Raw genomic sequence first — 52,088 nt, 5'->3', positions numbered from 1 at the left:
CAGACGCACCAGCGGGGGGCGGGCGAGGTCGAATCGGGCGACGCGGTCGTCGTCGAGGAGGCGCTCGAGTTCCTCTCCGGCCGCCGACCCGTACCCGGTCAGATCCACCTCACGCCACGGCACGTCCACGGTGTCGACAACCAACTGCGCCGGGATACCGTGGTCGTCGAACTCGAATGCGGCACGCAGATTGGCGTGGTGTGCGAGAACGCCGGCGGCGGCACGGCGCAACCGCGCGGAGTCGACCGCGCCCTCGAGGTCGATGCGCAGTTGCGCGGTGTAGATGTCCAGCGAATCGGCGGCCAGCGTCGAGTGGAACAGCAGCCCGGACTGCAACGGGGACAGCGACCAGATCTCCCGCAGCCCCGGATGCGAGTGTTCCCAACGCTCGATCCGACTCTGGCTCACCGTGACCAGCTGGCAGTCGGATGGTGTCAGACCACCCGCGACGGGCTGAACAGTGTGAGCGGCAAGACCGTCGAGGGCGCTTCGCCACAGATCCGCGAGGGTTGCGACGTCGGACTCGCGGATCACCCCGGTCGGATACGCGAACGATGCCGTCAACCGGGGTCCCTCGGGGCTGTCGACTACCATCGCGTTGATGTCGATCACCGCGGCCACGGCCATGCCGGATCCGCTCGCTGTATTCAGGTCGGGCGCATCGGGGTCGGGCATCCAGCCGAGATCCTGCAGGTCGCCGAGGTGTTGCACGCCCATGCGGCCCAGGTAGTTGAAACTGATCTGCGGCTCCGGAAGACCCCCGAGAATCGGCCTCGCGCTCTCGTCGAGATGCCGGAGCAATCCGAATCCGACGCCACGGGCAGGCACCGCGACGAGTTGTTCCTTGACGGTTTTGATCACGACACCGGCAGCGTGTCCACCCTCGAAGGCCCCGCCGAGATCGACGGCCGGCAGATCGAGCCGGACAGGGAAGGCGCTGGTGAACCAACCGACGGTACGTGCAAGATCCGCGCCGGCCACGGCCTCCTCCTCGCGCCCGTGGCCTTCCAACGTCAGCAGCACCGAACGTTCGTCGATCCCGTGCGAGTGTCGCCACTGCACAACCGCCAACGCCAGCGCCGACAGGAGTCCGTCGTTGACGCCGCAGCCGAACACATCAGGAAGTCGGGCGAGCACCGCATCGGTCACTGCAGAACTCACGTCGATGTGCACCCGCTCGGTAGTGCGCATCGTGTCGATCGTGGGCACGATCGGACGTGTGCCGATCTGTGGGTCGGGGCCGCTGAGAACCTCTCGCCAATAGGGCAATTCGGCTCTGTGCGCTCCTCGATCTGCCGCGTCCTGCAGCCCATTCGCCCAGCGGCGGAACGATGTGCCCACCGGGGCCGGCGTCGGCGTCTGCCCCGCGCCCAGCTGCAGCCACGCCGTGGCGAGGTCCGGCAACAGCACGCGCCACGACACACCGTCCACCACCAGGTGGTGCGCGAGAACCAGCAGTCGACTTGGTGCACCCGCACATTCGGAGACACACCACACCAGCTGAAGCATGATCCCGTGTTCCGGGTCCAGGCGAGCCGCCGCCGCCGCACACTCGGCGCTCACCACGTCGGTGAACGCACGGCTGCCGGGTGCCGCCGCCGTGACGATCCTCGAGATCCGATCGCCGGCCGGCACACTACCGACGGCCGTCGTTTCGAACGTCCAGGCACCGTCCCCGTCGGGGAAGAACTTCGAACGCAGAGCATCGTGGTGATCGAGCACCGCCGCGAGCGTCGCGCTCAACCGATCAGGATCGACATCCGAGGGCAAGGTCAGCAGCAGCGCCTGGAAGAAGTCGTCGAAGGGGCCCCGCTCGAGCATCGAGCACATGATCGGGGTCGGCGGGGCACGCCCGACGCCGCCGCCCTCGAACTCCTCGAGGGCGACCGCCGATTCTGCCTCCACCGGGACCGCCACTGCGGCGATTCCGGCGATCGTCTTGTGCTCGAACACGGTCCGCGCACTGAAGCTGAGACCGAACTCCCTGGCTCGGGCGGCGATCTGCATCGCGACGATGCTGTCGCCGCCGAGCGCGAAGAGACTGTCGTCCACACTCACCCGGTCGAGGCCGAGCGCCTCGGCGACGAGACGCGAGAGCTGCTCCTCCGCCGGTGTCGACGCGGCGCGGAACTCGTGTTCAGCTGATCCGAAGTGTGGTTGAGGCAGTGCACTGCGGTCGAGTTTGCCGGCCGCCGTCACCGGCACGTGTTCGAGCCGCATCACCGCCGACGGGATCATGTGGGACGGCACGATTTCGGCGACGCCCTCGACAATCGCGACCGGATCGAATTCACGACCGGTGTCGAGGCGCACGTACGAGACCAGCGCCGTCGTGCCGCCCGCCGTCCGATGAACCACCGTCGCCGCGAAGTTGACGCCGTCCTGGGCGAGCAGTGCCGAGTCGATCTCGCCGAGTTCGATGCGGAAGCCACGAATCTTGACCTGGGTGTCGGACCGGCCGACGAATTCGAGCGTGTAGTGCTTCGCCTCGGCTCCCTGCGATGGCCGCACCCAGCGCACCTCGTCACCGGTTCGGTAGAGGCGAGACCCCGGCTCACCGAAGGGGTTGGCCACGAATCGGTTCGCCGTCAGCCCGTGCCGGTGGTGATAGCCGCGTGCGACTCCGGGGCCGGCGAGGTAGAGCTCACCCACCACCCCGACGGGCACGGCACGGAGCTTGCGGTCGAGCACCACGAGGCTCGCCCCCTGGATCGGCCGGCCGATGGAAATCGGTGCGCCCGGGGTCAGCGGCTCACCCGCGGTGATGATGATGGTCGTCTCGGTCGGCCCGTAACTGTTGGTGAAGCGGCACACCTGGCCGAACCGCTCCACGAGGTCGGGGGTGCATACGTCCCCGCCGACCACCACCGCCTCGAGATGTTCGAGCCCACGCGGATCGACTGTGTTCATCACCGTGGGAGCTGTGACGATGTGGGTCACGTGCTGTTCGCTCAGCAGGTCGACGAGGTCGCTTCCACCGTGCACCTCGGGCGGGGCGACGACCATCATGGCACCGGCGCTGAAGGCCTGGATCATCTCGAATACCGAGGCATCGAAGCTGGCCGACGAGAACCGTAGCATCCGCGATTCGTCGTGAATGCCGAGTTCCGGGCGGGCGCCGGCTGCGAAGTTCGACAGGCCGCTGTGGGTGACGACGACCCCTTTCGGAAGCCCGGTCGATCCCGATGTGTAGATCATGTACGCGGGGTGGTGGACCGACAGCGGGGCGCGGCGATCCACGTCGCCGATCGCCGTGTCCCGCTCGCGGTCACAGCGGGCGCGCACCTCGTCGTCGTCGAGGACGAGCCAGTGAATGCCGTCGGGCAGTGTTGCACGCAGTTCGTGAAGCGTGAGCCCCACCTGTGCCCCCGAATCGGACAGCATGTGCGCGACTCGCTCGGGTGGGAGCTTCGGATCGACGGGCACGAAGGCGGCCCCGGTCTTGGCGACCGCCCAGAACGCGACGAGTGATTCCGCCGACCGGGGAAGACTCAGCACGACGAAGGTTTCCGGCCCGGCCCCCGATTCGATCAGAAGTCGCGCCAGTTGATTGGATCGCTGGTCGAGCTCGTGGTAGGTGACCTTCCGTCCCGACGCCCGAATAGCGACTGCGTCCGGTGAGGCGGCAACGCCGGCGGCCAGCAAGTCGGGGAGGAGCCGCTCCGGCTCTGCCCGCGGACCGCGACATGGCACGAGATCCGCGCGTTCGTCGGCGTGCAGCACGGCGAGAGCAGCGATGCGGTCGGTGGCAGCTGACGCGGCGAAGGCGGCAAAGAATTCGAGGAACCGGGCATGGTGACCGCGCAGGTCCTGTTCGGTGTACAGATTCGGGTTGGCCTCGAAGTCGACCTGCGCCACGTCGCCTGCGACACCGGGATAGATGTTCACTGCGAGGTCCTCCACCGGACCGGTGGTCAGCACGTGGAGCCGGCCGATCGACGGACCGAGCCGAATCTCGTCGTGGAACATCATGATGTTGATCGACGGCCCGAAAAAGCCGCGACGACCACCCAGAACGCCCGCATCACGTCGTATGTCCTCGTGCCGGTACCTCTGGTGACGCAGCGCTCCGGTCAGCGCCAGTTGCGTGCATCTCATCAAGTCGACGGACGTCGTTTCGTCTCCGACCGAGAGTCGGATCGGAAGGACGTTGGAGATCATGCCGCCCGAGCGGCGCAACCGGGCGGTGGTGCGTGCCGAGACCGGCAAGCTCAGCACCACGTCGTCCTGGCCGGTCAGGCGGGACAGGAATGCTGCGACGGCGGCCACGGCGGCTGTCGCGAACGTCGCCCCGGGTTCCCGGTCGGTCAGACCCTGCAGTGCGGCTGTCGTAGCGGCGGACAGCGGTGCGCTGCTCACCAGCGACGGCGCGCCGATCTCGGCCGCTCGCCCTGCGAGGCTGATCGTCTGGGGAAGATTGCTGCTGCGCTCGGCCCAGTACTTGCGGTCCGTCTCGAACCGGCTCGAGGTGCGGTAGCGCGCCTCTTCTTCGACGACCTCCCGCAATCCACTCGCGGTGAACTCGGCCGGCGGGCGACCCTCGACCGCCGCGGTGTACAGCTCCGCGGCGCGGGACATGAACGTCATGGCACCGAAGCCGTCGAGGGCGATGTGGTGAATTCGCGAGTACCAGAAGTAGCAGTCGTCGGCGACGCGCAACATTGCCGAGCGGATCAGCCGATCGTGGAGGAGATCGATCGGATTGCTGTATTCGGCGCGCATCCACGCGTGGGCCGCGGCCCGCGGATCAGGATCGGAACGGAAGTCGAGATGCGTCATCTCGAAGCCGAGCGACTCGTCGACCGTCTGGAGCGGCTCACCGTCCCACTCGACGATTCGGAGCAGTCCGGTACCGAGTTCCCGGAGGGCGGCGGGTCCGATACGTGCGAGCAGGCCGATGTCGAGATCAGCGATACCGACCTCGACGTACTGAGCGATGACGATCGGAACGTCGCCCAGCAGGTGCTGGGCGAACCACATTCCACGTTGAGCGGCGGAGAGTGGGAACAGCTCGGACGGGGGCACGACATTCGTTATCACGGTGTCCGAAAGGACCGGATTCGTATCGAGATCGTCCAGCGATGACACCCTCGGCCCTCGGCAATCCATATATCGACACTGAAGCGCGCGAAGGGAGCACCCATTTCACTCAGCTGCGGCTATCGACTCCTCTCTTCGACGCTACCCGCGGCCCAGCCGCCCACGCGATAGCTAGCTCCGTTCATACCGCGCGGTCTCTATCTCGGCGATCAGCGAAGAGCACAACAAGTGGTTTGTTTTGTGCATCACAACCTTCGGATTCCGAGTGGACGGTCAGCCGTTGGCCGGCCGCCAGAGTTCGAGTCGCGGAATGTCCGGTGGCTCGAAACCCAGTACCTGGCCGTAGAAGGACAGTTCGGCGTTACGCGAGCTGATGAGAGTGGCCAGCTTCCGGAATCCGTGCGACTCCCCCTCGTACTCGAGGTAGGCGTGCGGGATGCCCTTCTCCACGAGCGCATCCCGGAACCGTTCCGCCTGCGACGGCGGCACGATCGGATCGTCGAGACCCTGCAGGAGCAGAACCGGGCAGTTCAGTCCGCCAACGTTGTTCAGCGGTGCACGTTCGGCGTAGAGGTCGGCCGCCTCGGGTAGCGGGCCGATCAGGCCGTCGATGTACCGGGACTCGAAGTCGTGTGTCTCCTTCACGAACCCGTCGAGTTCGGCCACCCCGAAGTAGGACGCACCGCACGCGAACACGTCCGACGTGGTCAGCGCCGCGAGCACGGTCCACCCGCCGGCGGATCCGCCCTCGATCGCCAGCCGGCCGGGGTCCGCCATGCCTGCGTCGGCGAGGCCGGTCACCGCCGTCACCACGTCCTCGACGTCGACGACCCCCCACTGTCCCCGCAACCGGTTGCGGTACTCGCGACCGTATCCCGTGGAACCGCCGTAGTTCACGTCGACGACGCCGATGCCGCGGCTGGTGAAGAACGCGAACACGGGATTCAGCGAAGGCGCGACCCGCGATGTGGGTCCGCCGTGCACGAACGCCACATACGGCGGCAATTCCCCGTCCCCGCCCCGGTACCGCGGGTGACGCGGCGGGTAGGCGATCACGTGGACTTCGCGTTCGGCGCCCTGGAACGTCAACTGCCGGGCCTCGGGGAGATATGCCGCCTCGGGAAGTTCGGTGACGGACAGCCGGACCGTGCGGAGTGCGCCGGTGTCGAGGTCGAGTTCGCGCAGGCCCGACGGGGTCTGGGCGCCGCCGGTGAGCAGCAGGATCCGGCTGCCGTTGCGGTCACCGAGGCCGACGCTGGTGAGCCCGTCCAGGGGGATGTCCACGAGCGAACCGGTCGCGGGATCGAGGACGGCGAGGGTGTCGGTTCCGAACGTCCTCACGGTCAGGAGCGTGCCGTCGTCGCGGCGGGTGTGCCAGCGGCCGCCGAGCATCCACAGCGCGCCGCCGAAGTCGGCGTCCATCGGGCACAACGCGACCGGGTCGGGATCGTCGATGCCGACGCGGTAGAGATTCCACCAGCCGCTGCGGTCGCTGATCGTGTACAGCTCGGTGGGACCGACCCATTCCGGTTGCAGCACCGATTCCTCGGGGCCGCCGAGAAGTGTCCGCACCTTCCCTGTCACGCGGCCGCCCTCGACCGCCACGACCCTGAGCTCGGTGCCGTCCCACGGCATCTGGGGGTGGTCCCATGCGATCCAGGCGAGGTGCCTGCGATCCGGGGACAGCCGCGGATTGGCCAGGAAGTCGGAGCCGGCGACGACGGACCGCACTCGATGCGGATCGTTCGCCGCCGACCCGTCCAGCGGAATCACGCAGATGTCGCGGGAGACGCCGCCGTCCGTGTCGTGCGTCTCGCGCACGGCCCACACCTCGCCGTCGATCACCGACAGGTCGCCGTACCGCAGCGAGCAGGGTTGCGGCGGTTCCGGTGTCAGCGGCACCGGCGTCCCGCCTTCCAGCAGGTACAGGCGCTGATCGCTGAACTCGGAGAACACCAGGCGGCCGGCGTCGGTGACGGTCCAGGCGCCGCCGCCGTACTCGTGAACCCTGGTGCGGGCGTTCCACGGCGCGGGCAGGACATCTTCCGGTTCGTCGTCCAGACCGAGGCGCCGCACCGCGACCCGCCCACCTTCGCTGGGTCGCAGTTCCGACCACCACACGTCGTCGCCCACGTACCGGCCGCCCTCAACGGGGTGGCCGCTGGAGGCGAGATCCGCCGCCGCGATCGGGGAGGGCCAGGAACCGTAAGGCGCAGAGGTCATCCGCCGAGGATATTCCGCCGTCCGCTACTCCGCAGGCAGCCACGCGCCGTGAAGGCCCGCCGGAACCCGGATCGGCAGCCGCACCTTCCCGATCGGCCCCGACCCGGGGTCGTCGGCGGGCAGCACGAAGAACCAGGACGACATGTCGCCCCGGTCGGTGCCGATCATTCCCCAGTACTCGTGCTCGGCGCCGGGCATGAAGATCGGCTCACCCACCGAGACGCTCCCCGGATCCCAGTGCGACTCGGTGCCGCGGGCCGTGTCGAAGAACCACAGTGAATCCTGCCGGCCCTGGCTGCGGTCGAGTTTGCCGACGGTCGCAACCGCCCGGTGCCCGCGGGTCAGCTCACGGTCGTCGACCCGCGGGAACTCGACGTCGCGGTCGCACACCACTTCTCGCGTCACCCGTCCGCTGCCGGGGTCGACGACGGCGCGAACCAACGAGCCGAGCGACGGCTCCGCGGCCTTCGCGAACCCGCCGGGATACGTCCACTCCACGTAGTCGACGCTCACCCTCCCGTCGGGCAGATCGAAGGCGTTCGCGAAGTGCCACACCCAGTAGGCGTCGTGTGTCGTCCACCGGACCGGACCGCCGTCGCGGGGCACCAGCGCGATCCTCGTGCCGTCCTCGGGCCGCCAGTCGAGCACGGACCCGCCGGTCAGGACGGCGGCGATGTCGAAGACCAGCGGGCACAGCATCAGGACGATGTAGCGCTCGGTGAGTGCCATGTCGTGGATCATCAGCGGGGTGTCCGCACCCTCGACCACCGTCGGTGTTCGCGCCACCGAGCCGTCGGGGTTGACCACCGACCACGTCAGGTACGGGGCCTCCAGCATGTAGTTGAACAGCACCATCTGTCCGGTGACCGGGTCGATCTTGGGGTGCGCGGTGCTCCCCACTCCCATGGCGCCGTCACAGTTCTCCCGTCCCACCGTGCTCAGGTCGGCGGGGTCGAGGCGGAACGGCAGCGTGGTCTCGGCCATCGCGAGCAGCCGTCCGCCGTGCCGGACGATGTTGATGTCGGGCAGCTCGCGTGACGTCCCCGCGAGTTCGGGGCCGACTTCGTCCTCCGTCGGTGTGTAGAGGTCGGTGACCCCGGGCCAGATGACGTGCCCGGCCTTCTCCTCCGCCTGCACCATCGGAGTTCGGACGAAGCGGTTGGTGTACCGGGCGGCACCGTCGGCCAGCTCGACACGGTGGACCATGCCGTCGCCGTCGAGCGGATAGACGTACGTCCCGATCGGATCGAACCGGGGGTTGGGCCCGTTGCGGAGATATGCGCCGTGAAGATCGGCGGGTAGCTCGCCGATCACCTCGAGATCCCGGACGTCCACCTCCTCCCGTTGCGGCGCGAACACCCCGACGAGATGGCTGTGGTGCGCGACGTCGACGGGTGCGGGGCGACGGGATACCGGTGCTGACATGTGCGTCATTCCCTCCGGGCGCGGTGAACACGACCCCCTCTCGAGGGTACGGCGGCCACCTGCGCGGGCGGGGTGTTTCGACGACGCGACGGCGGTCTGATACCCACCAGTAGAAATCCGGTTGCCCGGGAGTGGGAGAATGACGCTCGTGAGCAACCCAGACCACGGCCATCACCGCATGCCGCACCGCAAGCTGGAGCAGTCCACCAAGCTTCAGAACGTGCTCTACGAGATTCGTGGACCGGTACATGCCCACGCCGCCCGGCTGGAGGCGGAAGGCCACCGGATCCTGAAGCTCAACATCGGCAACCCTGCGCCGTTCGGTTTCGACGCGCCGGACGTGATCATGCGCGACATGATCGCCGCGCTCCCGTACGCGCAGGGGTACTCCGAGTCCAAGGGCATCCTGTCGGCGCGGCGCGCGATCGTCACCCGCTACGAGCTGGTCGCCGGGTTCCCCGAACTCGACGTCGACGACATCTACCTGGGCAACGGCGTGTCCGAGCTCATCACGATGACGATGCAGGCGCTCCTCGACAACGGCGACGAGGTGCTGATCCCGGCACCGGACTACCCGTTGTGGACGGCGATGACGAGCCTCGCCGGCGGCACCCCGGTGCACTACCTGTGCGACGAGGGCAACGACTGGAACCCCGACATCGCGGACATCGAGTCGAAGATCACGGACAAGACCAAGGCGCTGCTGGTCATCAACCCGAACAATCCGACGGGTGCGGTGTACTCGATGGAGGTGCTACAGCAGCTCGTCGACCTGGCGCGCAAGCATCAGCTGCTGCTCCTCGCGGACGAGATCTACGACAAGATCCTCTACGACGACGCCAAGCACATCTCACTCGCGACGCTGGCCCCGGACCTGCTGTGCCTGACGTTCAACGGCCTGTCGAAGGCGTACCGCGTCGCCGGTTACCGGTCCGGTTGGGTGGCCATCACGGGCCCGAAGGAACACGCCGCGGGTTTCCTCGAGGGACTCGACCTGCTGGCGTCGACGCGTCTGTGCCCGAACGTGCCCGGTCAGCACGCCATCCAGGTGGCGCTCGGTGGGCACCAGAGCATCGAAGACCTGATCCTGCCGGGTGGGCGACTGCTCGAGCAGCGTGACGTGGCCTGGGAACGGCTCAACATGATTCCGGGTGTCTCCTGTGTGAAGCCGAAGGGCGCGCTGTACGCCTTTCCCCGCCTCGACCCGAACGTCTACGAGATCTACGACGACGAGAAGCTGGTCCAGGACCTTCTGCTGCAGGAGAAGATCCTGATGGTGCAGGGCACCGGGTTCAACTGGCCGGACCACGATCACCTCCGCATCGTGACGTTGCCGTGGGCGCGTGATCTCGCTGTCGCCATCGAGCGGTTCGGAAATTTCCTCACCAGCTACAAGCAGTAGGATCGAGACACAGCAAGCGACACGCGCGTCGCTTGCGTGTCTCCTGGGGGAAAAGCATGGTCACCAGCACCCGCGCGCGTTTCGGACAATTCGTCCACCGACGGCGGCGTTTGCTGAACCTGACACAGGACGAGGTCACGGCCGCGGGTGGCCCGTCCGACGCAGCTCAGACGCGTGCCGAGAACGGGACCGGCCCGGATCCGAGCATCGAGACCCTCCGCAAGCTGGATGTCGCGCTCCGCTGGGCTCCGGGCAGCGCGGCTCGCACCCTCGACGGCGGCCATCCGACCCCGCTCGAGGCGCTCGACGGGGACGACCGGTCGCCTACCGCGCGCCCGCTGACGCTCGGGCCGTCGGAGATTCCGCTGGATCTGGACACGATCATCGAGATCCTGGGGCCGCACACCCAGATCACGAAGCTGAGCGCGGCGCATCCCGAGGTTCCGGGCCTCGCTGAAGCGGCGGGCGAACTGAGCCGGGTGGTCTCGAAGATCACCGGCGCGTACGTGACGCGGTTGCTGGAAGTCAACGGAGGACCCGCCGGGCCGCGCCAACCGCTGGTGGAATTCGCGTTCGGTCATCTGCTGGAGGAACCGTCCACGGTGACCGACCCGCGTGAGCTCGAGGAAGCGCGGTATCGCCGCTTCCTCTACGGCCGCGGAGAGGATCTCGACGCGGCCACCCGGGAGCGCTTCTGGCGGCGATGGGAGGACGCGGTGAAACTCGTGGCCACCGAGGATCCCGAACGCAGCGGAGACGCGGAGGTGAACGCATGAACGGCGTGCCACTGTCGGTGCGGGTCAACCGCCTCTTCTCGCTGGCCCACGACCTCGACGGTCCCGAACCGGGTGACGACACCGTCGCCGCGGGTGTGTCGCGGATCCTCGGCCGTCCCGTCGAGCCGTCCGAGATCGAGTCCCTGCGCAGAAACGATCACCCCGCGCCCGAGCCCGACGTCCTGCGGGCGGTCGCGCAGCACTTCCACGCCCCAGAGCAGTACCTCGCCGCCGACGGCTATCACGACTACGACACGCTGGTCCGTTTCAAGATCGCGGTCCGCGAGGCCGGCGTCCGGCACCTGTCGATGCGATCGCTCGACGCATCCGCGGAGCCGACCACGGCGGAAATGGAATCGCTGATTCCCCTTCTGGAGAATCTGCGGCGGAGTCACGGACCGGTGCCGGTCGCGGCCCCGGACCCTCGTCAGACCTGAGCGGGGACGCGCGCCGACGGGTCCGCGGGGCCGCCGAACTGAGGGAGGCGACGCGCCCACAGTTCGGCCGCCAGATGCTCGGCGTCCCGCCAGTGATCGGCCAGCCGGGCCAGCTCCCACGGTTCGCCGCCGACGTCGGTCGTGAACAGGTGCGCCGTCCCGCCTGTGCCGTGCGCGCGGTGACCGGCCCTGCGGGCCAGGCACGCGAGGTGCAGTCGCGTCGCGGTGACCACGGGCGGCGCGGCGCCGGTATGCCCGCCGAGTTCGAACACCACGTGCCGGTCGAGGATCATGATCGCGTCGCGGATCTCGACGCTCATGCGGTCCAGGCGGCTCCGGGACGACAGTGCCCGGCGATCCGCCGGTCGCAGTTCCAGGACCACTTCGGGCACCGCGCCGGTCAGGGTCAGCCATATCGGCTGCAGACGCCGGGTGACCCGCCGCGACCGCCGCCGGTGACCGAGCACCCGTACCACCGGTCCGACCGAGATGAGCGCGCCCGCCGACACGACGAGCAGGCGGATGAACGCCCCCGAGTCGCTGTGCGATTCGGTCAGGGCGTTGTCTTCGCTGACCGCGTTGACCACACCGGTCGTCACGACGACCCCCATGTCGAACACCTCGAACAACGACAGGGCGATGACCGCGAGAAACACCCGGCGCTCGCGTCCCGGTGTCGCGGTGCGCACGGCCTTCAGCGAGATCCAGAGGTTGAGCAGGGCGACGGACAGGATCGGAACCGCGTACGTGATGCAGTACGCCGCGAAGGGCCAGCCACCCTCGTCGGCGATGGCGACGCCCCGCGATCGCGCCGGCGCGCTGAGGCCGATGAGGATTGCCCCCGCGACGGCACACATCGACAGCGAGACGACGTGGATTCGGGGAAGACGCGACGGGCCGAGTGCCCACGCGGAGAACAGGCTGATCAGCGACGCCGCGGTGAGGATGATGCAGACGTTGCTGAGAGTGTTCGCGAATCCGTAGCCGAACCAGCGGTCGAGCCAGACCTGCGCCAGCGATCTCTGGAGGACCAGGGAGAGGGAGGCGAAGACGAGGGCGGCGTTCATCCGGCGTTCGGCGACCGTCGACCGGACGAGAGCCAGGCGCAGGAGGGTCGTCCCCCACACGACGGCCAGGAGTGGCCAGCTCACATAGGTGGGCGGTTCGTACACGGCGTCAGAACGTTCCGAGCATCCGCGACACCCGTGCGTCACCGACGGTGTCGTCGCTCGTCCTCGCTCGGCGACCCGCCATGATCAGGGTGGCGAGAAGCTCCGCCTCGTATTCCTGGTCGTTCGAATAGTTGGACCGGCCGAGCATTTTGACCACGCGCGCCGTGTCGACCGACGGCGCGGTCACCGACAGCACTGTCGAGTCGACGGAGGTGTCCCCGACCGTGTCGCGGTCGTGGCCGAGCTCCATGTGTGCCAGTTCGTGGCAGATGATGTGGGTGGCGTGCACGTCCGACGTTCCTGCTGCATACAGGATCACGTCGTCCTCGGCCCGGGCGAGCCAGAGACCGGAATGACCGCCCTGGACCAGGGAGTGCGACACCGGGACCAGGTGAATAGGACGCCCACGACGGGCTGCGACGCCGGCGACGAGCTGATCCCTGTTCCAGGGCACGGGAATACCCATCTCCGCCACGATCCGGCGAAGATGGTTGCTGGATCGCGACTGCCGCGAGATTCGCACTGGAACACCTCCGAACGGCCATAATCCTAGGCCGTCGGGGTGCGAGGTCACGACATGTGGGCGATTTCACCTACCCGGTTGACGAATACCCCTACCGTGTCGGTAGATTGGCAACCGGCACCTCGAGTGCCTCGAGCACCTGTCGCCCCTCCCCCCCTGTGGGCGCCAGGTTGGTGGCGGGGTCAACCCCCCCTGTACCCCGCCACCCAGCTCGGCAAATCTCTCCACGCAGCGGCTCAGCGTCCGCGGAACACACCCCTCGTTCGGAGTTCCGGACCACCTCTGCGTGGAGTTCGGCGTTCGCTGCAGATTAGCTGCTGCGTGCCATGCTTCGATATCTAATCACACCGGCGACATATAAGCGACACGAGAGCAATACGCGCCTGACAGTGTGGCACCACCGGCACCGCACGCCCCTTCCGTCACAGCGTCGCCGGTCGCCGTCCGACTACCCTGTCGTGCGTGCCGAGACAATCCCCCCAGCAGCCGACGCGATGCGGCCGATGAGCGAATTCCACGGACACGGACACGGACACGGCCACGGCCACAGCGACGGACCGGCCCCGATGGGGCCCGTGGCCGCCAAGGTGGTCGTCGGGCTCCTCGTCGCCATCGGCATCGCGGTGCTCATCGGCGTTATCGCGTTGTGGCCCGGCAAACCGGGCGTCGACGTCGAACAGCCCTTCCAGAGCGCCCAGGGCGGTGCGGTCGTCACGGAGTCGGGCACGGTCACGATGCAGAACATCGGCGACTGTGGAAGCCCGTCGGCCGGGCGCGTCTTCACCGGCGCCCCGCTGCCGCCGCCCGCCGGCGCGTACGAGTGCCAGCGCAGCATCGTCGACATCGAGTCCGGTCCCAACACCGGTACCCAGACGCTGCTCGAAATCATTCCCGGACCCGGGCAACCCGACCTCCGGGTGGGCGAGAGCATCCGGCTGTCCCGTCAGACGGACGTGAACGGCACAACGGAGTACTCGTTCGAGGATTACGCCCGCGGCCTGCCCGTCACTCTCATCGCACTCGCGTTCGCCGTCGTCGTGATCGCGGTCGCGCGCTGGCGCGGATTCCGGGCGCTCGTCGGCATCGTGGTTTCGTTCGGCGTGCTCGTCCTGTTCACGCTCCCGGCCCTGCTGGACGGACAACCCGCGATCCCGGTGGCTCTCGTCTCTGGCGCCGTGATCCTGTATGCCGTGCTGTACCTCGCGCACGGTGTCTCCCTGCGAACGAGTTCGGCGTTGCTGGGCACTCTCGCGTCGATGCTGGTGGCCGCGATCCTGTCCTACGCCACCATCGAGATGACTCGTCTGACAGGGCTTTCCGAGGAACAGAACACCAACGTCCAGACGTACATCCAGCACGTCAGCATCACCGGCCTCCTGCTGGCCGGGTTCATCATCGGCTCGCTCGGTGTGCTCAACGACGTCACCATCACGCAGGCGGCGTCGGCGTTCGAACTGGCGTCGCTCGACCCCGACGCGTCCCGGCGTCAGATCTTCGGTTCGGCGATGCGCGTCGGTCGCGATCACATCGCCAGCACCGTCTACACCCTCGTCCTCGCGTATGCCGGCGGGGCGCTGCCGCTGCTGTTGCTGTTCAGTGTTGCGGGGCGGTCGATCCAGGACGTGCTGCTCAGCGATGCCGTGGCCATCGAGATCGTGCGTTCGGCGGTCGGTGGCATCGCCCTCGCGCTGTCGGTTCCGCTGACCACCGCGATCGCGGTGATGCTGGCACGTCCGATCGGCGCGGGTCCCTCCGGCAGGGCGCCCGCGATCACGCCGTCACGCGGTGGCCGCCATTCGAAGTAGCGCGGCGACCGCTAGCTGAAGACGCCGAACTCCCGGAGGATGATGAAGACGATGGCGATGATCATCAGCGCGTAGACGGTCAGCATCGTCACCTTGGCCGCATGCTCGCTGGTGGGCGGGAACATCTTCAGGATCGGCTTGGAATAGGCGACGAGCCGGCGCGTTTCTGCCGGCGAGGCCGCCGAAGGCCTGGGAACGTTGGGAGTGCTGTGGAACTCCGCTGGATTTGCAGTCACTGCACACATCCTCTCTACGCCGGAACCATTCCCATCGTAGGCCCGGAGAACGGCGGCGACTACGTTCCGGGGAACCTGGGGAGTTCGGGCAGTTGGAGCGGCGGCAATTGGATCTGCGGCAGACCGGGGAACAGTGGTGGGGGCGGTGGAGGCGGCGGCGCGGGCGCCGGCTCGGGAATCCGGATCTGCGACGCCGTCTGGACCGGCGCTTCGACGGCCGCGGACGTCGGAGACGGCGGGACCGTCGTCGGCGACGGCGTGGCCACCTCGGTCACGACCGGCGACTCGGGGGTGAGTTGCGTGGTCACCGGCTGAGACGAGCCCTCCGTGCGGGCCAACAGGTTCTTGCCGTACCCGAGCCCGAGCCCGATCACCGCCACCACGGCGAGCGCGCTGCCCGCCAGCGCGGCCCCCCGGATCTGGGGCTTGGCCACCTGCTGACTCGGCGGCGGCGCGGCAGCGCTCAGCCAGGACGGAGTACTCGACGGCGCACCGGTGCGTGCGACGGTTGTGCTCGGAGCCTGGTGGGTGGATACGACTGCGTCCGGTGCCGACTGCGGTGTGGATGGCGGCGGGAGGACCTTGGCGACCTCGGCGGGTGGCGGAACCACCTGCTGGGCGAGCAGCGCAGCACCCTGTGCCGCAACGAGTTCGGGGTGATCGGGAACGACGACCGGCAACCCGAGCCACGATTGCAGCACCGACCGCACCAGGGGAATGCGGGCACCGCCGCCGATGAGCACGACGGCATCGGGCGCTCGACCCGACCTCGTGACGACGTCGCGGGCGAGGCGCGCCGAGGATTCGACGGTGACACCGATCAGCGCGTCGAAGACGTCGCGGGACAGCAACAGCAGCCCGCCGTCACCCGGCACCGCGACGGCGCCGCCGGTGGACAGGCGCTCCTTCGCCTCACGACAGCGGAGGTCGAGGGCGACGCCTGCGGCCGCGTCCCCGGGCTCCTCGATTCGGTTGTTCTCCAACTGGTTGTCGCGGATCAGCCGGTCGAAGACGTCTCCGCTCACCGTGTCGGTGCGGACGGTCTCCACCACCTCACCCGACGCCCGGTCGACGACGCTCACGGTGAGCCCGGAGCTGCCCAGGTCGTAGAACACGAGCGTTGCATGTGCGCCGAGGGCGCCCGAGACGTCGAGGAACTTCAGCGCCGCCGCGGCCTCGGTGACTAGTTGGTAGTTCGCGAGCTGCTGCCGGGCCATCGCCGCCTGGACGGCGCCTGCCTGGGCTTCGTCGCGGTAGGCGACCCCGGTGGCGTGGACCTGCCCGGCGTCGGGTGCCCCGGCGAGGACGACGCCGATCGATTCGGCGGCAAGTTCCTCCGGTAGATCCCGGCCCGCGGCGACGACCTGGGCCCGGAAATCGGGAACGAGCCGGCTCCCGGCGTCGTCACGGTTCACGGAGTCGGGTCGCGCCAAGCGCACAGCGCTCGCACCGACCGACACACCTAGAACCGAACTCATGGGCCGCCTAACTCGACTGTGCACGGGTTCGATCCGGAATCCCCCCACTCCATGGCCCGCAGTCTAGCGAAGCGGTCCGACGGGGCAACCGAGCCACCGTTCGGCGGGAGGCAACTCAGAAGTTGCTCGCGATGATCACTCCCGCGATGCCCGTGCCCAGCGGCACGAACGTGCAGGGCGGCACGATCGTGTGTGCCGGATCGAGCGTGTTGAGCACCAGTTGCTGGGAGAACGGGTCGTAGGGCAGGTTGAAATGCCCGGTCTGATCCAGCGGGCACAGGTCCTGAACGAGGATGTTGGTGGCACCGGGGTCGTGCAGCGCGACGTTGGTGTACGGCTGGATCACCTCGTCGTACCGCGTCCCGATCGTGGTGTATTCGACGCCGGGGACGGTGTCACCGCCCGCATTGAGTGCCGTGAGGAACGGCGACCCCTGCACCTGCTCGGCGAGCGCCTCCGAACCGATCCCCACGATCAGTTCGTTGCCGCCGGGCAGCGTCTGCAGAGCCGTGGCGATCCCGAAGAACGTTCCACCGTAGGACGGCGACGCGATGCCGATCCAGCGGTTCACTTTCGAGGCCCCGCCCAGCCTGTTGATGTAGTACCGGGCCACCGTCGCGCCCTGTGAGTGCCCGATCAGGTCGACCTGGTCCGCACCGGTTGCGGCCAGTACGTCGTCGACGAAGACCTCGAGTTCGGCTGCCCCCTGTGTCATCGTCTGCATTCCGTAGTGCTCGGTGCCGGGTTTTTGTCCGTAGTTCAGGGCGAACACGCAGTAGCCGGCGGCTTTCAATTTCGGGCTCAACCCGGCCCAGTTCGAGTAGGCACTGCCGTCGCTCCCGTGGACGAGGATCACGGGGTGGGGGTGCGCGGGACCGGGGCGGCACGTGAAGTCGTTGGTCCCGGGCGGCGCAGAATGCGGATGGTGCTTCGCGTACGCGATCGCCGCGCCGGCGTCGGATTGCGCCGGACCCGGCAGGGTCGGGACTTCCGCCGCCTGAGCAGGCGCACTGCCGAGCCCACAGATACAGACAACGGCAGCGAGGAGTGCGAGTCGGGATCCGTGACGTGCCTTCGACATCGCCAGCCCTCCGTTGCGATTGAGGCTGACGCTACCGCCCGCCGATGCGCCGGGAGCGGGGATCGTCAACCCGTTATCGCAGGGAACCTCGAGGTCACGATCCGTTATCTGCGCGCGTTATCCCCTCCCGAGACCTCGATAGACCCACCCCGCGGTGCGCCAGTCCGAGGCGTCGAGACAGTTGCGGCCGTCGACCATCACCCGCGCACGCACCACATCGTTCAGATCCTCCGGTTGCAGGGCCGCGAACTCCGCCCACTCGGTGAGCAGAAGCACGGCGTCGGCGTTGTCGCACGCCTCGACCGCTGACGTCGCGTAGTTCAGCGTGGGGAACAGTCTCCGCGAGTTGTCCAGGGCTTTCGGGTCGTAGACGCTGACCACCGCCCCGTGCAACTGCATCATTCCCGCCACGTTGAGTGCCGGCGAGTCGCGGACGTCGTCGGATTCGGGCTTGAAGGCGGCGCCGAGTACGGCGACGTTGGCGCCGAGCAGCGAACCTCCGCACACCTGCGCCGCCAACTCCACCATCCGGGTGCGGCGCCGCATGTTGATGCTGTCCACCTCACGGAGGAAGTGCAGTGCCTGGTTCGCGCCCAGCTCACCCGCCCTCGCCATGAACGCGCGGATGTCCTTGGGCAGGCAGCCGCCGCCGAAGCCGAGACCGGCGTTGAGGAAGCGCCGGCCGATCCGCGCGTCGTATCCGAGGGCGTCGGCGAGTTGCGTGACGTCGGCGCCGGTGGCCTCGCACACCTCGGAGATGGCGTTGATGAACGAGATCTTGGTGGCGAGGAACGCGTTGGCCGAGACCTTCACCAGTTCCGCGGTGGCGAGGTCGGTGACCAGGAACGGAATGTCCTCGCCGAGCAGGCGGGCATACAGTTCGCGCAACTCGGTCTCCGCGCGTCCGGGGCGCTGCCGGTCCACCCCCAGCACCATCCGGTCGGGGTGCAGGGTGTCCTCGACGGCGAAGCCCTCCCGCAGGAACTCCGGATTCCACGCCACTTCCACGGCGTCACCGGCCGGCGCGAGCGCCCGGGCCCGCGCACCCAGATCCGCCGCCGTCCCGACGGGAACGGTCGACTTGCCGACGATGACGGCCGGACGATCGAGCAGCGGCGCGAGCGTGTCGATCACCGAGTGCACGTGCCGCAGGTCCGCGGCGTACTCCCCCTTCTTCTGAGGGGTGCCGACACCGAGAAAGTGGAGGTCCGCGAACTCGGCGGCCTCGCTGTACGACGTGGTGAAGTGCAACCGGCCGGCGTCGATGTTCCGGCGCAGAACCTCCCCCAGCCCGGGCTCGTAGAACGGGACCTCCCCGGAGGAGAGTTTCGCCACTTTTCCGGGATCGATATCGACGCCCAGGACGTCGTGGCCCAGTTCCGCCATACAGGCGGCGTGGGTGGCTCCCAGGTATCCGGTTCCAAACACGGTGCAGCGCATGCACCCTTGATAACCAGTGCAGGTGAGCGCGATATTTACCGGACTGATGTTCGAAGCCAACAGTGCGTGTACGAACGGTGCGAGGCGAGACCCTATGCTTCGCCCATGCATGTTCTCTTCGTCTGCACCGGAAACGTCTGTCGCTCCCCAACGGCTGAGCGCCTCGCAGTGGCATACGCCGAGGAGCTCGGGATCACCGATCTGACTGCCGAAAGTGCAGGTACCCGCGCCGCGGTCGGACGCCCGATGGAACCGACGGCCGCGCAAGTCCTCGAAGGGCTCGGCGGTGATCCGAGCGATTTCACCGCGCGGATGCTCACCGCCGACCTGGCGGCGGATGCCGATCTGGTGTTGACGATGACCGAGCGTCAGCGCGAGAAGGTGCTGGCGCTGGCCCCGGAGCAGCTGAAGAAGACGTTCACGCTCCGGGAGGCGGCTCGGCTCGCGGAGGCGGCGGATGCGAAGTCGGTGGCCGACCTGGCTGCGGCACGTCCCAAACACAAGGCCGACGAGACCCCGGAGGACGTTCCGGACCCGATGGGGCAGGACGAGGACACCTTCCTGACCATCGGGTCCGAGATCGCCGATCTACTGGGTGTGGTCGCGCGGAGCGTCCGTCTCTGACCAGGCTTCCTGGTCGTCGCGGTAGCGGCGGGTGCGCCTCGGTGTGGGAGGCACCGGAGCGCCCGCCTGCTGCTCGTTGCCGTAGTGGTCGGGACTGCCGTACCACTGCTGACCCTGGTCGCCCTGGTAGGCCGGAGCGCCCTGGTACACCGGAGCACCCTGATACGCGGGCACTTCCTGCTGATCTCCCCCGTTCGGACCGTACTGCTGCGACGGGTATTCGTCGCGAACGTACGGAGCGGGCTGCGGCTGCTGAGGTGCCTGGTGTTGAGGGGGCTGCTGCTGCACGGGAGGCTGCACGGGGGCGGCCTGCTGCATCTGCGGCAGAGACTTGTCGGTCTCGTAGTAGTACTTGTACTCGTAGACGCCCCGTCCGCGGCTCGGCGTCATCGTGATGATCGTTCCGAGGATGGTCGCGCCCACGCTGTGCAGGTTGCCCGCCGCCCTCGACAGCTGATCCCTCTTGGTCTCGGCGTGCCGCGCGATGACCAGCGCGCCGTCCGACATCGCGGTCAGCACGGTCGCGTCGGTGACCGGCAGCAGCGGTGACGCGTCGACGATCACGTAGTCGAACCGTCCGCGCAGATCGGCCAGCACCTGGCGGGCCGTCTCCGTTCCGAGGAGCTCACTCGGGTTCGGCGGGATCGGTCCGGACGCCAGGACCGTGAGACCCGAGTACTGCGTCGGCTGGAGTACGGCGTCGAGGTCGGCCTTGCCGGCGAGCACGCTGCTGAGACCGACGGAACCGACGACACCGAGGTACTTCGACACCCGCGGCTTACGGAGGTCGCCCTCGACCAGGCACACGTTCTGGCCGCCCTCCGCCAGCACGAGCGCGATGTTGATGGCGGTGGTGGTCTTACCCTCGGTGGGCAGCGAACTGGTGACGACGATGACACGCGGCGGGTTGTCGACCTCGAGGAATTGCAGGTTGGTCCGCAGCTCCCGGTAGGACTCGGCGCTCGACGAGTTGCCTTCCGCGAAATTGATGGCCTGCTGCGTCTGCCGCTCCTTGTCGAACGGGATGGTGCCGATCAGTGCGGAACCGGCCAGTTCCTCGACGGTGCGCCGGTCCTTGACCGTGTTGTCGAGGCGATCGCGCAGGACGGCGAAGGCGATACCGAGGAGGAGTCCGACCGCCGCACCCAAGGCAAGGTTGCGGAGCGTCTTGGGTGAGACGGGAGTCGACGGGGTCTGCGCCTGCTGTTCGACGACGACCCGTGCGGCGGGGGCGCCGCCCTTCTCCGGGGTCTCGAGCTCCCTGGCCATGACGACGAACTCGTCGGACAGGGCATTGGCGATGTCGCGGGCGCGTTCCGGCGACGGATCCTGCACCTTCACGTCGATGAGCACGGTGTCGGGCGCGGAGCTGGCCTTCACCTGTGAGGCGAGCGCCGAGGCGGTGCCGCCGAGATCGAGCTTGTCGATCGTCCGCTGCGCGAGAGTCTCACCGGTGAGCAGCTTGGTGTACGACGTCACTCGCTGCTGCGAGAACAGGTTTCCCTGGTACACCTCGTTCACCGACGATCCTGCGGACGTCGAGACGAACAACCGTGTCGACGCTTCGTAGATGGGAGTCGTCAGCAACGACGCCCCGAGCGCACCGAGGATCGCCACGACGGTGGTGATCGCGATGATTTTCCAACGTGACTGCAGAATTCGCAGGTAGTCCTGAATTTCCATTATCGAGTCTCTTCCAATTGCGTCACGCTCAGCGGCGCGATCGAGCTGTCATTCACATCGTCTTGACCCGACTGAATCGCTACATCGTAGTGATGAGGTCCACTGTCGGCGTCACGTGCGTCACGGTCCGCCGTGGTCCCCCGATCTCCGAAGCAGTCGGCCGATCTCGGCGAGCGGTATCGGGTCTGCCATCTCGGAGTGGGTGGTATCGATGTGGTGCGCGGTGACGACGCCGTCGGTGTACTCGCGCCAGGCGTCCACGACGTCCGGGTGCCGGTTCAGGTCCCGGGCCGCCACGAACAGGTCGATGTCGCCGTCGAACACGCGGGGGCTGTGGGTCGACGCGATCATCTCGAGCCGCTCGATGACGGCGCGGATCTCGCGCAGTCGCTCGACGCTCACGTACGAGCCGAACTGCGCGATCAACTCGTCCTCACTCAGGGTTTCCGGTTCGGGTGGCTGATGCTGCGGCAGAAGCGTGTCGAGGAGTGCCGTCGATGCCACGTCGTGGCCGGCTTCGCGGAGCTGGACAGCCATTTCGTGGGCGATGGTGCCGCCGAGCGACCAGCCCAGCAGATGGTAGGGGCCCTCCGGTTGGACGACGCGGATCGCGTCGACGTACCGCGCGGCCAGCTCCGGCAGCGTCTCGGGGAGATTCGGTGCTCCGGTCGCCTGCAGTCCGAACAGCGGACGGTCGCCGACGTGATCCGCGAGACCGCTGAAGCACCAGGCCAATCCGCTGAGCGGGTGCACACAGAACAGGGGCGCGCTCGCGCCCGTTCCCGCAGGACGGAGTTCCACCAGGGTGTCGAAGAAGCTCGCGGGTCGTGTGCCGTCTTCGATCCGCGCGGCCAGTCGCTGCACTGTGGGGTCGGTGAAGATCCACTCGATGGGCACGTCGCGTTCCAGCCGGCGGCGCAGTTCGGTCGCCACCGAGGCGGCGCCCATCGACGTGCCTCCCAGGGTGAAGAAGGCTTCGTCGGCGGGGATGTCGGCGGCGCCCAGCACCTCGGCGAACACCGCTGCGATCGCTACTTCGAGTTCGCCTGCGGGCGCTGCGGATTCGGTCGGCTCGATTCTCGGCTCCGGAAGTGCACCGCGGTCGAGTTTGCCCGAAGGCAGCAGCGGCATCGTGTCCAGCACCGTCACCGAGGACGGAACGAGGTGTCGCGGCAACAGGCCGCGGGCGAAGTCGACGACAGACCTGGACGACAGGTCCGCGGCGCCCCCGACGTAGGCCGCCAGCACGGTGTCCGTCGACGTCGGCACCGCAATGGTCGCGGCGAACCGGATGTCGGGGTGCCGAAGCAGCACGGCGTCGACCTCGGCGGGCTCGACCCGGATTCCGCGAATCTTCACCTGGGAGTCGCTGCGACCCAGGTATTCCAGTTCGCCATTCGGGTCACGCCGCACGACGTCGCCGGTGCGGTACAGCCGCTCCCCCGGTTTGCCGTAGGGATGCGCGACGAACTGTCCTGCCGTGAGACCACTTCGGCCCACATATCCACGTGCGATGCCGCAACCGGCCAGATACAGTTCGCCCGTCAGCCCGTCGGGGACGGGGTGCAGGCGCGAATCGAGGACGAAGGCGGCGTTGCCGTCCAGGGGGCTTCCGATCGTGATCGGACGGCCGGGCTCGAGGGGTCCCGCAACGGACGCGTCGATGGTGAACTCGGTGGGACCGTAGGCGTTGAACAGTCGGTGCCGTCGCGCCCAGCGTTCGGCAAGGTCTGTCGGCAGCGCCTCTCCCCCGACGACGACGGTCGACGGCGGAAGCCCCTCGGGGTCGAGCGAGGCCAGCACGGTAGGAGTGGCGGTGAGGTGGGTGATCTTCTGCGACACCAGGAAATCGGCCAATTCGTCACCGGCGAAGCTGAATGCGGGTGCGACGACGAGGGCACCTCCCAGCGACACCGCCCACAGCATTTCGAACACCGAGACATCGAAGGTCGGGGACGTCAACTGCAGCACTCGCGCAGCGTCGGAATACTCTGTGCCCGAGGCGTATGCAGGGGTGGCCAGCAGGGTCGTGAGTCCGCGGTGTGGAACGACGACCCCCTTGGGCCGACCGGTCGACCCCGACGTGTAGAGCACGTAGGCCGGGTTGTCCACCTCGGACTCCAGCGGCTCCGCGTCACCGGAGGGCTCCTCGTCCAGGCGCAGCCAGTCGACGGATCGAGGCAGGTCTCCGATGCCGTCGACCGTCAACCCGAGCACGGCGCCCGAGTCCTTCAGCATCCAGTCGAGCCGCTCCGCAGGATGAGTCGAATCCAGCGACATCCACGCGGCACCGGCCTTGGTCACCGACCACACCGCCAGCAACCAGTGCCGGCCGCGGGTCGTCGCTACCGCGACGACGTCCTCGGGCCCGACATTGCGTGCCGCCAGCGCGCGAGCCCAGCGGTCCGACAGCTCGTCGAGCTCCCGATAGGTCCACTGCCTGTCACCGTCCGCCAGTGCAACCGCAGACGGGGTTGCCCGAACCCGGGTTTCGAGGATGTCGCCGAGCGTCCGCGGCGCGGCCACGGGCCGGGGGCCCTGTTCGAGTTGGGCGCGTTCGGCGTCGTCGAGGATCTCGAGGTCCCCGACAGCTGTCGCCGGGTCGGTCAGGGCGGCCTCGAGGACCGCACCGAACCGCCGCAGGAGTGTCAGTGCCGTGTGCCGGTCGAACAGGTCGGTGGCGTAGTCGAGGCGCACCGTCATCGCCTCGGCGGCGTCGGTCACATCCCACACGAGGTCGAACTCCGTTGCCTGCACGTCGGGATGGAACTCGTCCGTGCCGAGGAACAGCTGGGGGTACTCCACAGCACGCTGATAGGTCAGCATCACCTGGAACAGTGGGTTGTATGCCGCGGACCGTTGTGGGGCGAGGTGCGCCACGACGTCGTCGAACGGGACGTCGCCGTGTGCGAGTGCGTCGAGGTCGACGGCGCGGACGTCCGTGAGGAAGTTCTCGAAGGACTGCGCCGGCGAGACCGCGGTGCGCAGTGCCACGGTGCCGACGAACATGCCCACGACGTCGTCGAGCACCGGATCCGGGCGGCCGCCGACCGCGGTGCCCACGACCACGTCGGACTGTCCGCTCACACGCGCCAGGAGGACCGCGAGGGCTGCGTGGAGCACCATGAACACTGTCGTTCCACGGCTGCGTGCCAGCGCGGCGATACGCTCCCGCAGGTCTTCCTCGACCGTCCATTCCACACTCGCCCCGATGTGGCTGGGGAGTTCCGGCCGTGGACGATCGGCCGGCAACGCGAGCGGTGCCCCCACTCCGGAGAGCACGTCCGCCCAGTGCTCGAGCTGGGAACTGGCCAGACTGCCGGGATCGGAGGCATCGCCGAGCAGTTCGCGCATCCAGATCGCGTAGTCGGCGTAGTCCACGGCCAGCGGCACCCACTGCGGGGCCGTACCGTCGGCGCGGCACCGGTATGCGATGTCGAGATCGGTGAGCAGCGGTCCCATCGAACCGCCGTCCAGTGCGATGTGGTGAACCACGACGCCGAGCAGGTAGTCACCGGTGTGGTTGCGCCACAGCTTCACCCGCACCGGAGTCTCGGTGGTGAGGTCGAACGGCCGAGAGCTCCACGTGCAGACGGAGAAGTCCGCTTCGGCGCCGAGATCCTCAGGCACCGCCTCGGCGGGCAGCACCAGCTGGTGCGGGCCTTCGGCGTCGACGGGAAAGACAGTGCGCAGCACCGAATGCCGTTGCAGCACGTCCCGTAGCGCGAGCTGGAGGGCTGCGGCGTCGACATCGCTCCCGACCCGCGTGACGAACACCATGTTGTGCAGGGCGGTATCGGGGTTGACCTGACTGAGCAGCCACATGCGTTGCTGCGCGGGCGACAGCGGCACCCGCGCACCGCTCGGACGTGGAGCGAGCACCGGCCGCGTCACCCCCGACGAGGGGCCGCCCAACCAGCGAGCGAGCCACTCGGGGCTCGGGTTCTCGAACAACACGCGCACCGGGACGTCGACGCCGAACGTCGCAGACAGACGGGCCGTCACCGCGGTGGCGGACAGCGAATCGCCGCCCGCTTCGAAGAAGTTGTGCCCGGCACCAATGTGCCTGGCGCCGAGAACATCCGCGAACACGCCGGCCACCATCTCCTCGACGGCGGTGCGCGGGGGTGCCGCGATCACGTCGTCGTCCCACGCCTCCAACGCTGCGATATCGAGCTTGCCGTTGGCGGTGAGCGGCAACGTGTCCATCGTGACGATCCGAGGCGGCACCAGGTACGAGGGCAGGTGGCCGGTCAGCTGCTGTCGCAGAGTCCGAGGATCGATGTCTGTTCCGGCGACGAAGGCGACGAGGTCGTGTCGCTGGACCGACACGGCGGCCTGCTCGACGCCGCGCAGGTCCAGCAAGGCTGCCTCCACCTGCGCCGGTTCGATGCGCATGCCGCGCAGCTTGATCTGACGGTCTACCCGGCCGATGAAGGAAAGGTTGCCGTCGGCTCGTCGGTGCACCACGTCGCCGGTGCGGTACATGCGGGTCCCGTCCGACTCCGCGACGAACCGCTCCGCCGTCCGGTCGGGTGCACCGAGGTATCCCTGGGCGAGTCCGGGCCCGGTGAGGTAGAGCTCACCGACACCGCCGACGGGGACGGCCCGTAACCGGGTGTCGAGCACCAGCGCGGTGGTTCCGGGGATCGGCGCGCCGATCGTCACCGCATCGTGCGCGGACGCCGGGTCGATTTCGGTCAGCGTCGCGACCACCGTCGACTCGGTCGGACCGTAGGCGTTGAGCAGTAGGCGTCCGGCACTCCACGTCGCGGCCAGTTCCGAGCTCAGAATCTCGCCTCCGACACCCACGACGCGCACCGACTCGAGCCCGCGCGTGTCGAGTGTGGCGAGAACGGACGGCGTGGAAAGGTAGTGCGTGACACGCTGATCGACCAGCAGCCGGTGCAACTCGGCACCGGCGAAGACGTCGGCGGGCGCGACCACCAGGCAGGCTCCCGATCCGAAGGCGAGCAGCATCTCCAGCAGGGCGGCGTCGAAGGCCGGGTTGTAGCCGTGCAGCACGCGGTCGTCGGGGCCCACCCGGTACCGCCGCACCACCTCGGCGGTGAGCGGCCCCAATCCGCGGTGCGTGACCGCGACGGCCTTGGGTGTGCCCGTGGAGCCCGAGGTGTGGATCACGTACGCCACGTCCCGTGCACACTTCTGGTAGCCCTGGCCACCGAAACCGCTCACGGGGCTGAACGCCGCACCGGTCTTGGCGATCGCCCAGAGCTCGACCACGAACTCCGACGACCGCCGCAGGTCGATCGGAACGACAACGCCCGGTGCGACACCCAGTGCTGCGAGCTCGCGCGCCCGCACGTCGGAACGCTCGTCCAGCTCGCGGTAGGTGAGCGTGACGTCGCCGTCGGTGAGGGCAGCGTTGTCGGGGTGCGTGGCGGCGGTCGCCGTCAGGATCTCGGCGAGGGTGCGCTCACCCGCTGGTTGCGCACCGACGAGGGGTTCTGCACCGGGCAGCACGAGGTCGCCGACCGCGACACCGGGGTCGGCGCAGATCGCCTCGAGCATCCGCCCGAGATTGGTCACCACGGCCTCCACCGTTGCGGGATCGAAGACGTCGGCCGCGTACACGGCGGCGCCGCGAAAACCTGCGGGGGCACCGCGGTCGGACATCTCGGTGAGCGTCACGTGAAGGTCGAATTTCGCTGTTCCGGTGTCGAATTCCTCGGCCGCCACCGTCATGCCCGCAGCCTCGAGGGTGGGGATCTGCAGGTTCTGCAGTGCCAGCGCCACTTGCGGGGTCCGACCGCCGAGCAGTCCGGCCACCACCTCGAACGGCACGTCGGCGTGCTCGAATGCGTCGACGTCGAAGTCCCGGACCTGGGCGAGGAGCCCGGTGAACGGCATGTCCGGCTGTACCTGGGCCCGCAGCGCGAGGGTGTTCACGAACATGCCCACCAGGGAATCGAGTGCTCGTTCCCCGCGCCCGGCCACGGCCGTGGCGATGACGACGTCGGGCTGGGCACCGTGCCTCGACAGCACCACGGACAGCGCCGCGTGCAGAATCATGAACGGTGTCGCGTGGTATTCCGCGGCCAGGTGGTGGACGGCCTGCTGCACGCCCGCCGAGACCTCGAATTCGACGACGCTTGCGCTCCGCGACGTGCTCGTCGGCCGATCCGACGGAAGTGGCGACGTGCTGTCGACACCGTCCAATGCTCGACGCAAGTGTTCGACCCTGCGCTGCCCGTACTCGCCGTTCAGCAGTTCCCGCTCCCACACGGCGTAGTCCGCGTATTGAAGCGGCAGCGGATCATCCTGCGGGGCAATCCCGGAGACGTGCGCGGCGTAGGCGCTCAGCACGTCGGAGACGAGCGGGGTCAGCGACCATCCGTCGGCAGCGATGTGATGGATGTTCACGGCCAGCACGTGACACCGCGGGTTCAGGCGCAACAGCGCGACGCGGATGGGCCGGTCCCGGGTCAGGTCGAATCCGCGGGATGCGAACTCCTCCATGAACTCGGCGGGATCGTCCACGTCGGCCGGATCGAGGTCGAGCGGGGCCGGGTCGAGGATCTCCTGGTAAGGATGGCCGTCCACGGGGTACCGCGTCCGCAGCGTCTCGTGGCGCCGGATCACGTCCTCGAATGCCGCGGTCAACGCGTCGATATCGAGCGCGCCTTCCATCCGCACGGTGGCGGGCAGGTTGTACGTCGGCGACTCGGGATCGGTGCGGTTCAGCACCCACATGCGGTACTGGCTGCGGGACAGTGGAATGCGGTCCGGTCGGGGGCGGGCGACGAGGGCGGGACGCAGGTCCGTTTCGGGGACGGCGTCGTCGAGGGCTTCGGCCAGTTCGGCGACGGTGGGGTGCGCGAACAGGGTTCGCAGCGGCACCACGTGACCCACGGAGTCGGTGAGCCGTGCCGTGAGCTGCGTGGCCAGCAGGGAGTTGCCGCCTGTGTCGAAGAAATGCGTTCCGCGGCCGACGTTCTCGATTCCGAGGACATCCGCGAACACCCGTGCCACCGCGCGCTCGGTGTCGGTGTTCGGCGGTTCGTTCTCGGCGACCGTCAGTTCCGGCATCGGCAGCGACCGCAGGTCGAGTTTGCCGTTCACCGTGGGCGGCGGGGCGTCGAGCACCACCACGGCGGTCGGCACCAGGTATGCCGGCAGCGATTCGGCGAGGCGACGTCGCAGATCGTGGGTGTCGATGTGGCCGGTCGGCAGCACATAGGACACCAGCATCTCGGTGCCGGCGTCGGTGGTGCGCACGACGGTGCCGGCGAAGACGACGTCGGCGAGCCGGGCGATGACGGTGTCGATCTCCGCCGGCTCGATGCGCACTCCCCGCATCTTGATCTGGGAGTCGTTGCGGCCCAGGTACTCGAGCTCGTGACCGGCAGCGGTCTTCCGCCAGCGCACCAGGTCACCCGTGCGGTACAGGCGTGTGCCGTCTGCGGCCGCGACGAACCGCTCCGCCGTCGGCCCCGGCTGATCCGTGTAGCCGCGAGCCAGCGCGCCGCCCGCCAGATACAGCTCGCCGGACACGCCGGGAGGCACCGGCCGGAGCCGGTCGTCGAGTACCACCGCGGACACACCGTGCACGGGTGTGCCGATCGACACCGGCTCCCCCACCTCGAGCGGTCCGGTGCTGACGGCGTACATGGTGGTCTCGGCGGGTCCGTACGCGTTGTACAGGCGACGTCCTGCCGCCCACCGGTTGACCAGTTCGCTGCCGAGCCGCTCACCGCCCACCATCAGCACCTGCAGATCCGGCAACTCTCGTTCGCCGAGGGTGGCGAGGATCGTCGGTGTCATGCACGCGTGCGTGATGCGGTCGCGTTCCATCAGGTCGGCCAGCGCAGGACCGGCGTGTTCGGCGTCCGATGCGATCACGAGCGTGGCCCCCGACGCCCCGGCGACCAGGACCTCGAGCAGCGTCATGTCGAATCCGATAGCGCCGCGGTGCAGCATCCGAGAGCCGGGACCGGCCGCGTACCGCTCGCGCACATCGGCGTCGAGTGCAGCCAGACCGCCGTGCGTCACCATGACGCCCTTGGGTGTGCCCGTCGTTCCCGAGGTGTAGACGACGTACGCCACCTCGGACGTGAGCGGCAAAGTGTGCCCCGACACGCTTTGCCACTCACGTGGGGTGAAGGTGGTGCGCGCGGGGTCGAAGAGCACCGGTGCCGCGCCGGTCTTCGCAATGGCCCACAGTCGCACCACCGAGTCCACCGACCTCGGCTCGGCCCACGGAACCAGGCTTCCGGGTCCCGCACCGTTCTCGGTGAGTTCACGTGCCATGGCGTCGGAACGGGAGTCCAGCTCGCGGTAGGTGAGTTCGGCGCCCCCACTGGAAACCGCGACCGCGTCCGGCGCGACGGCGGCGCCGCGGGTCAGGATCTCGCGCAGCGTCGACGGCGCGGGGGCAGCGGGACCGACGGCAGGCACCAGTGCGGCGCGCTCCGCGGCATCGAACAGGTCGATGTCGCCCACCGGAAGTTGAGGGTCTGCGCTGACGGCATCGAGGAACCGCACCAGCCGCGACGCGAAGTGTTCGATCGTCGACTGCTCGTACAGGTCTGCGTCGTAACCAAAGTCGAGGTGCATACGCCCGCCGGGCCCGGATTCGGTGACCGTCAGTTGCAGATCGAAGTTCGCCCGGTCCACCACGTCACCGACAGGTGTGACCGTGAGCCCGGGCAGCGTGACCTGACCGATTCGGCTCCGCTGCATCGACAGCGCGACCTGGAACAGCGGGTGGTGGGACGTCGACCGCGCCGGGTTCAGCAGCTCGACCAGAGTCTCGAACGGCATGTCGGCGTGCGTGTAGGCGGCGATGTCCCGTTCGTGGACGTGGGCGAGCAGCTCCGCGAAGGTCGCCGTCGGGTCCACGGCGGTGCGCAGCACGAGGGTGCCGGCGAACATCCCGACCATGTCGTCGAGTTGCGGATCGGTGCGACCGGCGACTGCCGTGCCGATCGGTACGTCACGACTGCCGCTGTACCGCGAGAGGAGGGCCGCCAGCGCGGCGTGCAGCACCATGAACGTGGTGGCCCGACCATTGCGGGCCAGCATGTTCAGCGCGTCGTGCAGCTGTTCGTCGAGTTCGATGCCGACCGTACCGGCGTGACCGGACGCCGCGGCTGCGCGCGGACGGTCGGCGGGCAGGGTGACCTGCTCGGGTAGGTCCGCGAGGGTGTCGAGCCAATACTGCTGGAGGGCGTCGGCGGATGCGTCGTCGAGGACGGCCCGTTGCCACACGCTGTAGTCGCTGTACTGCACCGGCAGTGGAAGCCATTCGGGGCCGCCGCCGTCGAGCCGCGCCTGGTACGCCGTCATCGTGTCGCGGATCAGCGGGGTCAACGACCACGCGTCGGCGGCGATGTGATGCACCACGAGCGCGAGCACGTGCGATTCCGGCCCGACGCGATACAGCCGCGACCGGATGGGCGCGTCGACGGACACGTCGAATCCGCTGTCGACGAACGCCCGCAGGTGTGCATCGACGGCGTCCTCGGGCAGCGCGATCGGGGTCAGGTCCAGCGGGACGTCACCCGCGTCGAGCACGACCTGGTGCACACCGTCGGCATCGGACGGGTAGACGGTGCGCAGGGTGTGGTGCCGTTCGATCAGGTCGCGGGCAGCGGAGGCCAGGGCGTGCACATCCAGATCCCCGTCGAGGCGCACGACGAGCGGGAGGTTGTATCCCGATGCCCCGGTGTCGAATTGGTTGACGAACCACATCCGCTGCTGCGCCGGCGAAAGCGGAATGCGACCGTCGCTCGACGCGGGCCGGAGCGGGGGACGTCGACGCCCGCCACCGGAACGCTCCTCGATCCGGGACGCCAACTCGGCCACGGTGGGCGCCTCGAACACGTCCTTCACCGTCACATCGATGTCGAAGACAGCGCTCACCCGCGCGGACACCCGGGTGGCGAGCAGCGAGTTGCCGCCCAGGTCGAAGAAGTTGTGCCGCGTCCCCACCTCGGCGTTGCCGAGCACTTCGGCGAACACGTCGGCCACGACGTCCTCGATGGGGGTGTGGGTGCCCTGCCCGTCCTCGAGCAGGACGCCCGGATCCGGGAGTGCGTCGCGGTCGACCTTTCCGTTGACGGTCAACGGAATGGCCGGAACATGCACCAGAGCACCGGGCACCATGTGGTCGGGCAGGACCGTCCGCAGATGCTGGGTGAGGCTGGGCTGATCGGCGTCAGCCACCACGTATGCGACGAGCTGCCGGCCGGCGGCCGTGTCGCGGAGGAGCACCACCGCTCGTTCGACGTCGGGATGCCGCAGGAGTGCGGCCTCGATCTCGCCGGGTTCGATCCGGTATCCGCGCAACTCGACCTGAGCGTCGGCGCGTCCCACATAGTCCAGACGGCCGCCGCCGCGGTACCGGACGAGATCACCGGATCGGTACATCACCGTGCCCTCGACGAACGGGTTCGCGACGAACCGTTCCGCTGTCAGCCCGCGGCGGTGCAGATATCCGGACGACACCTGCGCCCCGGCCACATACAGCTCCCCCACACCGCCCGGCGGCACCGGTCGCAACGCCGAATCGAGCACGTAGGTCAGCACACCCGGTAACGCGCGTCCGATGGTCGTTGACGCGTCGCGGGTCGCGGGGTCGAGTTCGGTGCCGGTGACGTGCACGGTCGTTTCGGTGATGCCGTACATGTTGATGGCACGCACTCCGGGGTGCCGTTCGAGCCACGGCCACACGGGTGTCGGATCGAGCGCTTCGCCGCCGAAGATCAGCAGTCGCACGGCCAGATCCGCCTGATCGTCGACCTCTGCCAGCTGACCGAACGCGGACGGCGTCTGATTGAGGACGGTGACGCCCTCGCGGACCAGCAAGTCCTGGAATTCACGGGGTGAACGGGCCAGGAAGTGGTCGACGAGAACCAGCCGGCCACCGGCGGTGAGCGCGCCCCACATCTCCCACACGGAGAAGTCGAAGGACGGTGAGTGGAACATCGTCCACACGTCGTCGTGCCCGAACCCGAACTCGTCGCGCGTATTCGCCAGCAACGACAGCACATTGGCGTGCGTCACCAGCACGCCCTTCGGCCGGCCGGTCGATCCGGACGTGTAGATCACATATGCACTTCGTGCTCGTGAGTACTTATTAACCGCCCGTGGGTAAGAAGTACTCACGGGGGGCGCAGCCGCATCCGCGATCACCGCCACCGGCCTCGCATCGTCCAGCAGGTACTGAATGCGCTCCGCCGGGTACTGCGGGTCGACGGGCAGGTAGACGCCGCCGGCCCGCATCACCCCGAGGATCGCGGCGATCAGATCCGGCGACTGCGGCAGCGTGACGGCCACGATGTCGCCGGCGACGATTCCCGACTCGGTCAGCGACGCGGCGACCGCGGCGGAACGTGCCTCCAATTCCGCGTACGTCAACGACTGGTCTCCGAACGTGACCGCCACCGCGGCCGGGCGTTCGACGGCGTGCCGCAGGAACAACTCGTGCAACCATGCCGCGTCGGGCTCGCGGCTGGGAACGCTCGTCAGGGCGTCGGCCAGTTCCTCGGCGGTGAGCACGTCGATTGCACCCACCAAGGCGTGACTCTCGACCGCCGCGAAGGAGGCCAGAAAGTCGACGAACCGCGACAGCAGCCGCTCGAGTTCCTCGGCTTCGTAGCGGCCGGGGTTGGCTTCGAAGTCGACGCGCACGGTGCGACCGTCTACCGACGGGTACAGGTTGAGCGACAAGTCGTCGGCAATTCCCGTCGTCAGCACATTGAACTCGCCCACGAGTTCGCCGAGCACGATCTCGCGGTGGAAGTTCATCACGTTGACGGTCGGGCCGAACCCGCGGCGGGACGGTTGTGCGCGGCCTTCCCACATGTCCTCGTGGCGGTACCGCTGCCGACGCAATGCCCCCGTCAGTTCGAGTTGAACCTTCCGGACCAGACCTTCCACGCTTCCGCCGGGATCGAGACGGACCCGGAGGGGAACGACGTTCGCCATCATTCCGGCCGAATGGCGCGCGGACGCCGTGGTTCGAGCCGAAACAGGGAGGCTCAGTACTACGTCCGTGGCACCGGCCATGCGTCCCAGATACGCGGCGAAAGCGGCAACGATGACGGGAACTTCGGACGAGTTCCACGCGCGCGCCAGTTCTTCGATCCGGCTCGCGACGGCGGCCTCCATGACACGGCTGGCGACGCGCGGTGGAGACGTCGGCCGGGCATGCCGATCCGTCAACCGGACCGGTTCGGGCAGTTCAGCGGTTCGCGCCGCCCAGTACTCGCGATCGCGGACGTATCGGTCGGTGGTTCGGTACTCGCTCTCCGCGTCGTACATCGCGCGCAGACTCATTGCCTTGGATTGCGGCGCCTCGGTTCCGCTGACGAAATGGGTGTAAAGGTCCGCCACACGATTCATCAGCACCATGGCGCCATATGCATCCATCACCAGGTGGTGCGTGCGGGAGAACCAGTAGTAGTGGTCGTCGCCGAGGTGCAGCAGGGTGGCGGCGATCAACCGGTCGGTCATCAGGTCGAGTGGCCGGCTGTATTCGTCCGTCATCCAGCGATGCGCCTCCGCGACTGGATCCGCATGATCCCGCATATCCCGGTAGACGAGCGCATCCTGGATGCTCTGATCGACCACCTGATGGGGCTCACCGGCCACATCGACCAGGCGGACCACAGCGGACTCCAACTCGCGACAACCGCGGTCGGTGGCCGACACGAGAAGGTCGTAGTCGATCCGTCCGCGTACCTCGACGAATTGGGCGATATTGAAGGGCACGGCCGGGTCGAGTTGCTGAGCGAACCACAGCGCTTGTTGCGCACGCGAAAGCGGAAAGGAAGTCATTTCCCCCACCGCGCCCTCACAGGGCCTTGACACACATTTGTCCCGCCACTCAGCCGTACCTCGAAAGTTATGAGGCAGCGCCTCGACGGGACTTACATCGTGGGCGCCTCGTGGTTCGTTACGTGGGCTAGACAATACTGGGCAAATCATCCGCCCTCCACACGAGGGGCGGCGGTGAGCGATACGTCACGATAATCTCTCCACACCCTCAGACAGGAGCCGAGCAGCAATGGACGACAACGTCACGGGCCCGTCGGGTTTCGGCACGTCAGGCCCGGACAATCGCGGCTCGGACGACGGAGCTCAGGCGGCAGGCGACACCCCGATTCGACGTGTCCGTAAACGCCGGACACACCAACCCCAGGTACGGGCGCATCGCTTGCGGCGCCGCGTGATCATCGGTGGCTCGGTGGCCGTCGTGGTCGTCGTCGCCTTCGGCGCTTGGTTGGGCTACACCGCCCGCGAGGCGCAGGCGAACCTCGAGGAGGCACGCGGTCACGCGCAGCTCGCCAAGGACGCCCTGCTCGACGGCAACACCGAGGACGCCCAGCGGTCAGCGGCCGACGCCGACAAGTACGCATCCCGGGCCTACGAGAACACGCACTCGATCCCGTGGAGCGTCTCCGCCGCTGTCCCGGTTCTCGGTAGCCCGCTAGCAACTTCTCAGCAGATTTCCGAGGTAGTGCGGGGGCTCACACATGACGTCCTGACTCCGGCGGTAGACGCCGGAAGCACACTTGCCCCGGATCAGCTGATCGAAAGCGGCGGCCGCGTCAACGTGCAGTCGCTGCGCGATGCCGCCCCGGTCCTCGAGCAGACATCCATTGCCGCGCAGTCATTGTCGGATCAGGCACGAACCATCGACGAGGCCGCCTACCTCGGTGTGGTGAACGAGGCGCGCACCGCGCTGCAGGATCAGACGACCGAGCTGTCGAATCTGCTGAGCAACACCGCAATCGCCGCGAAGGTGGTGCCGGCGATGCTCGGCGGGGATGGCCCGCGGAACTATTTCCTCGGCTTCCAGACGAACGCCGAAGCTCGTGGAACCGGTGGGCTGCTGGGTGGATTCGGCATCGTTCGCGCCAACGACGGATCGGCCAAGGTCGATACGCTCGCCTCGAATTCGGAGCTGTCGATGGACAAGCAACCCCTCGATCTCGGTCCCGAGTTCGAGGCTCGCTACGGCGCGAGCCGGCCCACCACCGACTTCCGGAACAGCAATCTCAGCTCCCACTTCCCGTATGCCGCGCAGATCTGGAAGTCGCTGTGGGCGCAGGAGTCCGGCGAACAGGTGGATGGAGCCGTCGCGACCGATCCCGTCGCCCTCAGCTATGTTCTCGGCGCCATCGGCCCGGTCACGATGCCGGACGGCGAGGTGATCACCAAGGACAACGTCGTCGAGCTCACCGAATCGACTGCGTACGTTCGGTTCGCCGACGACAACAACGCCCGTAAGCAGTACTTGCAGACTGTCGCCGCGCGAGTGGTCGACAAGATGACCGGCAAGCTCTCGTCCCCGCAGGCCCTGCTCGACGCTTTGGGCAAGGCCGCCGGCGAGGGACGCATCGCGGTGTGGAGTGCGGACCCCGCTATCCAGCAGGTGCTTTCGGGCACAAAGGTCGGCAATGTGGTTCCGGACGATGCGGCGCCGTATGCGGGGGTCGTGGTGAACAACCAGGGCGGAAACAAGCTCGACTACTACCTGTCGCGTGAGATCGAGTACGTGGCGGACAGTTGTGCCGACGACACCCGCTCGTCGACCGTCACGGTGCGCCTGACCAACAACACACCTGCGGGCGAGTTTCCCGACTACGTTGCAGGGCTGTTCGAGAACGTCGGCAACACGCCGAAGGGCACGAACGCCGTCGACCTGTCCTTGCTCGCCACCCGAGGGGCAACGCTTAGCAAGGTGACCGTCAACGGCGCTCAGCAGTTCGTCTTCACCGGTACCGAACTCGGTCATCCCGTCTTCAACGTGCGAGCCATGATCCCCCGGGGCAAGACCACCGAAGTGAAGTTCGAGCTCACCGAGCCCACCGCTCCGGGTGGGGCCCGGGTTCCGGTGCAGCCGTTGGTCGATTCGCCGAACGTCACGGTCGACGTGCCGAACTGCGGTAGCTGATCCGTTCGGGTACCGCCGCTACTGCGGGTTCTCGTCGGGCGGCGGTATCTGGACGATGTTCTCCGTTTCGACGGACTGCACTCCGGGCACGGACTCGAGGACGGCGCATTCCTCTTCTCCGACGGCGCCGGAGATGATTCCGATCGCGCCGAGCACCTGATCGACCCGCATTCCGCGGAGCCGCAGCGCCGCGCCGACCGCTTCGATGTTGTCGAGGTGGTCGGCGTCGACGGTGACGGTGATCCCGATCATGCCGGTGCCTGGATCAATCCTGACCCGACATCGAGGGACGGCAGCAGGAGCCTCCGGGCTTGCTGCGTCAGGACGGCCCACAGGTCGGTGCCCATGCGTCCGGTTGCCTCACACCACAGCGCGGCGATGCCCGCAACGTGTGGGGCCGCCATGCTCGTCCCGCTCTTCGAGCCGTACCGCGTCGGCAGGGGAACGGTCGAGAACACGCCGACCCCGGGCCCCGCCACATCGATCTGACCGCCGATGACGGGGTTGCTGCGGGCCGAGAAGTTGGCCAGCCCGAGCGTCGAGTCGAGCGCTGCGACAGCCATGATCGACGGGCTGTTCGCGGGTGGACCCACGAACCCCATGTTCCCTGCCGCGCGGTTCGCGTTGTTGCCGGCTGCCGCAACGATCAGTGACCCCGATGCCAGTGCCCGGCTGCCCACAGTCTCGTACGCAACGGATACCGCCTCCACGTTCGCTCCGAGAGACATCGAGATGACCTGGCAGCCGTTGACGATTGCCCATTCGATTCCGGCAAGGATGCTGCGGTCGGCTCCGCGTCCCTGATCGGACAGCACCTTCCCGACGAAGATGTCCGCCTTGTGGGCGACTCCGTATCGGCGGGTGCCGCTCGGTGACCTGGGCCCGCACGCGGTTCCGACGCAGTGCGTGCCGTGACTGTGCCCGTCCTGAGGTCCGGCACCCGGCACGAACGACTGGGCGGTGATGGCGCGGCCTTCGAAATCCGGGTGCGTCAGATCGAGGCCGGTGTCGAGGACGGCAACTTTGACGCCGAAGCCACTGCACGCCGACGCGGCGACGTTCGTGGCTTGCAGCCCCCACGTGAGGTCCGAAGTGTCGCCGAGGCTCGCCGCTTCGGCCTGTACACGAGGATCTGTGCCGACCGAGAGTGCGTAGTGCATCAGCTCGGGCTCGATGGAGAGCACCCGGCTGTCGGTGGCAGCGGCCGCCTGCAGCGCCGCCAGTTGGTCGGGATCGGCGGTGACCACCGCAATTCCCAGTTCGTCGAACACGACGGCGTCGGATGCCTCAGTCGCCGACAGGTCCATTGCGCTGGATTCGAATTCGGTGCTGCGTGCCACGTCGGACAGCCCTGCAACGGTGCGGAGTGTCTGCGCAGCATCCGTTCGGTTGCCGCCTTCGGCGAACACGACGACGTGGCTGCCGGTGACTTCGGGCTCGGAGGGGGCGGCAAGGGTGTTGTCGCCGTCGTTGTCGCCGTATGAATTTCCGTGTGATATCACGATGTAGTCCTTGGCTGCGATGAGTGAGTTTCGAGTGAAGTGCTGCGCCGGGGTGGCGCTCGTCGGACGTTCTCCACGGTCCGGCACGTGGTCCCGACTTCCGCGAGTGGCGCGCTACCCGAATTTCTCTCAGACCGAATTGGAGGGCCGAGTAGTTCGGCTCACGCGACCGCGGACGTGGCGTGATACCAGTCGACGACGACGGACCTCACGCCGACCGCGGCGATCATCGTCCGGACGGGACCGTCGACGCACAACTGATTGTCGATATGCCGCTCACTGGAGCAGCCGCAGATGCTCGGTGTGGCCCGCAACCCGATCAGGATTTCCGGAAGGGTCTCGGATCGACTGCCCTCGATGAGGAGTGCCTCCTCGTCGACGCCGCGGACCGCGATGTCGTGTCCGTTGGCAACATCACCGACGATCAGTGCGAGGTAGTCGACATCGGCGTCGTCGTCGCGCATGCCGATCAGTCGCGCCGTGCCGGTTCCGAGCGGCACGAGTTCGTCCAACACCAGAACGGCGGACTCGGATTCGCGGAGCCGATCGAGTTCGATCCGGCGCGCCGTCCAACTGAAGAAGGGCTCCGGCCGCGCGGTCATGACATTCTCCTGTAGTTCGACGCAATAACTTTCCGCGATACCCATTCAGCGTGGCCGGGATGTCGGCTAATCTCGCGAGTAGCGTCCTACCCGATCGCGCCAGACGCACCTTCGGTCGATCGCGAAACCGAACTCGCGCCCGTGTCGCGCTACTCAATCCATCGACGCCTCAGGAGAATTGCGGCCTAAAGCGACTCCAAGGTTGTATTGCACTGCTTCGCTGGATAACTCGCGCCCAATACTCGTCTCGATGCTGTCACCGGTGCCGCGAGAATCTAGAATCAGTGCATGGGTCCGACGTGGCCTCTGATTCAGCGGCAAGTCGAGTTCGACGCGATCACCGCGTCGCTCACGACTCGGTCCGGGGGATGCGGTGTCGTCCTCACGGGCGATCCCGGCGTCGGCAAGACCACCCTCGCGCGGTTCGCCACCGAGTCGTTGCCGCGTGAGGTGAAATGGGTGGCGGGCACCGAATCGGCGCGAAGCATCCCGCTGGGCGTGTTCGCCCATCTGGTCGGGGCGTCCACCTCCCGGGATCCTGTCGCGTTTCTGTCCGCGGCGCGGCAGGCGCTCCTCGACGACGGCCACAGTCGCGACGTGGTGGTCGGCGTGGACGACGCGCACCTCCTCGATCAGCTGTCGGCGACGTTCCTTCATCAGCTTGCCCTCGACAGGGCGGTGCACATCGTCGCCACCGTTCGCAACGGCGAGACCGTGCCCGACGCGATCACGTCGTTGTGGAAGGACGGTCACCTCCTGCGGCTCGAACTGTCGCCGTTCAGCCGGGACCAGAGCATCGAGTTGATCGAGTCCGTGCTGGACGGCCCCCTCGAGGGGCTGAGCGCGGACACGATCTGGGAGGCGTCCGGCGGGAACGCGTTGTTCGTCCGGCATCTGGTCGAGGGCGCCCTCGAAGCGGGGACGCTGCGACGCTCGGGTGGTGTCTGGCAGTTGCGGGGCCGTGCCGCCATCACATCCGAACTCGCGTCCCTACTGGAGCACCGGATCGATCAGATTCCCCACGACGTGCTGCAGGCGCTGCAGCTTCTCACGTTCTGCGAACCGCTCGATCTCGACATCCTCGGTCAGTTGGCAGGTGAGGATGCGGTGGAGGAAGCCGAGCGACGCGGCCTCGTCAGAATCGTCGAGGACGGACACCGGCTCGACGTCCGCTACACGCATCCACTGTTCGGTGAGGTGATCCGACGACGGGTGGGGCGCGCAGCAGGCCGGAGACTCCGGGGACAGCTCGTGGAGGCCCTGAGCAGCCGCGCCGTGGTCGGATCCTCGAACCGGATCCGCCTGGCCGAGCTGGCCCTCGACAGCGACCGGTCCGTCGAACCCGATCTGCTCGTCAACGCTGCCGAGGACGCAATCGGTCTGGCGAATGTGCCACTGGGGGAAAGGCTTGCCCGCGCGGCACTCGACCAGACCGGCGGCTTCGAGGCAGCCGACCTCCTGGCACGGGCGCTGTTGTGGCAGGGGCACGCCACCGAGGCGGAATCGTTGCTGCTGTCCTTTTCGCCCGACAGCCTGGACCAGGTGCAGCTGGTGCGCTGGGGTACGTCGCGGATCGCCAACCTGTTCTGGGCGAGCGGCGAGTCGGAGAAGGCCGACGAAGTCCTCGCGGTACTCCGCGAGAAGGTCACGCACCCCAGTCTCGTGCCGATCATCGAGGGAATCGGCTCGGTGTGCGCGGTGTTCGAGAATCGGCCCGAAGAGGCGGCAGCGGCGGCGACGGCGATTCTGGCCGCCGACCGAGTGCTGCCGTGGGCGGTCGAGTGGGCGTTCTTCGGTGGTGGGCTGTCCCTGGCACTGATGGGACGTGGTGGCAGTGTGCCGGAATTGGCGGCGCGCAGTGCTGCGGTGGCCGATCAGATCGACGGACTGCTGCGGTTCCCGGCCGCACACGGTGAAATCCTGGCGTTGACGCTGACCGGACAGTTCGCCGCGGCCCAGCGCCGGGCCGAGGAATACCTCTCCTTGGCGTCGAGCGGCCGATACGTTGCGTGGGGGCTTGCGAACATCCTGGTGGGGACGGTGGAACTTGCCCGCGGCCGGTTCACCGACGCCGCGGGTCGACTCGAGCAGGCGATCGCCGCCCTCAACGTCGGCGATACGGCCGATGCGATCTCGTGGAGTTTTCCCGCCTACATCGCGCTCGGTCAGGCTTACTCGGAAATCGGCCGCATTCACGAGGCGGACGGGATCATCACCGCAGCACAGGCGCGGAACGGCCGGCACGTTGCCGTGTTCGGGCCACAACTCATGATGTCGCAGGCGTGGTTCGCCGCAGCACGAGGTGAAACCTCGCGGGCCATCGATCTATCCCGGTCGGCGGCAGAGTGCGCTTGCACATCAGGACAATTCGGCATCGAGGCGGCCGCGCTTCACCTTGCCACCCGGTTCGGTGACACGACCGCCGCCACGCGGCTCGCCGAGTTGGCCGAGATCTGCGACGGCCAACTCGTCGACATCGTTGCCCGGCATGCGGCGGCAGTCGCGGCAGGGAACGGATGCGGTGTGGCCTCGGCGGCAGCCGAGTTCGAGCGAATCGGTGCCTTGCCGGATGCCGCCGATGCCTACGCTCGAGCGGCGATCGCGTTTACGCATGCCGGAGACAAGCGGCGTTCGATCGAGTGCGCTGCCGCGGCCGAAGCCCTGTCGGCCCGATGCGACCACATGTCGTCCCCCGCGCTGGTGGAGGCAGCCCACCCACTCCCCCTCACCAGTCGTGAACGGGAGGTGGGGTCGATGGTTGCAGCGGGATTGTCGAGCCGGCAGATCGCCGATCGGTTGTTCCTGTCGGTGCGGACGGTGGAGGGTCACCTCTACCGTGCGTTCATGAAGCTCGATGTCACCGATCGAAAGGGTCTTGCGCAGGCGATGGGGACGACGGTTCACGCCGACCGAACCACCGGAGTCGTCCGCACCTGGAGCAACGAAGAGGGCTGGGGCGTGATCGATTCCGATGCAACCCCCGGTGGCGCGTGGACGCATTGCAGCAACCTCACCGGTTCGGGCTTTCGTTCGCTGACGCCAGGACACGAGGTGACGTTCGAGCCGGAGACTGTGGTCGGCGGGACGCAGGACGGCTACCGCTACCGGGCACGGGATATTCGGAAGGTGGAGTAGGTCTGCTTTCAGCTTGCCGTCATCTCGAGTATCGAGAACTCAGTGTCGCTCTGGCGAGAATACCGTGACGAACCCCACCGTGCGGTCGCCGTAGTGGAACTCCCAGCAGGTGACGCTGAAGCTGCAGTCGCGCAGTCCCGGCCGCATCACGAGTTGCGACCCGGATCGGTTACATGACTATAGTAACTCGTCTCGCCGAGTCGGCCGGTATCTGCGACGGCCATTTTGTCGAGATTGCGTCCGGGCTTGCCGCAGCCGGGCAACGGGCGCGATGTGGCATCGGCAGCAGCCGAGTTCGAGAGAATCGGTGCCCTGCCCGGCGCCGCCGACGCATACGCCGGGCGGCGATCGTTGCACATGTGTTGGAGACGAGCGGCGTTCGATCGAGTGCGCTGCCGCGGCCGAAGCCCTGCCGGCCCGGTGCGACCACATGTCGCTCCTGCTCTGGAAGAGGCAGCTCATCCACTCCCCTGACGAGCCGTGAGCGGGAGGTGAGGCGATGGTTGCGGCTGGATTGTCGGATCTTCAGATCACGGATCGGTTTGTTCGTCTCGGCACGGATGGTGGAGAGCACATCTCCCGTGTGTGCATGAAGCCGATGTCGCTGATCGCAATGGGTTTGCGGTGTCGATGGGGACCACGGTTGTCTGACGGTTGGCCCGGACTCCGGGCACGACGACATGCCGGCTCCGCAACAGGAATTGTCCTGTTGCCGAGTCGGCGTGGTGCGCTTGTGCCGGGTCAGGATGCCCGGGGTCGGGCCTGGTTGTGCGCCGGTATCGGCTTTCGCTCCCAGTCGACTTGTCGTGGTGGGATGAATGTGGGGTGCCGGTCGGCTCCCATTTCTATTTCCCAGTCGCTGTGGTGGAGCAGTCGGTGGTGGAATCCGCAGAGCAGTACCAGGTTGCCCATGTCGGATGGCCCACCTGCGGACCAGTGGATGATGTGGTGACCTTCGCACCATGAGGGCGGTGCACCGCATCCGGGGAATGCGCATCCTCGATCTCTCGCCACCAGCGCTTTTCGCTGCCGCTTGGTGACGGTTCGGGTGGCGATGCCGAGGTCGAGTGGTGCGCCCTTGTCGTCGAGCACGATCGGCGTGTAGATCGAGTCGCAGCTGAGGAGCCGGGCTGCCTTGAGGCTCAGTGGCCCCATCCACTCGGTCCATGCGACTCCGTCGACGGCGAAGAGCGAGTCGTCGGACGAAGCGGCAGCACCCTGCTGTGCGCGTGCACTGCACTCGGTGTGGTCGGTTAGATCGCGAAGGCTGACGTGGAGGGAGACGTGTGGTCGTTCTCCGCCTTCTTCGCCGGCGATCCCGGAGTTGAGGTAGCGGCGAAGGAGTTCGGTGAACCCGTCGGCCCGTCGCTGTCCGGGAGTGCGGCTGTCCTTGGTTCCGTCCTCCGCGGGTCGCGGCTTGGACAGTCCGGAGAGCGCCGAGAGCAGCATTTCGCCGGTCACGGCGTCCAAGTCGCCTTTGACGGCGACGCGTCCGTTGAGTGTCTTGGAGGCATGGAACTCGTTGAGTTCGGTGTCTTCGCTGGGCGACGGGTCGTCGGATTCGAAGGTGCGCTCCAGTCTGGCGATGACGGCGCGCACGGCGTCGCTGTTGGCGGTGGGACCGGTTGCGGCGAACAGCAACGCATTTCGGCAGTCGTCCATCGCTTCGAGCGGCATTCCCTTGGGTGGCCGTTCGCAGAACTTCATGATCAGCGCTGCGTGCTCCGCCGAAATGTTGGTGTCGAAGTACTCTTCCGCTATCTCGGGTTGGAGACGCAAACCTCGGCCCAACATCACGATTCGTCCCGCCGCACCTACCTCGAGCAATGTCTTGGAGGCCAACCACATCTTGGCATTCGGAAACCCCAGCACATCGACCTTGCAGCGGTAGTCGACGGCACCGACGAGCTTGACGCGCAACGCCTCGAGTCGCTGAATCTCGTCCGAGATACGAACGACCGAGTCGAGCAACTCCGCCTCGGCCAGACGCCACGCATCACCGACCGCGGTCGCCAGAACCTCGTCCGACAACGCCCCCTGGATATCTCCCCCGAGCCCCATGTTTCGATCCTAATTCGAACACACTTTCGAGTCAATGGCTTGTGCACACTGGATCTTTCGTACGCGAGCCAAGTACCAATGGCGGCATGACAACTGCCGGCGTCGTCCGTAGCTGGAGCATCCAGGAGATGCACGGCATCATCGATTCCGACGAGACACCGGGTGGATGCTGGGCGTTGTTTCACAGCGTGGCGGTCGAGGGCTTCCCCGCGCTTCTTGAGGGCCAGCAGGTGGAGTTCGAATGGAACGAACTCGACAGCCCCATGCATGGGTGCAACTTCTATACCATTCGCGCGTGGCCCTCGCGCAGCGAACGGTATGTCGCGCCGCCGTCGGACAGCCCATATACGTCTCACGTGTGGCTCACCTTTCCCGACGGCACGACGGGGGAGCTCACAGAAGCGGACCCCCCTCCTGTGCCCCCACTCATACCCGCCGACCGCGCTACCGGGATCGTGCGCACCTGGAGCGACGACGAGGGATGGGGCGTGATCGATTCCGAGGCCACACCGGGTGGCGCGTGGGCGCATTTCAGTAACGTCGGCGGCTCGGGCTTTCGTTCGCTGACGCCAGGACATCAGGTGAAATTCGAGCCCGAGACAATGGTGGGCGGAACGCAGGACTGCCACCACTACCGTGCATTTAACGTTCGACAGGTCGAGTAGATCGGGGTAAAACCGCCTTGAGGCAACAGCCTTACCGATACCGCCCCGATGAGGACCCGAGTCGCTGGAGAACTGCTCAGCACTAATACTGCCCACACCCAACCATTTCTAGTTGCCGACCGTCACCATGGAGCCATACGCGAGATCTTTGCCAGTTCATAGATCGTCTGACGATTCGCATCTAACCCGCGTCGAGGCTGCAATGGGATCCCTGAAACCATCAAGATCAACTGGTGCACACTTCGAAGTGTTCTCGTCGGTCAGCACACGGCGCGGCCGGGGTCCGTTGCTGGCCAGGTACTCGTTGGTGATACTGGCACTCGGGCACGCAAGACGGAATTCCAATTGTCACCGGAGTTATCGATCACTCCATCCCGTGCGGAACAACATCTCCCTCTCGACTCCAGATTCCTCCAGGTCTCTCGGCGGGATGATGGACTCGCGGTTCGGCGGTGAACAGAACACCCCCGATACGGTGTTGTGCGACGTTGACGAGATCTAGGTTTCAGGGCACGGGAACGCTCACCGGTGACACCATACTGAGCGTCCCGGCGACCAAATAGCACACAGTTGGGAACGTCCCCAGATTGGGCGCGCAACAACACGCACATATCAACCCTCGGGCCAACGCGCCTCAAAACTCGCCAGCCTTGGTTCGCACTCCTAGATGCTTGTCTGCAAGCCTCAACACCCGAGCTAAATCACAGCCGCCTGACTTACCTCGACGCTCTTCCAGTGCCCCGCCCCGCGCCACCGCGTGCCGCCCAGTCGGGATGTCTGTCGACAAGCCGGTTTCGACCCGTTCTCAGCCCTCACCTCGGCGAAGTACGGCCACGCTGAAATCCTCCCAGGTCCGCATAATCGAAAGTCGCGGCCTCGGCCATGAACGTCATCTACGACGACGCCTCGACGGGCACAGGATCAAGAGGTCCGCTATCATAATCATCTACCACTCTCGCCACACCGACGCATGCGCTGCGTGAAAGGGCATAACCAGTGCCGCTTTTGAGACCATTCTTAGCAAGACAATGCCCAACCGGACCCAAAAAGAGGGCACTGTATCTCGCGGTTCTGCCCTTCTACAGAGAGGAATGCATCGCTCTGTTACACGAGAGGTCTGACGGCGCGATCGCACTCTACGCGGGCGAGAGACATATAGACAAGACTGTCCGGACTGGAGTTACGTCCAGTTATTACACCGAGGTGAAGAATACTGTCCTTTGGTCTCGGATTCTAATTCAGACCGGGCACTGGTTTGACGTAATTCGCGCATCCGACGCAATCCTGGATCTGAATCCACGGAGCCTTTCAACCTGGATACTACTCCTCGCACGCCGGATTTTGGGGCGAAGGACTTTATTGTGGGGGCACCTCCACCCACGTGCTGGCACCCAAAGCAAAACGGCTCCGCTAAGAAAACTAATGCGGCGCATATCAAACGGAACCGTATTATACGGGTACGGGTCTGTTCAACCTGCACTGCAGGAACTGCCTAACCATCCAGTCTGGGTGGCCCCAAACTCCCTGTATAGGGCATGTGAAATCTTCTCCACTGAGTCTCCGCTTGAGCGAATCCTATACGTCGGCAGGCTTGAGAGTGCAAAGAAGGTCGATTTACTTCTTCGCGGATTCGCAGAAAGCGGACTATCCGACGCTGGAATCCGGCTTACGATAGTTGGAGAAGGAACTCAGTTGCCTGAACTAGCAGCCCTCAGCGATCAAATTGGAATCACAAACTCAATAGAATTCCTTGGCCACATTGGCGACCGTGCGACTCTTCAAGAAATCTATGCATCAACGATTTGTTCGGTGTCTCCAGGATACGCGGGCCTGAGTCTGACACAAAGTCTCGGCTTCGGCGTCCCGATTCTAGTCTCACGAGACGAGCCGCACGCCCCTGAAATTGAACTATCGCGGTTCGGCGGAGTGACGTACTTTGACACCGATGACGCAATGTCGCTAGCCCGTGCGCTCAACGTTGCAGCCGCAAGCAAGTCGTACGCGGGTCGCCAACCTCTCAGCAGTAAGATCGCCTCCACTTATTCTGCCGAGGCGATGGCGAACGGGCTTATCGCAGCGCTAGGAAATACGGATCAATCGCTTGGATCGAACGGATGGCCACTAGATGACTGACGTCATACCACCCAACAGAGGCAGATTGCCGAGATGGATCGAACGCTCGTACCGCAAAGTCCAAGAACGCACGTCAGTTCGGGGAAAGGTCGAAGTCGGTGCGAATCTCAGACTGGGGCGTGGGGCTCTCATATCGTCAATGCATGGTCTGTCGATCGGCAACTCAGTTGCAGTCGGCCAGGGCACGATAATTGAAGTCGATGGATCCATCGGCGACTACTGCTTGATGGGCAGAAGAGTGCAAATAATTGGCCGTGCCGATCACGCGAGCAACGAGATAGGCGTGCCAATGGCACTGTCAACCTGGGTAGGGGACCGTTCTCAAATAGCTGATGATACGGTTAGAATCGGGCGTGATGTCTGGATTGGTGCTGGGGCAATAATACTAGGCGGAGTCAACGTCGGCGACTGTGCCATAGTTGCAGCCGGCGCAGTAGTGACACGGAGCGTCGAACCTTTTGCAATCGTCGGAGGAAATCCGGCACGTCAGATCAAAATGCGGTTTGCTAACGAAGCCGTGCGCGCTCAGCACCTCAAGAAACTCCAAATGCGATAAATCAGAGCCACATAGTGGGGCTTGAAGTTAGTAGAACCGCCACTAATTCAGTGTGCCAATGGACCGTGCTTCGCACAAGCTCTGGGCATCCAGGAGATTCAAGATACTCTGACTTGCTTTCTGACGCGATGCCTGCCCCCCTTCACAGATCTTGAACTCGGTCTCACACCAAGGTCGCGTGCGATCGATAGCCAAACCAGACCTGCAACGACAGCATAAGCAACCATCGAGGACGCCGCGGCGCCGACGCCACCATGGTCGGGCACCCACAGTCCTAACGTCCCAATCGCGACCAAAGCGCCCACTAAACTCGACCAAAACATCGTCCACCGCCGACCAAGAACGGAAAGCACCCCCTGCCCACAATCAATATACATTTGACCAACCGCCGCAAATAATAGAATCTTCAAAATCTGCGCAGAACCGGAAAACTGCTCACCGTACAGCAATTTTATCAATAGATCGGACGCCGCCATACCACCTACCAGCAACAACACCGAAATAGCCGCGAGGAAGAGAATTTCCCTCGCCAAAGTCCTCCGAATTGTCACGCTATACAAGGCGGCCTGCATTCTTGTTTTAAACATTGTTGACACTATAAGCGACGCCTCGGAAAGCCCGACCGCAGCCGAATAAAGGCCGACCTGCGCGTCAGATGAACCGACCCCCAGAGCTAGTATGTCTATTCGAAATAGCATAGCCGTCATAATCATAAAGAGAACGATGGGTAGCGCTTCTTTAATTCTCGGAAAGATAGGGCCGCGATACGCCACGGCCCCCGAATTCCTCGCTTTCCGGCGGAGCGCGATAAAGGATAGAAATGCACTAGATTGCGAAACTATCGCGCCGGAGACGGTGGTCAAGGCCCCGGCTAGGAATAAACCCGCAATGGCTAGGGCACGACTCACCGCACCGCCCGAGAAACCGACGGCTACGCGATTTGTGTCACTCTCTGAAACCCTTTCAATTCGCCAGATCTCACCGAAGGCGAGAAAGGGGATCCATACACAGACCACTATTGACACAATGTTTGGAACGTTGAGCACTCGCATTGAGAAATACGCGATGAGCGCTGCAAAAACCGAAGACCCAAGCAGAATGCGGGCACGGATTAGGCGAAAATGTGCCACACCCTCACGCAAGTCTGAACTTAGACATTCGGGTTGCCCCATACGCCCAATTGACACTGCTAACGCAGAAATCGCAAGAACTATCGCTAGTTGTCCGCGTCCATCAGGACCGAGTGCGCGACCGAGCAAAGGCGCCGTAATAAATCCGGCGAGCGGCACGGCCGAATAGAGCGCAAGCTCGCGCATTCGGTTGGAAACCAGCCGCGCCATCGCTATTGCGCATTCTTTGACTTGCTAATGCCGATCCAATTTGCTAAGCCCAAGCTATCGCCGCCCGCTGACGGATCATCAAACCACGGAGTTGGAAAGATGACACCACTACTTTGCCCCAGCACAGCCCCCCACCAGGAAAATGTGCTATTCGAAAGCACAACCGCTGAAGCGCCGCTGATGACTGACATATCTGACCACGCAGATCCCCCATTAAAAACACGCGAGTTGGGGATCCGATTTACCAGATTTTCCTCACACCATGCATGGTCATCACTAACAATCAGAACCGGAAGACTCACGGCGAGCGCATCGACCGCGGAGATATAGTAATCCGCACTGCACACGCCCAGGCGCTCAAGGTTTCGTGGAACCTTCACGTAGTCCCCTCGCCTGACATGAACGGCAATGTAACGGTCAATTCCGAGATTCCGTACGACTTCTCCTATCTGAGCTACCTCGGGAATTTCCTCTATTGATGACTTAATAGAGGAGATAAGATCCATATCAGCTGCAATATCCGGGGCCGCATTCTGGAAGTAGCCTCTTAACAACACTGGGTTAGAATAATACGACCGCCTGTCCTCCCACCGTTCCTCCGGAAGAGTGACCGTTCCCCGCGAAGAACGAGCCTCCATGATCCGGGAGGCTACCCGAACCTCTACCGCTGGCTGAAGCCTTCGAAATTTACGCCACATTCGCATTTCAAGATCATTCAAATGAACTGTCTTGAATCCATTTGTGATATCAGATATCTGGAATCCCTTCGGGCCATGCCGAGATATAAGCCGATGATCAAGAATCAGCTCCGAGCCAAACTCCTTCGACACAAGTATCCCGGCGGCCAGACCAAACATCTGATTGGCGCGACCACCGCGCATTTCCACAGTTACAGTCATTCCGAATCCCCTGAACTTCGCTTTGTCAGGGCGGCAAAGAACGCCACTGAAATGATTGCCCCGGCGCTACCACTAACGGCGATCAATGGTACCTCCGTGAGCGAGAAGACCAGGACCGGCACAACGAGTAAGGCGGAGTCCCTCGACAGCGGCTGGGCCAAAAGGAGGTAACCAACCGCAACAACCGCGGCAAGTACGCCAACGAGTCCAGTGACCAGCCAAGACTCAAGGAAGAAGTTATGGGCGTGAGGCGCATCCACGACTGAGAATAGCGTGTATGACTGCTCGGAAGTCTTAATTGATTGGGTTGGGCCAACTCCGAGCACGAAATTATCAACTAATGCGTCCTCAGAGACAGTCCAGATCAACCCTCTGCCTGTAAAGAGACCCGGAGGAAAGCGATAGTCATCGGCAAATCCTAAGCCACGTGCTAGTACTACTAGCGCCGGCCCCAACGAAACAGCGAGCGCGATGATTGCGGTCCATTTCCGCAGTGACCCAGGCAAAGCGAATGCCAAGAGCCCCACTGCTAGCGCCACCGCCGATGTTCGTGAGTTAGTCATCAGCAGCAGTAGCAACTCACAACTTATTATGGCTACACTCAGCACAACGGGAAGGGTTCTTCGGTTTGCATCACTCGAACTTCTTCTTAGAATGATGATTTCCAGGAATATGCCAATAACAAGTAGTTGGCCCGCCAAGTTTGGATGTGCCAGAAAGCCTTGCAACCGCTGATTGAGAGCCGAGGCGATTATGACTTCCCGTTCATCGCTCCGTCTCCAGGTGTATCCCACCGCGCCAAAACCCAAAATTCCGGCCACAACTAGCAGGCAGTATCCCCGAAACCACAACAGAACGCTACTATAGACGGGTGGCCCAAGCGTCACGCCAACCCCTGCAGCGAGTAGCGAAATCGCGACGACCTGATAGCTCGCATTGTCTTCAAGGAGGCTGAGTGTGGCTAAGGGTGCGCTGATACCTACGATGATCAGTGTTGTGAAGAACCTCGTCGTCGGTATCGTTTCCCGACGTATCACTGAACGCAGCAGGCAAACCAACCACATCACCATTGCCCCAGCACGAAGCGCCTGCCAAATGATACTTGGTACACCCAAACTTAGCGAGGACGATACGGGCGGGAGAAATATTGAGCAGAAGATTAACCCAAGACCGATAGTTCCATATAGCAGTGTCTGGCGCTCATTTGGCTGCGACCGATACTCGTTGTCGCCTTTGATTCCCGTGTCACCCAACCTCGAGGTAGCGTGACGTAATTCAAGCCCTTCCATGATGGCGGCCTCCCCGCTCGACGGAATCATCGGGCGTGTCCATCGCACTATTTCTGTCGCGGAAGATCAAGTTCGCCAACCGACGACGATTTTTGTTGCGAACAGGAATTATTCCACAGAGTCCCAGCGCCTGCCCAAGAATCCGGGTCAGCGTGAACGCCAGAGTCATCGAGATCCGCGAAGACGCGAGCACAATTGCCAGAATAAGTCCGACGAACGCCTCGGATCCTGGTATGACCCTCCCCAGGTGAATGCTGCTATTTTTCGCTCTGCGACGATCCACACCGAGTATCGTGCTGTTGATGAGATTTCTGTACAGCAATGAACGATCATCACAACGCTCAGGCGGCCACTCCTCGTACGACCTGTACGATTTAATCAGAGCCAACGAATACCCGTTATCTCGCAGCTGTCGGGTGAGAATGGTATCTTCTCCTCCAGTTTCATCCAGTGCAATTGGAAATTGGAAGCCGGACCGAAATACTGAAACCGGGAGGTAGAGGAATTTGGCCGGCAGTTCAGTCGCTTGCACTCCTTTCGGCCCCTTGACTTTAAGGCGCGAAGCAAGATACCTAGTTGATCGCGTATCGACCGAGTACCTAAGCGGAATGTCCATTGCCAGGATAGAGTTCGGCATCTTCGAGATTTCTCCCAGCGCCATTCGAATATCACTAGAGTCTAGATTCAAATCATCGTCGACAAAAAGATAGCCTCCCCCTGTTTCTATGTGGGCTAAAGTTTGCGGCATGGCGTTCCGTGCCGAGGCATATCCGCTAGGCACATCGAGTATTTCCGGCCATTCATCACCCGGGCAGTTGGTCGTGGGGGTTGAAAGTAGATTCACCACGCGATCGCGGACGTCTTGACCACTCGCCGCGATCGTCACGGTGCAAGAGGGATCGACTGATTCGAGTACCACCTCAATGACATCTCGCAGCGAACGCCGCTCACCCGTCGTTGGTACGATTATACGAACAGTCAAGTCCATCATATTTTCAGTTTGTTCCCGTGGGTTATTGAAGGTTCGAGTTCCAGTTTCGACGCGCGTCGAAACCTCTGCATGCTGAGTGGCGCCTGACGTTCTCGCAATTTCTTGAAGATGATTTTGTAATTTAGGGGAATTTTTCGAATAGCCGTCGGTGTCCCCACCATCTCTATTCATGCCCTTCTGATCGCTTCTTTGAGACGGAATGTGGGCCAAGGACCCTAGAATATGCGGGGGTATCTGAGGCCACGAGTGCGGTTGCCCCGATTAGCGAATTTTCGCCAATTCGCACGCCACGCAAGATGGTGGCGCGTGCTGCGATCCATACCCCGTCCTCGATAAATATTCTCCCGTTATCGAATTCGAACGTTGACGAATTAAAATCGTGACTTCCGGTACAGATGAGTGCATCCTGTGAAATACAAACATCGTTTCCGATGCTTACGGACTCAAGGTTGAGAATCCAGGCACCCTCACCGATCCAGGACGAGTTACCCACAGACAACTTCCATGGCCAGTGGATTCGGACTCGGTGACGGATTAGGACATCATTGCCGATTTCCGCTCCGAATGCACGGAGAATCCAAATTCTGAGGCGCCTTGGGCACCACCAGTGCATGACGACGAGGCCGGACACCGCCATCCAGAGG

General features: G+C 65.5%; 30 protein-coding genes. 10 read left to right on the top strand and 20 right to left on the bottom strand.

Going from position 1 to position 52,088, the window contains the following annotated elements:
• The 3 genes from DTA22_RS21935 to DTA22_RS21925 form a co-directional block, all read right to left on the bottom strand.
• On the bottom strand, nucleotides 1-5,109 hold a 5,109-nt coding region (locus tag DTA22_RS21935; RefSeq protein ID WP_146777790.1), incomplete at its 3' end, for a non-ribosomal peptide synthetase.
• Between the two features lie 204 nt (nucleotides 5,110-5,313).
• Nucleotides 5,314-7,263, bottom strand: coding sequence for a S9 family peptidase (locus DTA22_RS21930; protein ID WP_112300880.1), 1,950 nt, complete (start codon nucleotides 7,261-7,263; stop codon nucleotides 5,314-5,316).
• A gap of 24 nt (nucleotides 7,264-7,287) precedes the next feature.
• Complete coding sequence (locus tag DTA22_RS21925; protein ID WP_112300885.1) at nucleotides 7,288-8,688, bottom strand: carotenoid oxygenase family protein; 1,401 nt, start codon at nucleotides 8,686-8,688, stop codon at nucleotides 7,288-7,290.
• A gap of 139 nt (nucleotides 8,689-8,827) precedes the next feature.
• Here DTA22_RS21925 and DTA22_RS21920 point away from each other — a divergent pair, with 139 nt between their 5' ends.
• The 3 genes from DTA22_RS21920 to DTA22_RS21910 are packed head-to-tail and all read left to right on the top strand — an operon-like array spanning nucleotide 8,828 to nucleotide 11,303.
• The gene (locus DTA22_RS21920) at nucleotides 8,828-10,090 is read left to right on the top strand and encodes a pyridoxal phosphate-dependent aminotransferase (RefSeq protein WP_005238257.1); all 1,263 of its coding nucleotides are present in this window, start codon (nucleotides 8,828-8,830) and stop codon (nucleotides 10,088-10,090) included.
• 56 nt (nucleotides 10,091-10,146) lie between these two features.
• Complete coding sequence (locus DTA22_RS21915; RefSeq protein WP_037243474.1) at nucleotides 10,147-10,866, top strand: helix-turn-helix domain-containing protein; 720 nt, start codon at nucleotides 10,147-10,149, stop codon at nucleotides 10,864-10,866.
• A complete protein-coding gene (locus DTA22_RS21910) occupies nucleotides 10,863-11,303 on the top strand; it encodes a hypothetical protein (protein WP_112300879.1) in 441 nt (146 codons plus the stop codon). Before DTA22_RS21915 ends, DTA22_RS21910 begins: the two co-directional genes overlap by 4 nt.
• Here the strand turns inward: DTA22_RS21910 and DTA22_RS21905 are convergent.
• Nucleotides 11,294-12,454, bottom strand: a complete 1,161-nt coding sequence (locus DTA22_RS21905; RefSeq protein ID WP_245973334.1) for an MAB_1171c family putative transporter — start codon at nucleotides 12,452-12,454, stop codon at nucleotides 11,294-11,296. The genes DTA22_RS21910 and DTA22_RS21905 overlap by 10 nt on opposite strands.
• A gap of 25 nt (nucleotides 12,455-12,479) precedes the next feature.
• Nucleotides 12,480-12,998: a hypothetical protein gene (locus tag DTA22_RS21900; RefSeq protein ID WP_112300877.1), complete on the bottom strand. Its 519-nt coding sequence runs from the start codon at nucleotides 12,996-12,998 to the stop codon at nucleotides 12,480-12,482.
• A 503-nt stretch (nucleotides 12,999-13,501) separates the two neighbouring features.
• Here DTA22_RS21900 and DTA22_RS21895 point away from each other — a divergent pair.
• A complete protein-coding gene (locus DTA22_RS21895) occupies nucleotides 13,502-14,803 on the top strand; it encodes a YibE/F family protein (RefSeq protein ID WP_174233843.1) in 1,302 nt (433 codons plus the stop codon).
• An 11-nt stretch (nucleotides 14,804-14,814) separates the two neighbouring features.
• Here DTA22_RS21895 and DTA22_RS21890 read toward each other — a convergent pair whose 3' ends face one another.
• The 4 genes from DTA22_RS21890 to DTA22_RS21875 all read right to left on the bottom strand — a co-directional run bounded on the left by DTA22_RS21890 (nucleotide 14,815) and on the right by DTA22_RS21875 (nucleotide 19,038).
• Nucleotides 14,815-15,048, bottom strand: coding sequence for a hypothetical protein (locus DTA22_RS21890; RefSeq protein WP_255221777.1), 234 nt, complete (start codon nucleotides 15,046-15,048; stop codon nucleotides 14,815-14,817).
• 50 nt (nucleotides 15,049-15,098) lie between these two features.
• Nucleotides 15,099-16,517 carry an Hsp70 family protein gene (locus DTA22_RS21885; RefSeq protein ID WP_174233842.1) on the bottom strand — a complete coding sequence of 473 codons (1,419 nt, stop codon included), beginning with the start codon at nucleotides 16,515-16,517 and terminating at the stop codon, nucleotides 15,099-15,101.
• Nucleotides 16,518-16,632: 115 nt separating this feature from the next.
• A complete protein-coding gene (locus DTA22_RS21880) occupies nucleotides 16,633-17,598 on the bottom strand; it encodes an esterase/lipase family protein (RefSeq protein WP_112300875.1) in 966 nt (321 codons plus the stop codon).
• Between the two features lie 117 nt (nucleotides 17,599-17,715).
• Nucleotides 17,716-19,038 (bottom strand): UDP-glucose dehydrogenase family protein, encoded by a 1,323-nt coding sequence (locus DTA22_RS21875; RefSeq protein ID WP_112300874.1) that lies wholly within the window; start codon nucleotides 19,036-19,038, stop codon nucleotides 17,716-17,718.
• 105 nt (nucleotides 19,039-19,143) lie between these two features.
• On the opposite strand from DTA22_RS21875, the gene DTA22_RS21870 reads away from it, so the two are divergent.
• Nucleotides 19,144-19,662 carry an arsenate reductase/protein-tyrosine-phosphatase family protein gene (locus tag DTA22_RS21870; RefSeq protein ID WP_011597644.1) on the top strand — a complete coding sequence of 173 codons (519 nt, stop codon included), beginning with the start codon at nucleotides 19,144-19,146 and terminating at the stop codon, nucleotides 19,660-19,662.
• On the opposite strand, the gene DTA22_RS21865 is transcribed toward DTA22_RS21870, so the two are convergent.
• Both DTA22_RS21865 and DTA22_RS21860 read right to left on the bottom strand, forming a co-directional pair.
• Nucleotides 19,627-21,345 carry a tyrosine-protein kinase domain-containing protein gene (locus DTA22_RS21865; RefSeq protein WP_112300873.1) on the bottom strand — a complete coding sequence of 573 codons (1,719 nt, stop codon included), beginning with the start codon at nucleotides 21,343-21,345 and terminating at the stop codon, nucleotides 19,627-19,629. The genes DTA22_RS21870 and DTA22_RS21865 overlap by 36 nt on opposite strands.
• Before the next feature lie 120 nt (nucleotides 21,346-21,465).
• Nucleotides 21,466-34,149 carry an amino acid adenylation domain-containing protein gene (locus tag DTA22_RS21860; RefSeq protein ID WP_112300872.1) on the bottom strand — a complete coding sequence of 4,228 codons (12,684 nt, stop codon included), beginning with the start codon at nucleotides 34,147-34,149 and terminating at the stop codon, nucleotides 21,466-21,468.
• A 229-nt stretch (nucleotides 34,150-34,378) separates the two neighbouring features.
• Between DTA22_RS21860 and DTA22_RS21855 the strand changes: the two genes are divergently transcribed.
• Nucleotides 34,379-36,271, top strand: coding sequence for a DUF4012 domain-containing protein (locus DTA22_RS21855; protein WP_245973335.1), 1,893 nt, complete (start codon nucleotides 34,379-34,381; stop codon nucleotides 36,269-36,271).
• A gap of 18 nt (nucleotides 36,272-36,289) precedes the next feature.
• Here the strand turns inward: DTA22_RS21855 and DTA22_RS21850 are convergent, their stop codons facing one another.
• From DTA22_RS21850 to DTA22_RS21840, 3 genes are all read right to left on the bottom strand, one after another.
• On the bottom strand, nucleotides 36,290-36,523 hold the full coding sequence (locus tag DTA22_RS21850; protein WP_112300871.1) for a hypothetical protein: 234 nt from the start codon (nucleotides 36,521-36,523) through the stop codon (nucleotides 36,290-36,292).
• Nucleotides 36,520-37,773 (bottom strand): S8 family serine peptidase, encoded by a 1,254-nt coding sequence (locus DTA22_RS21845; RefSeq protein ID WP_112300882.1) that lies wholly within the window; start codon nucleotides 37,771-37,773, stop codon nucleotides 36,520-36,522. Before DTA22_RS21845 ends, DTA22_RS21850 begins: the two co-directional genes overlap by 4 nt.
• Nucleotides 37,774-37,934: 161 nt before the next feature.
• Complete coding sequence (locus tag DTA22_RS21840) at nucleotides 37,935-38,375, bottom strand: hypothetical protein (RefSeq protein ID WP_112300870.1); 441 nt, start codon at nucleotides 38,373-38,375, stop codon at nucleotides 37,935-37,937.
• Between the two features lie 288 nt (nucleotides 38,376-38,663).
• Between DTA22_RS21840 and DTA22_RS21835 the strand changes: the two genes are divergently transcribed.
• Nucleotides 38,664-41,510, top strand: coding sequence for a LuxR C-terminal-related transcriptional regulator (locus DTA22_RS21835; protein WP_112300869.1), 2,847 nt, complete (start codon nucleotides 38,664-38,666; stop codon nucleotides 41,508-41,510).
• A 741-nt stretch (nucleotides 41,511-42,251) separates the two neighbouring features.
• Here DTA22_RS21835 and DTA22_RS21825 read toward each other — a convergent pair.
• Nucleotides 42,252-43,571 carry an HNH endonuclease signature motif containing protein gene (locus tag DTA22_RS21825; protein ID WP_112300868.1) on the bottom strand — a complete coding sequence of 440 codons (1,320 nt, stop codon included), beginning with the start codon at nucleotides 43,569-43,571 and terminating at the stop codon, nucleotides 42,252-42,254.
• Nucleotides 43,572-43,657: 86 nt separating this feature from the next.
• Here DTA22_RS21825 and DTA22_RS21820 point away from each other — a divergent pair, with 86 nt between their 5' ends.
• The 3 genes from DTA22_RS21820 to DTA22_RS37065 all read left to right on the top strand — a co-directional run bounded on the left by DTA22_RS21820 (nucleotide 43,658) and on the right by DTA22_RS37065 (nucleotide 46,925).
• Nucleotides 43,658-44,236, top strand: coding sequence for a cold-shock protein (locus DTA22_RS21820; RefSeq protein ID WP_245973336.1), 579 nt, complete (start codon nucleotides 43,658-43,660; stop codon nucleotides 44,234-44,236).
• A 1,422-nt stretch (nucleotides 44,237-45,658) separates the two neighbouring features.
• On the top strand, nucleotides 45,659-46,369 hold the full coding sequence (locus DTA22_RS37185) for a glycosyltransferase (protein ID WP_112300867.1): 711 nt from the start codon (nucleotides 45,659-45,661) through the stop codon (nucleotides 46,367-46,369).
• On the top strand, nucleotides 46,362-46,925 hold the full coding sequence (locus DTA22_RS37065; protein WP_146777788.1) for a DapH/DapD/GlmU-related protein: 564 nt from the start codon (nucleotides 46,362-46,364) through the stop codon (nucleotides 46,923-46,925). Before DTA22_RS37185 ends, DTA22_RS37065 begins: the two co-directional genes overlap by 8 nt.
• A gap of 98 nt (nucleotides 46,926-47,023) precedes the next feature.
• Here DTA22_RS37065 and DTA22_RS21805 read toward each other — a convergent pair whose 3' ends face one another.
• Genes DTA22_RS21805 through DTA22_RS21790 form a run of 5 tightly spaced genes read right to left on the bottom strand, consistent with a single transcriptional unit; the run spans nucleotide 47,024 to nucleotide 52,057 of the window.
• Nucleotides 47,024-48,265 (bottom strand): oligosaccharide flippase family protein, encoded by a 1,242-nt coding sequence (locus tag DTA22_RS21805; protein ID WP_112300865.1) that lies wholly within the window; start codon nucleotides 48,263-48,265, stop codon nucleotides 47,024-47,026.
• Nucleotides 48,266-48,267: 2 nt separating this feature from the next.
• On the bottom strand, nucleotides 48,268-49,164 hold the full coding sequence (locus tag DTA22_RS21800) for an alpha-1,2-fucosyltransferase (RefSeq protein ID WP_112300864.1): 897 nt from the start codon (nucleotides 49,162-49,164) through the stop codon (nucleotides 48,268-48,270).
• Entirely contained in the window at nucleotides 49,161-50,483 is a 1,323-nt protein-coding gene (locus DTA22_RS21795; RefSeq protein ID WP_112300863.1) for an O-antigen ligase family protein, read from the bottom strand. The genes DTA22_RS21800 and DTA22_RS21795 overlap by 4 nt, the downstream gene beginning before the upstream one ends.
• Nucleotides 50,440-51,654 (bottom strand): hypothetical protein, encoded by a 1,215-nt coding sequence (locus DTA22_RS35950; RefSeq protein ID WP_146777787.1) that lies wholly within the window; start codon nucleotides 51,652-51,654, stop codon nucleotides 50,440-50,442. The genes DTA22_RS21795 and DTA22_RS35950 overlap by 44 nt, the downstream gene beginning before the upstream one ends.
• Nucleotides 51,608-52,057: an LbetaH domain-containing protein gene (locus DTA22_RS21790; RefSeq protein WP_409372720.1), complete on the bottom strand. Its 450-nt coding sequence runs from the start codon at nucleotides 52,055-52,057 to the stop codon at nucleotides 51,608-51,610. Before DTA22_RS21790 ends, DTA22_RS35950 begins: the two co-directional genes overlap by 47 nt.
• Nucleotides 52,058-52,088: the final 31 nt, after the last annotated feature.

Origin of the sequence: Rhodococcus wratislaviensis (assembly GCF_900455735.1) — a bacterium.
GTDB lineage: Bacteria > Actinomycetota > Actinomycetes > Mycobacteriales > Mycobacteriaceae > Rhodococcus_F > Rhodococcus_F wratislaviensis.
Note: the sequence above shows the minus strand (reverse complement) of the source record. Positions and strands in the feature narration are given on the sequence as shown.

Excerpts from the sequence above, each read along its gene's own strand:
- DTA22_RS21880 (WP_112300875.1), bottom strand. The coding sequence starts at position 17,598 with ATGTCGAAGGCACGTCACGGATCCCGACTCGCACTCCTCGCTGCCGTT.
- DTA22_RS21825 (WP_112300868.1), bottom strand. The coding sequence starts at position 43,571 with ATGGGGCTCGGGGGAGATATCCAGGGGGCGTTGTCGGACGAGGTTCTG.
- DTA22_RS21910 (WP_112300879.1), top strand. The coding sequence starts at position 10,863 with ATGAACGGCGTGCCACTGTCGGTGCGGGTCAACCGCCTCTTCTCGCTG.
- DTA22_RS21790 (WP_409372720.1), bottom strand. The coding sequence starts at position 52,057 with ATGCACTGGTGGTGCCCAAGGCGCCTCAGAATTTGGATTCTCCGTGCA.
- DTA22_RS21835 (WP_112300869.1), top strand. The coding sequence starts at position 38,664 with ATGGGTCCGACGTGGCCTCTGATTCAGCGGCAAGTCGAGTTCGACGCG.
- DTA22_RS21800 (WP_112300864.1), bottom strand. The coding sequence starts at position 49,164 with ATGACTGTAACTGTGGAAATGCGCGGTGGTCGCGCCAATCAGATGTTT.
- DTA22_RS21915 (WP_037243474.1), top strand. The coding sequence starts at position 10,147 with ATGGTCACCAGCACCCGCGCGCGTTTCGGACAATTCGTCCACCGACGG.
- DTA22_RS21795 (WP_112300863.1), bottom strand. The coding sequence starts at position 50,483 with ATGATTCCGTCGAGCGGGGAGGCCGCCATCATGGAAGGGCTTGAATTA.
- DTA22_RS21875 (WP_112300874.1), bottom strand. The coding sequence starts at position 19,038 with ATGCGCTGCACCGTGTTTGGAACCGGATACCTGGGAGCCACCCACGCC.
- DTA22_RS21925 (WP_112300885.1), bottom strand. The coding sequence starts at position 8,688 with ATGTCAGCACCGGTATCCCGTCGCCCCGCACCCGTCGACGTCGCGCAC.
- DTA22_RS21855 (WP_245973335.1), top strand. The coding sequence starts at position 34,379 with ATGGACGACAACGTCACGGGCCCGTCGGGTTTCGGCACGTCAGGCCCG.
- DTA22_RS37185 (WP_112300867.1), top strand. The coding sequence starts at position 45,659 with ATGCGGCGCATATCAAACGGAACCGTATTATACGGGTACGGGTCTGTT.
- DTA22_RS21820 (WP_245973336.1), top strand. The coding sequence starts at position 43,658 with ATGACAACTGCCGGCGTCGTCCGTAGCTGGAGCATCCAGGAGATGCAC.
- DTA22_RS21895 (WP_174233843.1), top strand. The coding sequence starts at position 13,502 with ATGAGCGAATTCCACGGACACGGACACGGACACGGCCACGGCCACAGC.
- DTA22_RS21920 (WP_005238257.1), top strand. The coding sequence starts at position 8,828 with ATGACGCTCGTGAGCAACCCAGACCACGGCCATCACCGCATGCCGCAC.
- DTA22_RS21805 (WP_112300865.1), bottom strand. The coding sequence starts at position 48,265 with ATGGCGCGGCTGGTTTCCAACCGAATGCGCGAGCTTGCGCTCTATTCG.
- DTA22_RS21840 (WP_112300870.1), bottom strand. The coding sequence starts at position 38,375 with ATGACCGCGCGGCCGGAGCCCTTCTTCAGTTGGACGGCGCGCCGGATC.
- DTA22_RS21890 (WP_255221777.1), bottom strand. The coding sequence starts at position 15,048 with ATGTGTGCAGTGACTGCAAATCCAGCGGAGTTCCACAGCACTCCCAAC.
- DTA22_RS21885 (WP_174233842.1), bottom strand. The coding sequence starts at position 16,517 with ATGAGTTCGGTTCTAGGTGTGTCGGTCGGTGCGAGCGCTGTGCGCTTG.
- DTA22_RS21870 (WP_011597644.1), top strand. The coding sequence starts at position 19,144 with ATGCATGTTCTCTTCGTCTGCACCGGAAACGTCTGTCGCTCCCCAACG.
- DTA22_RS37065 (WP_146777788.1), top strand. The coding sequence starts at position 46,362 with ATGACTGACGTCATACCACCCAACAGAGGCAGATTGCCGAGATGGATC.
- DTA22_RS21865 (WP_112300873.1), bottom strand. The coding sequence starts at position 21,345 with ATGGAAATTCAGGACTACCTGCGAATTCTGCAGTCACGTTGGAAAATC.
- DTA22_RS21860 (WP_112300872.1), bottom strand. The coding sequence starts at position 34,149 with ATGACTTCCTTTCCGCTTTCGCGTGCGCAACAAGCGCTGTGGTTCGCT.
- DTA22_RS21850 (WP_112300871.1), bottom strand. The coding sequence starts at position 36,523 with ATGATCGGGATCACCGTCACCGTCGACGCCGACCACCTCGACAACATC.
- DTA22_RS21930 (WP_112300880.1), bottom strand. The coding sequence starts at position 7,263 with ATGACCTCTGCGCCTTACGGTTCCTGGCCCTCCCCGATCGCGGCGGCG.